The 56,758-nt window shown below is 73.8% G+C and carries 46 protein-coding genes and 2 pseudogenes (1 of these 48 running past the window's edge); 20 read left to right on the top strand and 28 right to left on the bottom strand.

Annotated elements, in window-relative coordinates; genetic code table 11:
- The 5 genes from ABZW30_RS09755 to ABZW30_RS09735 form a co-directional block, all read left to right on the top strand.
- Positions 1-4,752: the 3' portion of a hypothetical protein gene (locus tag ABZW30_RS09755; protein ID WP_355670504.1), read on the top strand. It extends 330 nt beyond the left edge of the window; only the last 4,752 of its 5,082 coding nucleotides appear in the window; its start codon lies beyond the left edge, outside the window; the stop codon is at positions 4,750-4,752.
- The gene (locus tag ABZW30_RS09750; protein ID WP_355670503.1) at positions 4,749-5,909 is read left to right on the top strand and encodes an AAA family ATPase; all 1,161 of its coding nucleotides are present in this window, start codon (positions 4,749-4,751) and stop codon (positions 5,907-5,909) included. The genes ABZW30_RS09755 and ABZW30_RS09750 overlap by 4 nt, the downstream gene beginning before the upstream one ends.
- 2 nt (positions 5,910-5,911) lie before the next feature.
- Entirely contained in the window at positions 5,912-9,784 is a 3,873-nt protein-coding gene (locus tag ABZW30_RS09745; RefSeq protein WP_355670502.1) for a DUF5682 family protein, read from the top strand.
- Positions 9,781-11,718, top strand: a complete 1,938-nt coding sequence (locus ABZW30_RS09740) for a hypothetical protein (protein ID WP_355670501.1) — start codon at positions 9,781-9,783, stop codon at positions 11,716-11,718. Before ABZW30_RS09745 ends, ABZW30_RS09740 begins: the two co-directional genes overlap by 4 nt.
- Before the next feature lie 101 nt (positions 11,719-11,819).
- Entirely contained in the window at positions 11,820-12,272 is a 453-nt protein-coding gene (locus ABZW30_RS09735) for a MarR family transcriptional regulator (RefSeq protein WP_355670500.1), read from the top strand.
- 61 nt (positions 12,273-12,333) lie between these two features.
- On the opposite strand, the gene ABZW30_RS09730 is transcribed toward ABZW30_RS09735, so the two are convergent.
- From ABZW30_RS09730 to ABZW30_RS09710, 5 genes are all read right to left on the bottom strand, one after another.
- Positions 12,334-12,909, bottom strand: a complete 576-nt coding sequence (locus ABZW30_RS09730; RefSeq protein ID WP_355670499.1) for an ATP/GTP-binding protein — start codon at positions 12,907-12,909, stop codon at positions 12,334-12,336.
- Positions 12,910-12,962: 53 nt separating this feature from the next.
- Entirely contained in the window at positions 12,963-13,346 is a 384-nt protein-coding gene (locus tag ABZW30_RS09725; protein WP_355670498.1) for a DUF742 domain-containing protein, read from the bottom strand.
- Entirely contained in the window at positions 13,343-13,774 is a 432-nt protein-coding gene (locus tag ABZW30_RS09720; RefSeq protein WP_355670497.1) for a roadblock/LC7 domain-containing protein, read from the bottom strand. The genes ABZW30_RS09725 and ABZW30_RS09720 overlap by 4 nt, the downstream gene beginning before the upstream one ends.
- Complete coding sequence (locus ABZW30_RS09715; RefSeq protein WP_355670496.1) at positions 13,774-15,864, bottom strand: ATP-binding protein; 2,091 nt, start codon at positions 15,862-15,864, stop codon at positions 13,774-13,776. The genes ABZW30_RS09720 and ABZW30_RS09715 overlap by 1 nt, the downstream gene beginning before the upstream one ends.
- Positions 15,865-16,468: 604 nt before the next feature.
- The gene (locus tag ABZW30_RS09710; protein WP_355670548.1) at positions 16,469-17,737 is read right to left on the bottom strand and encodes an acyl-CoA dehydrogenase family protein; all 1,269 of its coding nucleotides are present in this window, start codon (positions 17,735-17,737) and stop codon (positions 16,469-16,471) included.
- A 432-nt stretch (positions 17,738-18,169) separates the two neighbouring features.
- Between ABZW30_RS09710 and ABZW30_RS09705 the strand changes: the two genes are divergently transcribed.
- The 3 genes from ABZW30_RS09705 (at position 18,170) to ABZW30_RS09695 (ending at position 23,378) form a co-directional block, all read left to right on the top strand.
- Positions 18,170-19,246 carry a GAF domain-containing protein gene (locus tag ABZW30_RS09705; protein WP_355670495.1) on the top strand — a complete coding sequence of 359 codons (1,077 nt, stop codon included), beginning with the start codon at positions 18,170-18,172 and terminating at the stop codon, positions 19,244-19,246.
- 254 nt (positions 19,247-19,500) lie between these two features.
- Positions 19,501-21,087, top strand: a complete 1,587-nt coding sequence (locus ABZW30_RS09700) for a lipase maturation factor family protein (protein WP_355670547.1) — start codon at positions 19,501-19,503, stop codon at positions 21,085-21,087.
- Between the two features lie 203 nt (positions 21,088-21,290).
- Positions 21,291-23,378: a hypothetical protein gene (locus tag ABZW30_RS09695; RefSeq protein ID WP_355670494.1), complete on the top strand. Its 2,088-nt coding sequence runs from the start codon at positions 21,291-21,293 to the stop codon at positions 23,376-23,378.
- 80 nt (positions 23,379-23,458) lie between these two features.
- Here ABZW30_RS09695 and ABZW30_RS09690 read toward each other — a convergent pair whose 3' ends face one another.
- Positions 23,459-24,499, bottom strand: a complete 1,041-nt coding sequence (locus tag ABZW30_RS09690; RefSeq protein WP_355670493.1) for a transglycosylase SLT domain-containing protein — start codon at positions 24,497-24,499, stop codon at positions 23,459-23,461.
- 49 nt (positions 24,500-24,548) lie between these two features.
- Positions 24,549-25,355 carry a helical backbone metal receptor gene (locus tag ABZW30_RS09685; RefSeq protein WP_355670492.1) on the bottom strand — a complete coding sequence of 269 codons (807 nt, stop codon included), beginning with the start codon at positions 25,353-25,355 and terminating at the stop codon, positions 24,549-24,551.
- Between the two features lie 145 nt (positions 25,356-25,500).
- Here ABZW30_RS09685 and ABZW30_RS09680 point away from each other — a divergent pair, with 145 nt between their 5' ends.
- From ABZW30_RS09680 to ABZW30_RS09670, 3 genes are read left to right on the top strand one after another with little or no spacing between them, the layout of a single operon-like run.
- Positions 25,501-26,577: an ABC transporter substrate-binding protein gene (locus ABZW30_RS09680; protein ID WP_355670491.1), complete on the top strand. Its 1,077-nt coding sequence runs from the start codon at positions 25,501-25,503 to the stop codon at positions 26,575-26,577.
- A gap of 3 nt (positions 26,578-26,580) precedes the next feature.
- Positions 26,581-27,669 (top strand): iron ABC transporter permease, encoded by a 1,089-nt coding sequence (locus ABZW30_RS09675; protein WP_355670490.1) that lies wholly within the window; start codon positions 26,581-26,583, stop codon positions 27,667-27,669.
- Positions 27,666-28,487 carry an ABC transporter ATP-binding protein gene (locus tag ABZW30_RS09670; RefSeq protein WP_355670489.1) on the top strand — a complete coding sequence of 274 codons (822 nt, stop codon included), beginning with the start codon at positions 27,666-27,668 and terminating at the stop codon, positions 28,485-28,487. Before ABZW30_RS09675 ends, ABZW30_RS09670 begins: the two co-directional genes overlap by 4 nt.
- On the opposite strand, the gene ABZW30_RS09665 is transcribed toward ABZW30_RS09670, so the two are convergent.
- From ABZW30_RS09665 to ABZW30_RS09645, 5 genes are all read right to left on the bottom strand, one after another.
- On the bottom strand, positions 28,481-29,440 hold the full coding sequence (locus tag ABZW30_RS09665; RefSeq protein ID WP_355670488.1) for an isocyanide synthase family protein: 960 nt from the start codon (positions 29,438-29,440) through the stop codon (positions 28,481-28,483). The genes ABZW30_RS09670 and ABZW30_RS09665 overlap by 7 nt on opposite strands.
- Before the next feature lie 66 nt (positions 29,441-29,506).
- Entirely contained in the window at positions 29,507-30,877 is a 1,371-nt protein-coding gene (locus tag ABZW30_RS09660; RefSeq protein ID WP_355670487.1) for a cytochrome P450, read from the bottom strand.
- A gap of 41 nt (positions 30,878-30,918) precedes the next feature.
- Complete coding sequence (locus ABZW30_RS09655; RefSeq protein WP_355670486.1) at positions 30,919-31,194, bottom strand: hypothetical protein; 276 nt, start codon at positions 31,192-31,194, stop codon at positions 30,919-30,921.
- On the bottom strand, positions 31,158-32,315 hold the full coding sequence (locus ABZW30_RS09650) for an MFS transporter (protein WP_355670485.1): 1,158 nt from the start codon (positions 32,313-32,315) through the stop codon (positions 31,158-31,160). Before ABZW30_RS09650 ends, ABZW30_RS09655 begins: the two co-directional genes overlap by 37 nt.
- A 235-nt stretch (positions 32,316-32,550) precedes the next feature.
- Entirely contained in the window at positions 32,551-33,114 is a 564-nt protein-coding gene (locus ABZW30_RS09645; protein WP_355670484.1) for a sigma-70 family RNA polymerase sigma factor, read from the bottom strand.
- Positions 33,115-33,172: 58 nt separating this feature from the next.
- On the opposite strand from ABZW30_RS09645, the gene ABZW30_RS09640 reads away from it, so the two are divergent.
- A complete protein-coding gene (locus ABZW30_RS09640) occupies positions 33,173-33,439 on the top strand; it encodes a zf-HC2 domain-containing protein (RefSeq protein ID WP_355670483.1) in 267 nt (88 codons plus the stop codon).
- A 330-nt stretch (positions 33,440-33,769) separates the two neighbouring features.
- Here the strand turns inward: ABZW30_RS09640 and ABZW30_RS09635 are convergent, their stop codons facing one another.
- Positions 33,770-34,672, bottom strand: a complete 903-nt coding sequence (locus ABZW30_RS09635) for a hypothetical protein (RefSeq protein WP_355670482.1) — start codon at positions 34,670-34,672, stop codon at positions 33,770-33,772.
- A gap of 156 nt (positions 34,673-34,828) precedes the next feature.
- Here ABZW30_RS09635 and ABZW30_RS09630 point away from each other — a divergent pair.
- A pseudogene (locus ABZW30_RS09630) lies at positions 34,829-35,107 on the top strand (cytochrome P450); the annotation flags it as partial.
- A 23-nt stretch (positions 35,108-35,130) separates the two neighbouring features.
- Here ABZW30_RS09630 and ABZW30_RS09625 read toward each other — a convergent pair.
- Positions 35,131-35,823, bottom strand: a complete 693-nt coding sequence (locus tag ABZW30_RS09625; RefSeq protein WP_355670481.1) for an N-acyl homoserine lactonase family protein — start codon at positions 35,821-35,823, stop codon at positions 35,131-35,133.
- A gap of 234 nt (positions 35,824-36,057) precedes the next feature.
- Here ABZW30_RS09625 and ABZW30_RS09620 point away from each other — a divergent pair, with 234 nt between their 5' ends.
- Positions 36,058-37,542 carry a CoA transferase gene (locus ABZW30_RS09620; RefSeq protein WP_355670480.1) on the top strand — a complete coding sequence of 495 codons (1,485 nt, stop codon included), beginning with the start codon at positions 36,058-36,060 and terminating at the stop codon, positions 37,540-37,542.
- A 52-nt stretch (positions 37,543-37,594) separates the two neighbouring features.
- Positions 37,595-38,233, top strand: a complete 639-nt coding sequence (locus ABZW30_RS09615) for a DUF6461 domain-containing protein (RefSeq protein WP_355670479.1) — start codon at positions 37,595-37,597, stop codon at positions 38,231-38,233.
- 76 nt (positions 38,234-38,309) lie between these two features.
- Here ABZW30_RS09615 and ABZW30_RS09610 read toward each other — a convergent pair whose 3' ends face one another.
- Positions 38,310-38,909 carry a DUF308 domain-containing protein gene (locus ABZW30_RS09610; protein ID WP_355670478.1) on the bottom strand — a complete coding sequence of 200 codons (600 nt, stop codon included), beginning with the start codon at positions 38,907-38,909 and terminating at the stop codon, positions 38,310-38,312.
- 153 nt (positions 38,910-39,062) lie between these two features.
- On the opposite strand from ABZW30_RS09610, the gene ABZW30_RS09605 reads away from it, so the two are divergent.
- Positions 39,063-40,877, top strand: a complete 1,815-nt coding sequence (locus ABZW30_RS09605) for an NAD-binding protein (protein ID WP_355670477.1) — start codon at positions 39,063-39,065, stop codon at positions 40,875-40,877.
- Positions 40,878-41,028: 151 nt separating this feature from the next.
- Here ABZW30_RS09605 and ABZW30_RS09600 read toward each other — a convergent pair whose 3' ends face one another.
- The 4 genes from ABZW30_RS09600 to ABZW30_RS09585 all read right to left on the bottom strand — a co-directional run bounded on the left by ABZW30_RS09600 (position 41,029) and on the right by ABZW30_RS09585 (position 43,580).
- Complete coding sequence (locus ABZW30_RS09600) at positions 41,029-41,814, bottom strand: enoyl-CoA hydratase (protein WP_355670476.1); 786 nt, start codon at positions 41,812-41,814, stop codon at positions 41,029-41,031.
- A 108-nt stretch (positions 41,815-41,922) separates the two neighbouring features.
- Positions 41,923-42,054 carry a hypothetical protein gene (locus ABZW30_RS09595; RefSeq protein WP_355670475.1) on the bottom strand — a complete coding sequence of 44 codons (132 nt, stop codon included), beginning with the start codon at positions 42,052-42,054 and terminating at the stop codon, positions 41,923-41,925.
- Positions 42,055-42,202: 148 nt separating this feature from the next.
- Complete coding sequence (locus tag ABZW30_RS09590; protein WP_355670474.1) at positions 42,203-43,273, bottom strand: enoyl-CoA hydratase/isomerase family protein; 1,071 nt, start codon at positions 43,271-43,273, stop codon at positions 42,203-42,205.
- Positions 43,274-43,403: 130 nt separating this feature from the next.
- The gene (locus ABZW30_RS09585; RefSeq protein WP_355670473.1) at positions 43,404-43,580 is read right to left on the bottom strand and encodes a hypothetical protein; all 177 of its coding nucleotides are present in this window, start codon (positions 43,578-43,580) and stop codon (positions 43,404-43,406) included.
- Between the two features lie 23 nt (positions 43,581-43,603).
- On the opposite strand from ABZW30_RS09585, the pseudogene ABZW30_RS09580 reads away from it, so the two are divergent.
- Positions 43,604-43,717: pseudogene (locus ABZW30_RS09580) on the top strand (3-oxoacyl-ACP reductase); the annotation flags it as partial.
- 171 nt (positions 43,718-43,888) lie between these two features.
- Here ABZW30_RS09580 and fahA read toward each other — a convergent pair.
- The 5 genes from fahA to ABZW30_RS09555 form a co-directional block, all read right to left on the bottom strand.
- Entirely contained in the window at positions 43,889-45,121 is a 1,233-nt protein-coding gene (gene fahA, locus ABZW30_RS09575; RefSeq protein ID WP_355670472.1) for a fumarylacetoacetase, read from the bottom strand.
- Positions 45,118-46,029: a hypothetical protein gene (locus ABZW30_RS09570; RefSeq protein ID WP_355670471.1), complete on the bottom strand. Its 912-nt coding sequence runs from the start codon at positions 46,027-46,029 to the stop codon at positions 45,118-45,120. Before ABZW30_RS09570 ends, fahA begins: the two co-directional genes overlap by 4 nt.
- Positions 46,026-47,228, bottom strand: a complete 1,203-nt coding sequence (locus ABZW30_RS09565) for a cupin domain-containing protein (RefSeq protein WP_355670470.1) — start codon at positions 47,226-47,228, stop codon at positions 46,026-46,028. Before ABZW30_RS09565 ends, ABZW30_RS09570 begins: the two co-directional genes overlap by 4 nt.
- Positions 47,229-47,286: 58 nt before the next feature.
- The gene (gene hppD, locus ABZW30_RS09560; RefSeq protein WP_355670469.1) at positions 47,287-48,501 is read right to left on the bottom strand and encodes a 4-hydroxyphenylpyruvate dioxygenase; all 1,215 of its coding nucleotides are present in this window, start codon (positions 48,499-48,501) and stop codon (positions 47,287-47,289) included.
- A 241-nt stretch (positions 48,502-48,742) separates the two neighbouring features.
- Positions 48,743-50,122: a phosphoribosyltransferase family protein gene (locus ABZW30_RS09555; protein WP_355670468.1), complete on the bottom strand. Its 1,380-nt coding sequence runs from the start codon at positions 50,120-50,122 to the stop codon at positions 48,743-48,745.
- Here ABZW30_RS09555 and ABZW30_RS09550 point away from each other — a divergent pair.
- Positions 50,051-50,728 (top strand): helix-turn-helix transcriptional regulator, encoded by a 678-nt coding sequence (locus ABZW30_RS09550; RefSeq protein ID WP_355670467.1) that lies wholly within the window; start codon positions 50,051-50,053, stop codon positions 50,726-50,728. The two genes, ABZW30_RS09555 and ABZW30_RS09550, sit on opposite strands and share 72 nt — an antisense overlap.
- Here ABZW30_RS09550 and ABZW30_RS09545 read toward each other — a convergent pair.
- Complete coding sequence (locus ABZW30_RS09545; RefSeq protein WP_355670466.1) at positions 50,710-52,410, bottom strand: acyl-CoA dehydrogenase family protein; 1,701 nt, start codon at positions 52,408-52,410, stop codon at positions 50,710-50,712. The genes ABZW30_RS09550 and ABZW30_RS09545 overlap by 19 nt on opposite strands.
- 130 nt (positions 52,411-52,540) lie before the next feature.
- Entirely contained in the window at positions 52,541-53,116 is a 576-nt protein-coding gene (locus tag ABZW30_RS09540; RefSeq protein WP_355670465.1) for a PadR family transcriptional regulator, read from the bottom strand.
- 209 nt (positions 53,117-53,325) lie between these two features.
- Here ABZW30_RS09540 and ABZW30_RS09535 point away from each other — a divergent pair, with 209 nt between their 5' ends.
- Positions 53,326-53,772 carry an SPW repeat protein gene (locus ABZW30_RS09535; RefSeq protein WP_355670464.1) on the top strand — a complete coding sequence of 149 codons (447 nt, stop codon included), beginning with the start codon at positions 53,326-53,328 and terminating at the stop codon, positions 53,770-53,772.
- An 80-nt stretch (positions 53,773-53,852) separates the two neighbouring features.
- Here ABZW30_RS09535 and ABZW30_RS09530 read toward each other — a convergent pair whose 3' ends face one another.
- Positions 53,853-55,259 carry a class II fumarate hydratase gene (locus ABZW30_RS09530; RefSeq protein ID WP_355670463.1) on the bottom strand — a complete coding sequence of 469 codons (1,407 nt, stop codon included), beginning with the start codon at positions 55,257-55,259 and terminating at the stop codon, positions 53,853-53,855.
- A 175-nt stretch (positions 55,260-55,434) separates the two neighbouring features.
- Entirely contained in the window at positions 55,435-56,169 is a 735-nt protein-coding gene (locus ABZW30_RS09525; RefSeq protein WP_355670462.1) for a carbon-nitrogen hydrolase family protein, read from the bottom strand.
- 62 nt (positions 56,170-56,231) lie between these two features.
- Here ABZW30_RS09525 and ABZW30_RS09520 point away from each other — a divergent pair, with 62 nt between their 5' ends.
- Positions 56,232-56,639, top strand: coding sequence for a hypothetical protein (locus ABZW30_RS09520; protein ID WP_355670461.1), 408 nt, complete (start codon positions 56,232-56,234; stop codon positions 56,637-56,639).
- Positions 56,640-56,758: the final 119 nt, after the last annotated feature.

The raw sequence follows: 56,758 nt of genomic DNA, 5'->3' as shown, positions 1-56,758 counted from the left end.
GCGCTGGCCCTGGTCAAGGAGTTGGAGCGGCTCGCCCGCCAGGCCGGGTCCAAGCCTGGCGCCGCCAAGGACGGCTTCGACGAACTCGCCACCCGGCTCGGCCGCGCCGTGCCGCACTTCCTGCCCACCTTCTGCGAGGAGGTCGGCCGGATCTTCCTCACCCACGGCAACCAGACCTACGCCGCCGCCTGGTTCGGCAAGGCCCGCGAGGCCGAGCGGACCCACAACCTGGCCGTGGACGAGGAGCGGCTGCGCGCCGTCTTCCTGGAGTTCGCCCTGGCCGGCGCGCTCACCGTCAAGTCCCTGCGCCAGTACGTCAAGGAGCTCGCCCAGCGGCTCGACCCGCTGACCGCCTGGCAGCGCTTCCGCCAGCTGTGCACCGAGCGGTCCGCGGCGGGCATGGCCCCGTACGCCGGGGTCGCCGAGGACGCCCGCGCGCTGATCCGGTCCGCCGGGCTGGACCGTGCCGCACACGAACAGGCCCTGCTCGCCGAGCTGTTGGACTCCCCGGCGGTCAACCGGGCACCCGCCGCCTTCTGGAAGTCCTGGCACGGCCCGCTGGTCGCGCTCGGCCGTGAGGACGCCGCCGTCCGGGCCCGCCTGCTGGAACTGCTGCCCGACCCGGCCGGCTCCGACGCAGCCCCGCACGACACCGCCTGGCTGGAGGTTCTCGCCGAGACCGGCGCCGAGCAGCTGCTCACCGGCTCCCGCGCCGAGGGCGCCGAGCCCGCCGCCGCCTGGCTCCAGCGCTGGTGCCACCACCTCGGCCGCGGCTGGCGCGCCCGGCCCAGCTGCCCCGCCACCCTCGCCTTGGCCGGCCGGATGGCCGAGCGGCTGCGCGCCGACGCCGTCCCGGTCGACCTCTTCACCGGCATCCGCGCCAGCCACACCCAACTCGACCTGCTGGACGTGCTGCTGGCCGCCGGCGTGCCCGTCGCCGACCCGTTGCCCAGGGACCGACCCGACCTGCGCGGCTGGGTCGAGCAGTGCGGCCCCGACAGCACCCGCCTCGCCGCCGTCGCCGCCGACCCGCGCTTCCGGTCGCTGCTGCGCCAGGCCACCCCGCCCGCGTGGGAGACGGCCGTCAAGCGTCAGGTGCCCGCGCTGCGGCTGATGCGCCAGCTGTTCGCCGAATGGGCCGAGGACCGAGCCGACGAACTGGCCGCCGCCCGCGGCCTGGCCGGCGCCGCCGACCTGGTCCGCTCGCTGACCCAGTACCGCACCGCCATCCGCGCGGTCGCCCCGGCCGCCGCCGAGCGGATCGCAGCCCTCGACGTCGCCGGGCTGCTCGCCCGGGCGCTGGGCGCCGGCATCCTGGACGAACTCGGCTGGCCCGCCCTGGAGGAGGCGCTCGCCAAGCTCGCCGACCCGGCCGACCCCAACGCCCCCGAGACCGCTGGGAAGAACGACGCCCCCGGCTACCGCACCACCGGTCTGACCGGGCTGATCGTCGAGGACGCCTGGCCGAACCTGATCCTCGCCCGCCTCGACAAGGCCGTGGTGGTCGGCCCCCAGGGCATCGTGCTGGAGCACACCCTGCGCCTGCCCAAGCTGGACCAGTGGAACCGGCCCCGGCTGCGCTTCGTCGACGGCGAACTCCTGGTCGCCTATTACCAGGACGGCAAGCAGGTCGGCTACTGGTCCAGCCGTCCGGACGAGACCGTCGCACTCGGCGGCGAGATCATCGCCGGCTACCACTACGGTGAACGCCGGCCGGCCGCCCCGTCCCTCCCGCTGCCCGGCGGCGGCCGCACCACCGGCGAGCGCCCGCTGCACCCCGGCGACACCCGGTTGCCCGCCGAGCACCGCGTCCTCAGCGACGGCACGGGCTACTGGACGCCGCGCCCGGGCGGGCAGGGCCTCGTCCTGCGCGAGTTCGACCCGCTCACCGGCACCCTCGGCCGCGCCGCCGAACCGCCCGTGATCGCCGCCACCGCCGCCGCCGGCCAACTGGCCGACGGAAGCCCCCGACTGCTGCCGCTGCTGCCCGGCCTGGAGCAGACCCCGTTCGGCACCGACGGCACGGTGCTCGGCAGCTGGGTGCGGATCGATCCCGGGCGGGCCGTCACCACCTTCACCGCCGACGGGCAGTGCATCGTCCTGCCGCTGACGGGCAACCGTCGGGTCTACGGCCCGGTCGGCCGACTCGCCCTGCCCGGCGACGCCCGCCCGGTCGTCGTCGACCCGACCGGCGACTCCTTCTCCCTCTGCCTGCCCGACCTCGCCGACAACCACGACCGCACCGCCGATCTGCGCTCCTGCCGCTCCGGCGAGCTCTCCGCGGCCGGCACCGTGCTCGTCCCGCCGCGCGATCACTGGCACGCCCTGCGGCCCCGCGACGAGGCCGGCTCGCGCGTCCTGCGCGCCGTCGACGCCGAGCAGGCCGCCGCACTGATCGACGCCGCCTGGCCCGTCGACGTCCAGCCGGAGCCCGAGGACGAGCGGCGCTGGATCACCGTCCAGGGCGTCCGGCGCCGGGTCGCCCAGCACAAGAGTGCCCGCCGTAGCCTGCCCGTCCGGGCGGTCGGCGAGCTGCTGCCCGGCATCAGCCACCCGCTGCTGCTGGCCGGCGTCGCCGGGCTCGCCCGCGCCGCCGCCGACCTGCTCGACCGGATCGCCCGTTTCGTCCCGCAGCCCGAGGCCGAGCGCCCGAGCAAGACGGAGACCGTCGAGTACCGGCCCGCCCACGGCCGCGACCACGAGCTGCGCGACGCCGTCGGCGCCGTCCTGCCCGGAACCGGTGGCTTCGGCGGCAGCTGGGGCACCGAAGACCGCTACTGGGTGCTCAACAACCTGCGCACCGTCAGTGGCGTGCTCGCCGCCCCGCCCGCCGCGAGCGGCGAGGGCTGGAGCACCCCGGCCACCGTCACCCTGCGCGGGGGCGACGCCAACCACGGCTGGCTGCACCTGCTCGGCCGGGTGGACGTCCTCGCCCACGCCGTGGCCGCCCCGCTCACCGAACCGGCCCACCGCTCCACGCTCGTCCTGCTGCTCGGCGAGCTCACCAAGGGTCCGCTCGCCGACCGCGGCGCCAGCCTGCGCCAGATCGTCCTCGCCGAGACGGACGATCGCGCCAAGACCGCAGGACCGGTGACCTTCCGCCAGGGCGAGGTGCTGCGCCACGGCGAACGCACCGTCGTCATCCTCGGCCACCGCAGCCACAGCGACGACGGCACGGTCCAGTGGCTCGCCGTCGACCACGACCCGAGCGGGAAGTTCGGCCCCGTCGCTCACTTCACCACCGTCGAGGAGCGCGGCACCGAGGAGCGGGTCAGCGCCGCCTGGGTCGCCAAGTTCTGGCGGGTCGCCGCCCTGCGCCGCGCCGTCCCCTGGGCCCCCGAGCGCGCCGCCGCCTTCGCCGAACTCACCGGCATCGGCACCGCCCGCGCCACCCTGCTGCTCAGCCCGCCGCCCACCCTCTTCCAGTGGGGCAAGGCCGCCGTGCCCGCCGAGTACGGCCTCAAGGCCGCCGAGGTCACCGCCGCCCGCGACTGGCTGCGCGGCCACGACCACAACGCCCTCGCCGACGTCTGGGGCGCCCTGCTGCCCACCGACGACCCCAAGCGGCTGTGGACCGAGGGCCCGGACCTCGCCGCCGGGGCCGAGGCCTGGATCCGCCACTTCGGCCGGCTCGTCACCCTCCCCGAGGACGCCCAGGCCGGTGTCAAGGGCGTGCCCGTCAGCCGCATCGAAGCGGTGCTCAACCCCGCCCGCGCTCCCTGGCTGACCGGCACCACCACCTTCAAGTTCGGCGACGCCGGCCAGGGCACGCCGCAACTGCTCGCCGAGGACCCGACCGCCGTACCCGACTCCGGCGCCCTCCACCAGACCCTCGACGCCCTGCGCTGGCTCGCCTACCACCTGCCCGCCGACAGCCCCCTGCGTGCGCTGTTGCCCCAGGCGGCCGCCGCGCTGCAGACCCGCCTCACCGACCCCGGACTGCTGCTCGACTTCCACCTCGTCCACGCCCCCAAGGGCGGGCCGATGTCGGCACTCGTGCGCGCCTACTTCGGCCTGCCGGTGGAGGGCGGAGCCGACCGGGACGGCCTGGTCCGCTGCGGACAGGCCGTCGTCCTGACGCCGTACCACGGGGAGTACGAGCGGGTCTGGCTGCGCCCGGCCGGACTCACCGGCCCCGACGACCCGGTGCTCGACCTGCTCGGCGGGCTGGGCGGCAACTACTGGTTCGACAGAGAGCGGGCCGCCATCGAGTCCATCCTGCGCGGCGAAGCGGAGCGCCTCGCGGCCGCTGCCGTCGCCACCGCCACCGTCGCCACCGCGGCCGACGGCCCGGCCTGGCTGCAGAACCCGCAGCTCACCGTCCCCGAGCTGGTCGCCGAGGCGGCGGGCACCCACGGGCTCGGCGAGGACGCGGCCGCGCTCTACCTCCAACTGCTCGCCCTGCCCGACCCCACCGACCGCAACACCGCCCGCTGGACCGGCTGGAAGCCCGCCCGGCTCAAGCGCGCCCGCGCCGAACTCGCCGCCAGCGGCCTGGTGCTGGAGGCCAAGCGGTCCCGGGCCGGCCGCAGCCTCTTCCTGCCCGGCGGCTGGCTGGAGGCCAAGGCCCCCGCCCTGCCGGTCGAGACCTGGAAGGCAGCCCTGTACGAACTGCCCACCCACCACCGGCCGGTGCTGGCGCAGCTGACCGTCCCCGAGCTGTTCGCCAAGGCGTGGCAGCGCACCCTCGACGGCGACGCCCCCGGTTACGAAGAGCTCCAGACCAGCAAGCGCAGGAAGGCCCGCCGATGACTGCCACCAAGACCACCACCGGCCCCGACACCACCGGCCCCGTACGGCAGATCGTCCCGCCCGAGGAGAAGTACGCCGCCGAACTGGAGTTCCTGGCCGCCCACGACGGCGGCCCGCGCCCGCCCGGCTGGCGCCTGACCCCGCGCGCCGTCGTCACCTTCGTCATGGGCACCGCCGGCGAGAAGCTCAAGGCCGGGCGCCGCGGCCTGGCCATCGAGCCGAAGTTCGTCGGCGAGCGCGCGCTGGTCGAACGCTGCGTCGTGACCCTCGCCGGGGAGCGCGGCCTGCTGCTCGTCGGCGAGCCCGGCACCGCCAAGTCCATGCTCTCCGAACTGCTCGCCGCCGCCGTCTGCGGCACCAGCGCGCTCACCGTCCAGGGCACCGCCGGTACCACCGAGGACCAGCTCAAGTACGGCTGGAACTACGCCCTGCTGCTCGCCAAGGGCCCCAGCCGCGAGGCCCTCGTGCCCTCCCCGGTGCTCACCGCGATGACCGCCGGGGCGGTCGCCCGGGTCGAGGAGGTGACCCGCTGCCTGCCCGAGGTGCAGGACGCCCTGGTCTCCCTGCTCTCCGAACGCCGGATCGCCGTACCCGAGTTGGCCGGCGGCCCGGACGGTCAGCTGCACGCGGCCGCCGGCTTCACCCTGATCGCCACCGCCAACCTGCGCGACAAGGGCGTCAGCGAGATGTCCGCGGCCCTCAAGCGGCGGTTCAACTTCGAGACGGTCGGCCCGATCGGCAGCCTCGCCGCCGAGGTCGAGCTGGTCCGCCGCCAGTCCACCGCCGCCGTCGCCCGGGCCGGCGCCGGCTACGCCGTGGACGACGCCGTCCTGGAGGCCCTGGTCACCGCCTTCCGAGACCTGCGCACCGGCCGCTCCACCGAGGGCTGGGACGTCGAGCGGCCCTCCACCGTGATGAGCACCGCCGAAGCCGTCTCGGTCGCCACGGCGCTCGGCGTCACCGCCGCCTACCTGCCCGACGGTGGCGACCTCCTCGGTCGCCTGCCGGGCCAGCTCCTCGGCGTCGTCCGCAAGGACGACCCGGCCGACGCGGCCCGCCTGCTCGGCTACTGGGACGGCCCGGTCCGCCGTCGCGCCGAACAGGGCGCCGCCACCTGGCGCACCCTGTGGGACCTCCGCTCGGCGCTGGAGGCCTGACGATGACGAGCAGCGCGGTGAAGCCCGCCCCGGACGGCGTCGGCGCGATCGACGCCGACCCGGACGTCCGGACCGAGACGGATCGGCTGGCCGGCTCCGGCACCGACCGCCCCGGGCCCTACCTGATCGGCGTGCGCCACCACGCGCCGTCCCTGAGCGCGGTCCTCCCCGCGCTGCTCGACGCCGCCCGGCCGGAGGCGGTACTCGTCGAACTGCCCGCCGAGTTCCAGCTCTGGCTCGACTGGTTGGCCGACGATGCCACCGAGGCCCCGGTCGCCCTCGCGGCCGCCCCGGCCGGCCCCGAGGAGTCGGCCGGCCCGGCGTTCTACCCCTTCGCCGACTTCTCCCCGGAACTCGTCGCCCTGCGCTGGGCCCGGCGCAACGGCGTCGAGGCCATCGCCTGCGACCTCCCGCTCGCCCACCGGGCCGCCGCCCGGGGCGCACGACCGGTCGGAAGGCCCGACGCCCCCGGGGTGGCCGACGCGCTGCGCCACCGCCTCACCGGCCGGGACTCCGACGAGGACCTCTGGGACCGGCTGGTCGAGACCGCCGCCCCCGGCTCCACCGCCGAGGCCGTCCGGCGAGCCGCCCTGCTGGTCGGCTGGGCGCTGCGGCACGACGCCGAACACGGCCCCGGCGTCGACCCGTACGACCTGCGTCGCGAGGCCTGGATGCGCGCCCGCATCCAGGCCGCCTCGGCGGGCGGGCGCCGGATCGCCGTCGTCGTCGGCGCTTTCCACGCCCCGGCCCTGCTGGACGTCCCGACCGCCGTCGAGGAACCGCCCGGCCCGGACGATCCCGGACACGTCCTCTCCCTGATCCCGTACACCTACCCGCTGCTCGACGCCCGCTCCGGCTACCCGGCGGGCATCCGCGACCCGGAATGGCAGCACACCGTCCTCGACGCCGGCGGCGACCCCGAGCGCCTCACCGAGGCGCTCACCGCCACCGCCGTCCGGATCTGCGTCGCCCTGCGCACGCAGGACCACCCCTCCGGTCCGGCCGACGCCCGCGAGATCGTCCGGCTGGCCGGCGACCTCGCCCGCCTGCGCGGCCACGCCGCCCCCGGCCGCGGCGAACTCGTCGAGGCCGTCCAGACCGTCCTCGCCCAGGGCGAACCCCTCGGCCGCGGCCGGGCCGTCGCCCGTGCCCTCGAACAGGTCCTGATCGGCACCCGCACCGGCCGCCCCACCCCCGCCGCCCCGCGCAGCGGACTCGCCCCCGCCGTCGAAGCCGTACTCGCCGAACTCGGCCTCCCCGACCCCACCGACCCCGGCCCGCGCGAACTGCGCCTCGACCCGCTGCGCAGCCCCCTCGACCGCCGCCGCGAGATCCTCCTCCACCGCCTCACCACCTGCGGCGTCCCCTACGCCGACCCCGTTCCCACCACCGGCCCCGGCGGCACCGAAACCCTCGGCACCCGATGGCGCCTGCACTGGACCCCCGCCACCGCCGCCATGCTCACCGTCGCCGCCACCCGCGGCGTCACCCCGGCCCAGGCGGCCGAAGGCATCCTCCGCACCCGCCTCACCGACGACCCCACCCCCCGCGAGATCATCGACGGCCTGGCCGCCGCCGCCTCCTGCGCCCTCCCCGCCCTCACCGCGACCCGCCTCACCCAACTCACCACCGTCCTCCCCACCTCCGCCACCCTCCCCGACCTCCTCGACGCCCTCACCCTCCTGGACCGCCTCATCGCCGGCCACTTCCCGGGCGCCACCACGGTGGCAGAGCCCCTTGCGGGTGTCGGTGCGCCGCCCGCAAGCGGTCAGGGCGGCGCCGAAGGCCTGGCGCCTGTCGGTGCGGGTGCGGGTGCGGGTGACGGGGTGTCGGTTGTGGCGTTGCCGTTGGTCGTCGGTGTGCTGCCGGTCGATGTGCCTCCGCTCGGAGTCTTGCCTGCTGCAGGGGTCGATGCGGCTGTCGCCGTGCTCCCGTCGGGAGCCGTGTCGTCCGCCGCGCCTTCGCCCGGGTGTCTGTCGCCTGCCGCAGCGGGCGCCGGTTCGGGAGCGGACGGCGCCGCGCCGGCCAGTCCTGCCGCGCCGGCGGCCCCAGGTGGTTCCTCCGGTGGCGGGCGGCTCACGGCCACCCAGGAGGTGCTGACTGTCGCTGCGGTGCGGCAGTTGGAGGGGATGGGCGGGTCGGACGATCCGGCGGACGCGCGGGCGTTGGTGGAGTTGGCGCGGCGGGCGGACCGCCTGGGCGGGGTCCGGTTGGGCTACGTGCTGGGCGAACTCGCGGAGCGGGGGAGTCCGGTGGTGCGCGGGGCGGCCGGGGCGGTGCGGGTGCTGCTCGGGCAGGAGCCGGCGGAGGTGTTCGGCGGGCGGGCCGCGTCCTGGGTGGACGGCGCGACCGACGTGCGGGCGCGGCAGCTGCTCGGGCGGGCGCTGGTCGGGCTGTTGACCGCGGCGGAGGGGCTGTTCGACAGCGCGCCCGAGGCGCTGGAGCCCGTGCTGGAGCGGGTCGGTTCGCTGCCGGACGCCGCGTTCCTGGACCGGTTGCCCGCACTTCGCGGCGGCTTCGACACGCTCAGCCCGGCCGCCCGCGACCGGCTGCTGACCCTGGTCGAGCAGCGCCTGGGCACCCGGCTCACCGCCCTGCCCGAGCAGACCGACCCGGCCGTGGTGGCGCGTTGGGTCCGCGCGGACCTGGTCGCCCGCCATGCGCTCGCCGGTCGCGGCCTGCTGCCGTCCGCACCCCGACGCACTGAGCCGGAGCCGACCCCGGTCCCCATCGAACGGCCGCCGCACCCCGAGCGGCGCACCCTCACCCCCGCCGAGCGCTGGCGCCTGCTGCTCGGGCGCCCCGGCAACGACGGCCTGAGTGGCCGCTGCGCCCGACTCGCCACCGCGCTCGACGAGTTGTACGGCAGCGGCCACGGCGAGGGCTCCGGCCCCGGCCTCGACGGCAGGAGCGGCAGGGGAGGGGGCCGTGAGGCGCCGTTCCCCGGCGTGCGCGAGTGGGCCGAGGAGTTGGAGGCGCTGTTCGGCCCGGGTGTCCGGGAGGAGGTCCTCGCGGCCGCCGTCGCGAGCGGCCGGACCGACGTCCTGGAGGCGATCGATCCGGCCGCCGTCCGCCCGTCCGTCGAGCTGCTGCGTGCCGTGCTGGATCACGCGGGCGGTCTGCCCGAGGCGCGGGTGGCCCGGCTGCGGCCGCTGGTGCGGCGTCTGGTGGACGAGTTGAGCCGGGAGTTGGCGACCAGGCTGCGCCCGGCGTTGACCGGGATCAGCGTGCCGCGCCCGTCCCGGCGCCCGGGCGGGGGGCTGGACCTGGACCGGACCATCCGGGCCAACCTCGCCACCGCCCGTCCCGCGCCGGACGGCACCGGCACGCTGATCGTGCCGGAACGCCCGGTGTTCCGGACCAGGGCGCGGCAGGCCAACGACTGGCGGCTGATCCTGGTGGTGGACGTCTCCGGGTCGATGGAGGCCTCCACGGTCTGGGCGGCGCTGACCGCCTCGATCCTGGCGGGGGTGCCCTCGTTGAGCACCCACTTCGTCGCCTTCTCCACCGAGGTCCTCGACCTGACGGAGCGGGTGGCGGATCCGCTGAGCCTGCTGCTGGAGGTGCGGGTCGGCGGCGGTACCAGCATCGCGACCGGGCTGCGATACGCGCGGGAGCTGGTGACGGTGCCGTCCCGGACGCTGGTCGCGGTGGTGAGCGACTTCGAGGAGGGCGGGCCGGTCACCGGGCTGCTGACCCAGACCCGGGCGCTGGTGGACTCCGGTGTCCACCTGCTCGGCTGCGCGGCGCTGGACGACACCGGGACGGCTCGCTACTCCAAGGCGGTCGCGGGCCAACTGGTCGCGGCCGGAATGCCCGTGGCGGCACTGAGTCCGCTGGAACTGGCCCGCTGGGTGGGGGAGAAGGTGCGATGAGCGCGACGACGCGTGAGGACGACTGGCCGGGTGTCCGGCCCGAGGTGGTCGCCGAGGTGGTGGCCGGGCTGAGCGCTCGGCTGCAGAGGCGGCTGGACGGCGCGGCGGCCAAGCTGGCGCAGCTGCCGGTGACCCGCGACGGCGAGGAGTGGCGGGTGCAGGTGGACGAGGAGGCCCTGCTGGTCCTGCACGCCCAGGGTGGGGTGGTCGCCGACCAGGGCGACGTCCGCTGCGGCTGCCTGCTCGCCCCGGCCTGCGTCCACCGGGCCGCCGCCGTCACCCTCTGCCCGATCGCCGAAGCGACCGAAACCGCCGACGAAACCGCCGACGAGGCCATCAGCACACCCGAGGCACCCGAGGCACCCGCCCCCCAGCCGGAAGCACGAGCGGCCGAGACACCCGCAGCGCCCGACCCCACCCCCCTCTCCCCGCCCGAACTCGCCGCCGTCCGCCACCTCCACCGGGCCGCCTGCGCCGTCCTGGCGGCAGGGGTGAGCGGAGCGGGTGCCGTCTCCCAGGCGGAGCTGCTGCGGGCCGCCCACCGGGCGCGCCTGGCGGGGCTGTACCGTCCGGCCGCGGCGGCGGTCGCCGTGGTGACCCGGATCCGGGCGGCGCGCTCCGGTGCCCCCGACCATCGGCTGGCCGATCTGGTCGCCGCCCTGCGCGACCTGCTCGACCTCACCACCGCGCTGACGACCACCGCCGGTTCCACCCCCGGTCTGCGCGGCACAGCCCGCCAGACCTACGCGCAGGAGGGCGGCCTACGGCTCTACGGCCTGTTCGCCGAACCGGTGCTGACCGCCACCCACGCGGGCGCGGTCAGCTGGGCGGTGGACGCCGACGGCCGGCTGAGCACGATCGCCGAGGTGACCCCGCACGATGACGCCGAGGCCGCCGCCCCGCTCGCGGTCGGGGCGGGCAACCGGACGGTCCGGCTGGGCGACGCCGCGCTCAGCCACCGGGAGTTCAGCCGTGCGGGGCTGGCCGTCCAGGGCGCGACCAGGTCCGTCTCCGGGCGGCTGGGCGCCGGGGCCTCGGTCCGGGCGGTCCGCGCGACGGGTACGGACTGGACGGCACAGCCGGCGGCCCGGCTCTGGTCCGATCCGCCGGCCGCCCAGGTGGCGCGGGTTCTTGCGGCGCAGGAGCTGCCGTACGAGACCCGTCCGGCCGGGAGCGACCTGCTGTTCCTGGACGTCACCCTGCTGGGCACGGCCCCGTACGGGCCTGGCGGGGCGCCCCGGTTGCTCGCCCGCTGCGGCGGAGGCGGCCCGGTCATCGCCCTGCGCCCGGGCCACGAGCACCCCGGGCTGGCCTTCCGGGCGAACCTCGCCCTGCTCGCCACCGCGCCGGGCCTGCGGCTGCGGGTGATCGGCCGCCTGGAGCGCGCGGCCGGCCCGGAGCTGCGCCTGCTCGCGGCCGGTGCACCCCCGGACGCCCCCGACGCGCTCGCCCTCCCCGCCGACCGGGCGGGCCGGGTCAATCTCGGCCTGGAGCGTCTCCAGACCGCCGACCTCCCGGCGGGTGCCCCGACCGGCCCCGCAACGGCGACGGCCGCACCCCCGGACGGCCCGCCCGTGCACGTGCTCGGCCGCCGGGTGGAGCAGACGGTCACCACCGGCCGGCACGCCCTCGCCCCGAGCGCGGCCACGGCTGCGGCCGACCGGAGCCTGCTGCGTTCCGCCGGGCTGGCCACCGCCGCCGAGCTGCTGGACGGCCTCCGGGCGGCCGCGGCGAACCAGCAGCGCGATGTGTTCGGCCGGATCGTCCAGGACGACCACGACGCCTTCGCCGCCGCCTGGTTGGCGGCCGCCGCCTATACCGAGGCGCTGGCCACCGCACTCTGCTCGGCGGCCTGGACACCGGAGGAGGCGGTCACCGCAGAGGCAGCCACCGCAGAGGCAGCCATGGCAGAAACAGCCACCGCGGAGCTATAAGTCCAAGTAATTGCAGAGACAGATAATCCGCGCCGACTGGCATACTTGTCAGAGGGGAGACGCAAAGGGACGCACAGGCGAACGCGAAGGGAAGGCGAGCCATGGGGATCCGCGATGACGCCGCCGAGGTCCGGGCCAGTGGTTGGCGCACGCTCGCCGCACTTCACGGGCTGATCGACACCGCGCTGGAGAAGGCGCTCCAGGCCGAGCACCAGCTCTCGGTGGTCGAGTACACCGTGCTGGAGGCCCTCTCCCGGCAGGACGGCTGGCACATGCGGATGCAGCAGCTGGCCGGCGCGGCGGCGCTCAGCAGCAGTGCGACCACCCGTCTGGTGACCCGCCTGGAGGACCGGGGCCTGCTCAGCCGCTACCTCTGCGCGGACGACCGCCGGGGCATCTACACCGAGCTGACACCGGAGGGTCGCGCCCTGCTGGAGGCCGCCCGCCCGGTGCACGACGCCACCCTGGAGGCGACCCTGGCCCAGGCCGCCGACGCCCCCGAACTGGCCCCGCTGGTCGACGCGCTCACCGAAGGCGCCACGACCAAGGCCTGACCGGAGGACCGGGAACAGCCGGAGGACAGGGAGCAACCGCGGCGGCGGGAAGCACCGGGCGTCACCGCCGCCCGGCCGCCAGCGCGTCCCGGTGCACCCGGTCGAGCAGGGCGAGCAGCAGTTCCTTGCTGGACGCCCGCTCCCGGACGTCGCACAGCACCACCGGCACCTCCGGCCCGAGGTCCAGGGCCCGGCGGACGTCCTCCGGGCTGGCCTCGCGGCGGCCGTGGAAGCAGTTGACCCCGATCGCGAACGGGATGCCGCGCTGCTCGAAGAAGTCCACGGCGGCGAAGCTGGATTCGAGCCGCCGGGTGTCCGCGAGGACGATCGCCCCGAGGGCGCCGAGCGCGAGGTCGTCCCACATGAACCAGAACCGGAACTGCCCCGGCGTGCCGAAGAGGTAGAGCACCAGGTCCTCGCGGACGGTGATCCGCCCGAAGTCCATCGCCACCGTGGTGGTGGACTTGTCCTGGATGCCTTCGAGGCTGTCGATCCCGATGCTGGCGCGGGTCATCCGCTCCTCGGTCTGCAGCGGTTCGATCTCGCTGACCGAGCCGACCATGGTGGTCTTCCCGACGCCGAAGCCGCCGGCGACGAGGATCTTGACCGCGCCCGGCACCAGGCTCTGGGTCGTCAATTCGGGTCTCCTGGATGGGAACGGGGTGGTGCGGTGAGGGGCGGGCCCGCCGGTCAGAGCCGGCGGACGCCCTCGATCACGGCCTGGATCAGCGAGATGTCCGGCGCCTCGGCGAGCTGGACCGGGGCCCGGGTGAGGATCAGCCGGGCCTCCGCCAGGTCGTCCAGCAGCACCTTGACCACGCTCACCGGCAGGTCCATGGTGGCCGCGATCTCGGCCACGGCCAGCGGGCGTTCGCGGCACATGTCGAGGATCGCGGCCGGTTCCGGTGCCAACCGGCTGGTGTCGGTGCGCGGGTCGGCGGTGACCACCAGGGTGATCAGCGCGAAGCCGTCACGGACCGGGCCGGTGCGCCCGTTGGTGATCGCGTAGGGGCGGACCAGATGGCCGGCGTCCTTGTCGTAGAACCAGCCCTCGTCGGCGTCGGCGGTGGTCACGCACCGCCACCCGCGCCGACCTGGCCCGCGTCGCTGCGCGGCGCCGCGGTGAGGTACTGGCCGACCTGCTTGACCAGCATGTTGATCTCGTACGCCATCAGCCCGGCGTCCACCTGCTCGCTGGTGAGGACGGCGAGCCGGGCGCCCTGCCCGGCGGTGGTGACGAACAGGAACAGCTGGTCCATCTCGACCACGGTCTGCCGGACCCGCCCGCCGTTGAAGCGGTGCCCGGCGCCGCGGGCGAGGCTCTGCAGGCCGGAGGCGACGGCGGACAGGTGCTCGGCGTCGGCCCGGTCGAGGCCCTGGGACATGCCGACCAGCAGGCCGTCCTCGGAGAGGACGATGGCGTGCCGGGTCTCGGGTACCCGCGCCACCAGCTGGTCCAGCAGCCAGTTGAGGTCGCGCTGGGTGTCGGTGTGCTGCGTCATCACTGCTGTTCCTTGGCTTCCTGAACGGCGGAGGCTTCCGCAGGGGCTTCCTGAGGGGCGGAAGGGGCGGCCGGGTTGGGGGCAATGGCGGGCGCGTCCGGTTCGGTACCGGCCGCGCGGGCGCTCCGGGTGCCGCGCTGGATGGCGGCCATGGTGGCGCGCGAGCGCGCCGGTGAGGCGTCGTCGGCATCACGGCCGTCGAAGCGGGGGCCGCTCGGGGCGGCGTGCGCCCCGTACGGCCGGGACGGCGACATCGAGGACGCCGGCGACACCGGCGGCATCATCGCGCCGGGAGCGTGGGCCTCGCGGAGCTGCTCGGCGAGGCTGGCGTTGCGGACCCGCTGCGGCAGGACCCGCGGGGTGCGCAGTTCGCCGTCCGGGCCGTGCTCCACGTGGTCCTCCCGCGGGCGTTCGTGGGTGGGCGCCGAGCGATCGGCGGGGACCCCGTCGAAGGCGGCCGCCGGGTCCGCGAACGGTCCGTCCGGAAGACCGGAGGTGCCGGATGCGTGGCCGGAAGCGCCGGAAACCTGGCCTGGAGTACCGGAGGCAGGGCCGGAACCGATGCCGGTGGCGAGGTCCGCCGCGAGCCCGGCGGCGAGCTCCGAGGGTTCCGTCGGAAGGTCGTACGGCCGGGGCAGTGCGGGCCGGGGCACGACCACCGCACCGGGCAGCCCGGGGATCTCGGCGCCCACCGACAGCGCACTGTTGGACGGGGCGGCGCCGTCCTCCCCGTCCTGCCGTCCGAGCAGCTCACCGATGATCACGCCGCCGTCCGGCTCCCCGGGGGCCGCAGCCACGAGCCCCTCGGGAGCAGACGGAACAGACGGAACAGGCGGAGCAGAAGGAACGGACGAAGCGGACGGACCATCGGCCGGACCCGCAGGCCCCCCGCCCAGCAGCCCGCTCAGCACCCCGGCCAGCGCGCCCGACAGCTCCTCGTCGACCTCCCCGAGGTCGCCGTCCGCCGTCGGCTGCTGCTCCGGCACCGGCGTGCGGGTGACCCGTGCACCGGAGGGCAGTCCGGGCACCGCGGCCGGCTGCTCGGCCTGCTCCAGCAGCACCGAGGGCACCAGCACCACGGCCCGGGTGCCGCCGTAGGGCGAGGGCCGCAGGGTGACCTGGATGTCATGCCGGGCGGCCAGCCGCGCGACGACGAACAGGCCGAGCCGCAGGTCGTCCCCGAGCGCGGAGACGTCCAGCTCGGGCGGGTTGGCCAGGTACTCGTTGAGCCGCTCGTACTCGTCCTCGGTCATGCCGAGGCCGCGGTCCTCGACCTCGACCGCCAGGCCCTTGGGGACCTCCTGCGCGGAGACCTGCACCTGGGTGTACGGCGGGGAGAAGGTGGTGCCGTTCTCGATCAGCTCGGCGATCAGGTGGATCACGTCGGCGACGGCCTGCCCGCTGAGCGAGGCCCGGGGCACACCCTGGACGACCACGCGGGCGTAGTTCTCGGTCTCGGAGACGGCGCTGCGCAGCACGTTGACCACGGGCACGGCGTTGCGCCAGCGCCGGGCGGGCAGCGCGCCGCCGAGGATGACCAGGTTCTCGGCGTTGCGCCGCATCCGGGTGGCCAGGTGGTCGACCGCGAACAGTTCGCGCAGCAGCTCGGGTTCCTCGTGCTCGCGCTCCAGGGCGTCGAGCATGCTGATCTGCCGGTGGATCAGGATCTGGGTGCGGCGGGCGATGTTGAGGAAGACCTTCTTCGTCCCCTCCCGGCCCTGGGCCTGGTGGACGATGGCCGCGACGGCGGCCTGCCGGACGGCGGCCAGGCCGTCCGAGGTCTGCTGGACCTCGTCGCCGATCCGCCGGGACGGCGCCCAGGTGGGCGGGGTGGGGACGGTCTCCCCGGCGCGCAGCCGCCCGACCACCTCAGGGATCTCCTGCTGGGCGAGCGCGAGGGTGTCGGTCCGCAGGCCGGCCAGCCGGGCGGACAGCGTCCGGGCGGCCCGGACGCCGCGGATCAGGCTGAACAGCAGCACCACGGCGACGACGGCGGTGCCGGCCACCAGCGCGGTGCGGTGTTCGGCGTCGCGCAGCAGGTAGGCGGCGTAGCCCCAGGCGGCGGCGAGGCCCAGGCTGGGAACCAGCACGAGCGCGAGGAGCGAGCTGCGGAGGGAGCCGGACCGGCCGGCGCGGTGGCCCGTGCGGGGGGCCGATATGCCTGGCATCTGATTCCTTGTCGCAGGGCCGAGTTGCAGGCCGGGTCGCGGGTCCGAACGGCGGGGTCGGCCCGTGCGGCCCGTGCGGCCCGTGCGGCCCGGACGGGCTTCAGGGCACCGAGGCCGGGGTTGCCGGACGGAGTGACGGAATGTCACCGTCCGGGCGGAGTGCAGCCACGGCCGCCGACGGCAGGAAACCTATCAGTCCCAGGTGCCCTGATCGCAACATCAACTGGCGATATGTGAACGGCTGATGGAAGTGCCACCCGCTCCCGGTGGATGCGTTCGTCGACGGAACGCCGCAGTTCAGTGCGGTAACGGCGACGCGGGAACGGCCCTCCGGGAGGCCGGGTGCGCCTCCCGAAGAGCCGTCAGGAACAGGTCAAACAGTCGTCGTGCTGCAGGTTCGCCGCCGTTCGGGCGGCGGTTTCCGGCGGTCTCCGGTGCCCAACGGCGGGCCCCGGAGCCGGTTCCGAACCGGACGACCACTCAGCTCGGCCCGGCTCGGCCGGGCTCGGCTCCGACCCGGTCCGGCTCAGCTCGCCATGGAGATCGGCACCACCCGACCGCCGCGCGGGCGCTGCGCCTTCGCCTCGGCCTCCACCTGGTTGAGCTCCGTCCACGCCCAGCTCGCCAGGTCGGCCAGCTCGGCCGACCACTGCTTGCCGTACGTGCCCGAAGCCACCTGGCCCAGCCGCAGCTTCTGCACGTCCGAGGTGCCGGCCGGGGCGTAGATGTGGGTGGCGTCCCGCAGGTAGCGGATGATGTTGTGCTCCTCCTGGGTGCCGCGCGCGGCGAAGATCTCCATCGCCTGGCGCGCCGAGTCCATGGCGTACTCGGTGTTGACGAGCTTGGCGTTCATCAGCTCGGCGTCGCAGGCCTTGCCGAGGTCGAGCAGGTGCGAGGCGTGGTAGGCGGCCAACTTGGCCGTCATCAGCCGGGACTGCATCTCGCCCAGCTTCAGCGCGACGCTGTTCAGCTGGTTGAGCGGCTTGCCGTACAGCACCCGCTCCTCGGCGTAGCGCACGGTGTCCTCGACGACGGCGACGTGGATGCCGAGCGCGACGGCGCCCAGGTTCAGCCGGCCGTACAGGGTGGAGGAGGAGTAGGCGACGTCGAGGCCCTGGCCCTCCCGGCCCAGCCGGTTGCCCGCCGGGATGCGGCAGTCCTCGAAGACCAGCTCACCGAAGCTGAATCCGTGCAACCCGCCCTGGGTGCCGATCGCCCCGGCGCGGAAGCCGGGTCGGTCGCTCTCGACCAGGAAGGCGGACAGGCCCTTGGTGCCGGTGTCGGTGCGGAGGACCACGCCGTGGACGTCGCCGATGTGCGAGTTGCCGACGAACACCTTGCGGCCGTTGAGTACGTACTCGTTGCCCTCGCGGCGGGCGGTGCCGGACATGCCGAGCACGTGGCCGCCGGACTCCGGCTCGGTGACCGCGATGGTCGGCAGCGACTCCCCGGACGCGAACTTCGTTAGCCACTTGCGCCGTTGGGCGTTCGAGCCGAAGTGGATGACCTTGGCGACGCCGAGCTGGGAGGCCTGTGTCATCGCGCCCATCGCGCCGCTGACCCGGGCCAGCTCCTCCACGATGATGGTCTTGGCGAGGTGTCCCAGCCCGAGGCCGCCGAACTCGCGCGGGATGGTGACGCCTATCCAGCCGCGGCGGGCGATCTCGCGGGAGATTTCGAACTCGACCTCCCGGTCGGCCTCCATTCTGGCCACTTCGGGGCGTACCTCCTTCTCCGCGAACTCACGGACCTCCGCCCGGAGGCTCTCGTGGCGCTCGTCGGTGAAGTAGTCCATCGCCATGCTCTGGTCCTCTCGTTGCGTGGGTGTCGTGCCTCCGTTCGTGCCGTCGATTCCGCTCCGACCGCTCCCCCGTGGATTTCGGGTGGGGGTGTGGAGGTGTGGCGGGGCCGATCGCGTCCTCGCAACCGGGCCAATGCGGACCCCCGGGGCGGGTTTCCCAGAGGGTGGGAACTACCGTCCGTGTCTTCGGCAGGGCTCATTGTCATATGCACACACCGACTCCACAGCTAGTTGATCTTGGATTGGCGGAATCCGGCTCATCTTTTTATCGAGTGGTTTGGTGTGGCGCCGGGAGGGAAGTGATCTTCATCCGCTCCGCCGATCCGTCGCGGGGCCGCTCACATGCTGCTTTGACTGTTCATCAGCAGAGGTGGCGAGCGATCCCGGTAGCACCGCGGCGCCCCGATGTCTGATTACATGTGCGCCATGACTGATGTGATGAGCACTCAAGGCCAGTTCCCGGGTGCTGCCGGGGAGTCCGAGCGGACCCGCAGGCTGCGCAGCCTGGGTCTCAACGAACCCTCCGCGGACGAGGCCTTCGACCGCTTCGCCCACCTGGCAGCCAGCATCACCCGCGCTCCCATCGCGATGGTCAACTTCATCAACGACGAGCGCCAGATGTTCCGGGGGCTCTACATTCCGCCAAACTCGTCCGACGTCGCGTCCGACGAAGGCGCCTCCTGGGCGGATCGGGGCATCGCCTTCGACCTCCCCACCCGTCAGATGCCCTTGAGTCACGGCTTCTGCCCGCACGTCGTCGCCCAGCGCTCGCCCCTCGCACTGGACGACATCCTCGCCTACCCCCGGTTCGCCGGAAACCCGGTCGTGGACGAGCTCGGCGTCCGGGCCTACCTCGGCGCCCCCCTCGTCGACGACACCAACACCGTCATCGGCACCGTCTGCGTCCTCGACCGGGAACCCCGGCAGTGGGGGCGCGAGCGGCTGCGCGACATCCAGCACCTCGCCGAGGCGCTGCTCTCCGAGATCCGGCTGCGCGACAACCTGCTCGCCCAGCAGCAGGAGATGTTCGCCGCCTTCGACGGCTCCCCGTTCCCGATCATGCTGACCGACGGCCCCGGCCAGGAGATCCGCTACGCCAACGCCCAGCACGCCGACACCTTCGGTGCCCCGGTGGCGTACGGGTCGATCGGCACGGCCTACCCGCAGCTCGGCGCGGCCGGCCTCCAGCAGGCCGTCACGGAGGCGTACCACACCGGCCGCGCCACCGTCCTCAACGACGTCCGGGTCCAGTCCGGCCGCCCCGAGGCGCAGCGCATCCAGCAGATCTTCAGCTTCACCTGCACCCCGCTGCGCGGCGTGCGCACCGGCCAGGTCAACGGCGTCCTCACCGTCGGCATGGACGTCACCGCGCAGTCCCGCACCGAGGAGGAACTCGGCACGCTGGCCGCGCTGCTGGTCGACCGGCTCCAGCAGAACGGCGCCGCCACCGCGACCGGCCGCCCCGGCCTCGCCGGCGGGTCCGGACTCGTCCTGCCGAGCTGAGCCGCCGACCCGCCGCCCGCGCGCGGCACCGCGGCCGCGGCCGCCGGCTCCACCTTCCGTACCGTCCACCACCGTGGCGGGGCGCCTCTCACCCCCGAGGAGAGGCTCCCCGCCACGGTGCTGTCCGGGGCATCGCGCAGTGGCGTACGGCCGCGCACCCCATCCCTCCGCCCCCGGGCCGAGCGGGTGAACCGCCCGCCGCACGCGCCCCGGCCGGGCCCGGCCGGGGGCCGCCGATGGTAGGCATGGGCCGCATGGACTGGTTCGCCGCCCCCGACTACTGGCTGAGCCGGCTGCTCGTCCAACGACTGCTCGCCGGCCTCTACCTGATCGGATTCCTCGCCGCCGCCGCGCAGTTCCGCGCGCTCATCGGCGCCGACGGCATGCTGCCGGTGCCCCGCTTCACCGCTCGCGTCCCGTTCCGCCAGGCGCCCAGCCTCTTCCACCTCCACTACAGTGACCGCTTCTTCGCCGCCGTCGCCTGGGGCGGTGCCGCCCTGGCCGCCGCCGTCGCCGCCGGGCTCGGCGACGCCGTCACGCGCTGGGCCTCCGTCCTGCTCTGGGCGGTGCTCTGGATCCTCTACCTCTCCATCGTCAACGTCGGCCAGACCTGGTACTCCTTCGGCTGGGAGTCCCTGCTGCTCGAAGCGGGCTTCCTCGCCGCCTTCCTCGGCAACGCCGACACCGCCCCGCCGACCCTCGTCCTGTGGCTGATGCGCTGGCTGGCCTTCCGGGTCGAGTTCGGCGCCGGACTGATCAAACTGCGCGGCGACACCTGCTGGCGCGACCTGACCTGCCTGCGCTACCACCACGAGACCCAGCCGATGCCCGGACCGCTCAGCTGGTTCTTCCACCACCTGCCCGACCCGCTGCACCGGGTCGAGGTCGCCGCCAACCACGTCGTCCAACTCGTCGTCCCGGTCTGTCTGCTGCTCCCGCAGCCGATCGCGAGCTACGCGGCCTGCGCCGTGGTCGCCACCCAGCTGTGGCTGGTCGCCTCCGGCAACTTCGCCTGGCTCAACTGGCTGACCATCACCCTCGCCCTCGCCGCGGTCGAACCGGCCCGCCTCGGTCTGCCCGTCCACGCCCGCCGCTACCCCGGCACCCCCGTCTGGTACGAGGTGCTGGTCATCGCGCTGACCGTCGCCGTCCTGGTGCTCAGCTACTGGCCGGTGACCAACATGGTCTCCCGCCGCCAGGTGATGAACCGCTCCTTCAACCGGATCCACCTCGTCAACACCTACGGCGCGTTCGGCAGCGTCAACCGGCTGCGCCAGGAGGTCGTGGTCGAGGGCACCGAGGACGCCGTCCTCACCCCGCACACCGTCTGGCGCGAGTACGGCTTCAAGGGCAAACCCGGCGACGTGCGCCGTCTCCCGCGCCAGTACGCCCCCTACCACCTGCGGCTGGACTGGCTGATGTGGTTCGCCGGCATCTCACCCGCCTACGCCCGCCCCTGGTTCCTGCCCTTCGTCGCCCGCCTGCTGGCCGGCGACCGGGCGACCCTGAGGCTGCTGCGCCACAACCCCTTCCCCGACGCCCCGCCGACCCACGTCCGGGCGACCCTCTATCTCTACCGGTTCACCGGATGGCGCGAGCTACGGGAAACCGGCGCGTGGTGGCACCGCACCGCGCTGTACGAGTACCTCGCGCCGGTCGACCGACACGCCCTCGCCCGGGCCGGGTACCGTCCGCCGCTCGGCCGACCGGCCCGCGGCGTCCGCAAGGTCCCGTTGGACGGGCTCCGGCGGCGCCGACCGCCCCGGACGGAGCACCCCGGCCACGGGCCCGGCCACCCGTCCGGACCAGGGGCGGACCACCCGGGCGGCCCTCCCGAGTAGCGGCCAGGCGGGCGGTATGGCATACGACACCGGCCCGTCCGGTGGTGGGTGCGTGCAAGGCTCGAACGGGCACCCGTATTCTGGGCCTCCACAACCGGCGGCCCGACCGCGCGCCCCCGGCCCCGCCCCAGGGGCATCCGCGCACCCGGTCCGTCGCCCCCTCGCCGCCAGCCCCGCCGTCGACGCCCAGAACCGGACCAGACATGACAGTGCTTCACTCGCGCAACGCCGACGCAGCCGACCCGGCGGACGTCGCCGGCGCCGCAGACGTCAAGGACCCCCAGGACGCCGCCGCGGAGACCGACCTCCGCGAGGACCTCGGCCGCTACGCCGAACTCGGGGCCTTCACCCTCAGCGCCGACACCCACGCCTGGTACGCGGCCGTCGACACCGTCGCCACCCCCGAGGACGCCCGCGGCGCCTCCACCGCCCTGGCCGAGCTGCGCGGCCGCGACCTCCAGCAGACCTGGGAAGCCGTCACGGCGCTGGCCGCCGAGGTCAAGCTCGACGAGCCCGACAGCGTCGCCAAGACCGCGCTGCTGGTCGAGCTGCTCCAGCGGGTCCACCGCACCTCCGCCGTCCTCACCTCGGCCGCCTACGACGTCGACCTCACCGCCCTCGCGGCCGCCACTGCCGACAGCAGCTGGCGCCGAGAGAACGGGGTCAAGCTCTCCTGGCTGCGCGGCCGCGCGCTGCGCAAGCAGGCCGCCGCCCTGGCCACCGACCGCCGGGTCCGCCGCGAGGACCTGCACGAGGCCCTCACCTCCGCCGAGATCGAGCGTCGCGCCTGGGCCGCCCTCGCCCCGGCGGGCACCGTCCCGAGCGTGCCCGCCGACGGCTCCCTGGTCGACCGCACCGCCCAGGCCTTCGAGGCCATCAACACCGGCCTGCGCGACCTCGCCCGCCTGCTGCCCGACCACGACCTGGACGGGCTCGCCTTCGCGGACCTGGTCGACCTGGTCGAGCGCCTCGCCGCCGACGAGGGCACCCTCTACCGCCTGCCCACCATCCGCAGCCTGCGCGCCACCCTGGAAGAGGCCGGCCTCGGCGACCTGCTCGCCGAGCTCACCGCCGCCAAGGCCGACCGCCGTGCCGCCGAGGCCGCGTACGCGGCGCGCCAGGCGCTGGCGGGCGGGCAGCGGGACGGGCTGGCGGATTCGGGCGAGCTGGTTGCCGAGGAGCCGCGCGTCGAGGAGCCGGACGTCGACGCCGAGGCTGCTGCGCGTCAGGCGCTGGCCGGTGGGCAGCGGGACGGGCTCGCCGAGGAGGCGCCGGTCTCGGTGACCGCTCCGGTTGAGGCCGAGGTCGTCGCAGCCGAGGTCTCGGCTAAGGTTCCGGCCGAGGCCGACGCTGAGGTTGTCGAGGCGGCTTCGGAATCGGACGTGGACTCCGTCGAGGTCGAGGTCGAGGTCGAGGTCGAGGCGGCTGCGGCGGAGGAGGTGACGGAGGAGGAGGCCCCGGCCGCCGTGGTGTCCCTCCCGGCGCCGTCCCCGGCCGCCGACGACCTGGTGGCCGCCGCGACCGAGGCCCTGGCCGAGGCAGAGCAGGCGGAGGAGCCTGCCGCTGAGGTCGAGGCTGCTGTCGAGGTTCCCGCCGTTGAGGTTGAGGAGCCTGTCGAGGCTTTGATCGCCGAGCCCGAGGTGGTCGAGGTTGAGGAGTCGGTCGCTGAGGTCGAGGTTGCCGTCGAGGCGCCCGCCGTCGAGGTCGAAGACGCTGCTGCCGAGGTTGAGGAGCCTGTCGAGGCTTTGATCGCCGAGGCTGAGGCCGAGGCCGTTGTCGTCGAGCTCGAAGAGGCAGCAGCCGTTGAGCCGGTGGCCGAGGCAGAGACTGCCGAGGAGTCGGCCGTCGAGGTCGTCGCTGAGCCCGAGCCCGAGGTCGTCGCTGAGCCCGAGCCCGAGCTCGTTGCTGAGCCCGAGCCCGAGCTCGTTGCTGAGCCCGAGCCCGAGCCCGAGGTCGTTGAGGTGGAGGAGCCGATCGCCGAGGTCGAGGTCGCCGTCGAGCCCGAGGCCGTCGAGGAAGCCCCGGCCGTCGAGCCCGAGCCCGCTGCCGCTGAGCCCGCTGAGGCCCCCGTCGGCCGTCCCGAGAAGCCGGACTTCACCCCCGGCCGCCCCGTGACCGCCTACTCGGCCGACGAGTTGCTCGCCGTCGTCCGGTGGATCGACGGCGACGGTACCGAGCGGACCGACGAGGAGCTGCTCCGGGCCGCCATGAGGGAGCTGGGCTTCGCCCGCCTCGGTCCCCGCATCAAGGAGGCGTTGGGCGCCGCCGTCGCCGCCGTCGCGCGCGGCTGACGCCTCAGCACCCGACAGCAGGGCCCGGGACGCCCCAAGCGTCCCGGGCCCTGTGTCGTATCCGTCCGTATCCGCAGCCGTCAGCCGGCCTTGTTCCACGGCTGGCTGGACATCAGTGCCTTCACGTTGGCCACGTACTTCGGGTTCGGGATGTCCAGACTGCCGACGACCTCGCCCGTGGTCGGGTCGGTGACGGTGTTGTAGTGCACGTTGCCCGCGCCCGCGTTGTACGCCGAGACGACCAGGTCGAGCAGCGGCGTCTTGCCGGTGGCCGGGTCGGGGGAGAGGTCGTACTTGCCGCCGAAGGAGGAGTCGCCGTAGTAGGCGACCAGCCAGTCGAGCAGCTGGGTGCCGAGCTGGACGTTGCCGGCCAGGGTCTTGGGGTCGGAGGTGGTGCCGAACTTGCCGTTCATCCAGTTGACGGTGTTCGGCATGACCTGCATGGTGCCGATCCCGCCGTCGCAGGCGAGGATGCCGGACTGCCAGCCGCTCTCCTGCCAGGCGACGGCCTTGACCAGGTTGACCGGCAGCGGCGGGAGCTTGTCGGTGCCGCCCGAGCTGAGGGTGAGCACCCGGGACTGGCCGCCTGCCGCCGTGAGCGCGGCGCCGACGGCCTTCTTGGGCTCGTCCGGCTGGGGCTTGCTGGGCTGGCAGCCGCTCTGCAACGGCGGCACGTGCGGGGCCGGCGGTGCGGGCGGCGGCGGGAGCGCGACCGCGCCGGGCTTGGCGGTCGGCACCGGGGCGGCGATGACGGGCTTGGCGACCGGCGGCTGGGTGGCGGGCGCGGCGGCCGCGTTGCTGGTGGCCGCCTTGGCGTTGCCCGCCGGGCTGCTCGGTGCGGCCTTCGCCGTCTTGCCCGCGCTGGCACTGGCAGCGGCGCTCGGGCTGCGCGAGGCGCTGGGGCCGGCCGACGCCGAGTCGGTCGGCGTCGGGGTGGCGCTCGCGGACGGGCTCGCGCTCGGTGTCTCGCTCGACGAGGCGGTGGCCGCCGCGGGCGTACCGCTTGCGGCCGCGTTCTGGTGGTCGTCGGCCTGCTTGGTGCCGCAACCCGCCAGGAAGGCGGTGGAGACGGCCGTGGCGGACACCAGGATCAGTGTCCGCCGGGCGGTGCTCAGCGTCATGCGTGGTCCCCCCACTTGTCGCCGGTGATCCCGGCGAGTGCCGGTCATCCTACGGTGTGCTCATCGAGCCTTGTACGAACGCGTGCTCGATCGCCTGCCGCAGCACGGTCGGAGCGGTCACCAGGGAGGGTCCGTACCAGGTGAGGTGCCGTCCGCTGACCAGGGCGGCCGGGACGTTCGGGAACGCCTCCGGGCCGTCCTCGCCGGTGAAGCGGTACGGCTCGTCCGGCAGTACCACCAACTCGGGTCGGCTCGCCAGGAGTTCGGGCAGCGGTACGGCCGGGTAGCGCTCGGGGTGGTCGGCGTGGACCAGCTGCAGGCCGAGGCGGCGCAGCAGGTCCCCGGCGAAGGTGTCGCGGCCCAGCACCATCCACGGGCGGCGCCAGATCGGCACGATGGCCCGCGGGCCGTCCGCCGCGGGCCGCACGTCGCACCAGGCCGCTTCGGCCTCGTCCAGCCAGGCCGGGCGGGGCAGTCGGCAGGCGGCGGTGAGTAGTCGGTCCAGCGAGCGGAACGCGTCGTCCAGGGTGCGGATGTCGGTGACCCAGACCGGCACCCCGGCGGCCCGCAGCGCATCCAGGTCGGGGCGCCGGTTCTCCTCGTCATTGGCGAGGACGAGGTCCGGTTCGAGCGCGAGGATGCCCGGCACGTCCGGGTTCTTGGTGCCGCCGATCCGGGTGACGGTCAGGTCGGCGGGGTGGTTGCACCAGTCGGTCGCGCCGACCAGCAGGCCGGATGCGGTGACGGCGACCGCCTCGGTGAGCGACGGCACCAGTGAGACCACCCGTCGCGGCGGGTGCGGCCCGAGCCGTACGGGCAGGTCGAGGTCGTCGCGCAGCACGGTGGGTTCGGCCATCCGGCCACCCTACGTGCCGGGCCATCGGGCGGGGCCGGCCGACAGTCCGGAAATCGCCGGGAACCCGCCGCGGGTACGACCCGACTACCTGGTCCGGGCCCGCAGCTTCGGGCCCTCAGCACGATCACCGACCAGGAGAGTTGTCATGCGTCCTCGCGTTGTCTGCGGTATCGCGGCCGTCGTCGCCCTGTTCGCCACGGCCTGCGGAAGCGGCGGCGGACAGAGTGCCTCCGTCACCGCCCAGGCCGCCCCGGCCGGGGGCTACCCCGTCAAGGTCGCCGACTGCATGGGCAAGGAGACCACTGTCGCCAAGGCCCCGGCGAAGATCGTCACCAGCAACGCGTCGAGCCTGGAGATGCTGCTCCAACTCGGCGCCGGCGACCGGGTGATCGGCACCGGTTTCCCGCCCGGCAAGGGCACTCTGCCTGCGGACGTCGCCGAGCAGGGCGCCAAGGTGCCTGTGCTCGGCGACAAGGTCATCGCGAAGGAGAAGCTGCTCGGCTCAGGCGCCGACCTGTACGTCGACACCTTCAGCGCGATGCCGATGATGGGCGGCGGCGCCACCGGGCCCAGCGAGGAGGAGTTCGCGGCGGCCGGCATCCAGCACGTCTACCTGCTGTCCACCGCCTGCGCCGGCACCCCGAAGGCCGCCAAGGCGCCGCGCACCGACCTCGCCGAGGTCGAGAACGACATCCGCCGTCTGGGCGCCGTCACCGGCACCGCGGCCCGCGCCGAGGAACTCGTCACCGGGATGGAGAAGCGGATCGGCGAGGTCCGCACCGCGCTCGCCGGCGTTCCGGACGACAAGCGGCCCAGCTACTTCGTCTTCGACTTCGACGCCGGCACCAAGCAGCCGACGGCCGTCTGTGGACGGCAGATCGCCAACGCCGTGATCACCCAGGCGGGGGCCCGCAACGTGTTCGCCGACTGCGACGCTGACTTCAAGCCCGGCTCCTGGGAGGACGTCGTCGCCAAGAACCCGGACTGGATCCAGCTGGCCGTGCGCAACCGGGGCAGCGAGGAGGCCACCCGCAAGGCCTTCGACGACGCCGAGGCGTTCCTGAGGAGCTTCCCGGCGACCCAGGGCCTGAAGGCCGTCCAGGAGGGGCACTTCGTGCGGCTGGGCTCCGAGGTGACCACCATCGCCGGGGTGCGCAATGCCGACGCCGTCCGGCAGATCGCCGTCACCGTCCACCCCGACCTCGTCAAGAACGGCCAGTAGAACATGACTTCGGCCGCTCGTGCCGATGCCGCCGACGTCCGCCTCCCGGCCCGCGCCCTGCGGGCCGGGCCGCTGGCCGCCGTACTCGCCGTCGCCCTGCTGCTCGCGCTGACCGCCGCCGTCTCGCTCGGCTCGGTGGACCTCCCGCCCGGCGAGGTCTGGTCGGTGGTCGCCCACCACCTCACCGGACGGGCCCCCGAGCCCGGCACCCGCGACCTCATCGTCTGGCAACTGCGCGTCCCCCGCGCCCTGCTGGCGGCCGTGGTGGGCGCCGGGCTCGGCCTGGTCGGCACCGCCGTGCAGGCCCTGGTCCGCAACCCGCTCGCCGACCCCTACCTGCTCGGCATCTCCTCCGGCGCCTCGCTCGGGGCGGTCGCCACCATCGTCCTGGGCGCCGCCTTCGGACTCGAACTCTCCTTCGGCAGCGCGCTCGGCCTCACCGTCTCCGTGGCGGCGTTCGCCGGCGCGCTCGCCGCGTTCTCCCTGGTCTGGCTGATGGCCCGGCGCGGCGGCGGCTTCTCCCCGCTGCGCCTAGTGCTGGCCGGCATCGGCATCGCCCAGTTCCTCGGCGGCATCACCAGCTACCTCGTCCTGCAGACCCGCGACGAGCAGCAGACCCGGGGCGTGCTGTTCTGGCTCATGGGCAGCCTCGGCGGCGCAGTCTGGGCCCAACTCGCCGTTCCCGTCGTCGCGGTGGCGCTCGGACTCGTCCTGCTCCAGGCCCGCGCCCGGGGCCTGAACGCCATGCTGATGGGCGACGAGACGGCCGCCGGACTCGGCGTGGACGTCGCCCGGCTGCGCCGCGAGGTGTTCGTCGTCACCAGCGTGCTCACCGGGGTGCTGGTCGCCGTCTCCGGTGCGATCGGCTTCGTCGGACTGATGGTGCCGCACGTCTGCCGACTACTGGTCGGCGGCGACCACCGGCGCCTGCTGCCGCTGTCCGCGCTCACCGGGGCGGTGCTCCTCGTCGTGGTCGATACCGTGGCCCGCACCGCCCTGAACGACCAGGAACTGCCGATCGGCGTGGTCACCGCCGTCCTCGGCGCCCCCACCCTGCTCTACCTGCTGGACCGACGACTGGAGCGCAATTGAGGATCGCCGTCGAGGACTTGAGCGTCGCCCTGGCCGGCCGGACGGTGGTGGCCGGGGTCCACCTGGTCGCCGAGGAGGGGGAGATCGCCGGGCTGGTCGGGCCCAACGGCAGCGGCAAGTCCAGCCTGCTGCGCACCGTCTACCGGCACCTGCGGCCGAGTGCCGGGCGGGTGCTGCTGGCCGGGCGGGACCTGGCGGAGCTGCGGCCCGCGCAGTCCGCCCGGCACATCGGGGCGCTGCCCCAGGAGCGCGGCGGGGACTTCGAGCTGAGCGTGCGCGAGGTGGTCGCGATGGGCCGCACCCCGTACAAGCGGGCCTTCGCGGCCGACGACGCCGAGGACCACCGGATCACCGCCGAGGCCCTGGCCCGGGTCGGCATGGCCGAGGCGGCCGACCGCCGGTTCGCCCAACTGTCCGGCGGTGAACGGCAGCGGGTACTGCTCGCCCGCGCGCTCGCCCAGCAGCCGGCCGTCCTGGTCCTGGACGAGCCGACCAACCACCTGGACGTCCGGCATCAGGTTGAACTCCTCGCCCTGTTGCGGGAACAGCGCCGCACCACCCTGGTCGCGCTGCACGACCTCAACGCCGCCGCCTCGGTCTGCGACCGGCTGCACGTGCTGCACCGGGGCGCCCTGGTGGCCTCGGGGGCGCCGCGCGAGGTGCTGACCGCTGACCTGCTGGCCGAGGTCTTCGGCGTGCGGGCCGCGGTGGTCGAGCACCCGCTCACCGGCGACCCGCTGATCGCCTTCGACCACCGCGCTCCGGCCGGCGTCTCCGTACCCCAGCGGCTCGGGTCTCGGCAGCTCGGGTCTCAGTAGCCTTCGTAGTGGCTCGGCCGGCCCTCGCGCATGACCGGCCGGCCGAGCCGGGCCGCCTCCTCGTTGCGCAGCAACTCCCAGGTGCCGTCAGGTCGGTGGAGCACCGCCGAGTGCCAGGGCGTCATCCAGGCGTCGGCCGCCTCCAGCAACCGGATGCCGAACTTCAGCACCCCGGCCGGCTGCGGGTGGATGGAGAGCCGCACCGACCGGGGGTGCTGCTCGGCGATCAACTCGCCCCAGGCGCGGCTGCGCTGGATCACCCCGTACGCGCGGCGGCGGCACTCCCGCTGCAGGGCCGACTTGGTGCCGGGGAAGCCCACGGCGTCCTCGGTGAGGAATCGGGTGATGCCGCGGTAGAGCCGCAGGGTCTCCTCCTCGGTCATCACCTGTTCGCGCAACTCCTGGACACTGGGCGCGTATTGTGCGTGCACCCGGGCCCGCTTCCGGTCGTACGGAAGGTCGCCCAGCACCGCTCGCAGGTCGAAGGTGTCGAGGTGGCGGAGGCCCTCGCGCTCGATCATCGCGGTCAACTCGTCCGAGTACTCGTCGATGTGCTCGTCCGGGACGTTGATCAGGTCGCCGAAGATGTGCCCGTCCGAGCAGATCAGGATCCGCGCGCCGGGCGGGTGGATCCGGCCGATCTCGGCGCAGAGCCCGTCCAGGAAGGTCAGCGACAGCCGCTCGCCCTCGTCGGGCAGGTGGCTGAGCACCTTCGCCGGGTTCGGCGACTTGCACGGGAAACCCGGCAGGGTGAAGACGATCGGCTCACCGGCGGCGATGAAGTCCGCCAACTGCGCGAACTGGAACGGGAAGTGTTCGGGCCTGGCGTCGAACTCCGGATCGGAGGCGCGGCGGTGCGGCAGCAGCAGGCCGAGTATGCGCGCGGCGAGCTGCGCCGTCGACCGCTGCTCGGGGGCGCTGGTGACGACGGGGACGGTGCCGACGGGCGGCATGATGGGTCTCCTCCACGGATGGGCGGGCGTGCGGGCTTCGGACAGGCGGAGCCGGGCGGGTGACGTTCAGGTGCGGCGGGCGTAGGCGACCGGCAGGCGGTTGACGCCGCGGGCCAGGACGGCGGGGATCCAGGCGAGGTCGTCCGGGCCGTCTCCGGGCGTCTCGGCGGGGCGCAGTCCGGGCAGCCGGGTGAGCAGGGCGGCGACGGCGATCTGGAGCTCGGCCCTGGCCAGGGCGGCGCCCGGGCAGTAGTGGATGCCGTGGCCGAAGGCCAGGTGGGCGTTGGGTGTGCGGTCGAGGTCGAGGTCGAGGTCGAGGTCGAGGTCGAGGTCGAGCCGGTCGGCCTCGGGGAACTGCGCGTCGTCGCGGTTGGCGGCGCAGAGTGAGACGATCACCGAGTCGCCGGCCGGGACGGTGGTGCCGAACAGGTCGCTGTCCTCGGCGAAGAAGCGCCAGGTGGTGAGCTCGAACGCGGCGTCGTGGCGCAGCAGTTCCTCCACCGCGCGAGCCAGTCGGCCGGGCTCGTCCAGGCTCCCGCGCAGCGCGGCGAGCTGTTCGGGGTGGCGCAGCAGGGTGACCAGCATGGTGGTGATCTGGTTGGTGACCGGCTCCTGCCCGGCGACCAGCAGCTGGAACACCATCGAGTCGAGCTCCTCGCGGCTCAACTCGCCCGCGTCGTGGGCGACGACGAGCCGGCCGAGCAGGTCCTCGCCCTCCGTCCAGCCGGGCGCCCGGGAGTCGGCGCGCTTGTGGGCGACGACATCGGCGATGTACGTCTGCAGGCCGCGCAGCCGTGCCTCGTAGGCCGGGCGGCCCGGGTCCTGGGGGCCGACGGGCTGGACCACCTTGCCCCAGTCGCGGTCGAAGCGGTCCGCCAACTCGGCGGGCAGGCCGATGACTTCCGCGAGCACCCGGAAGGGGTAGTGGGCCGCGAAGCCCGCCACCAGGTCGGCGCCGCCGGTCCCGGGAAGTCCGTCCACCAGGGCGTCGGCGAGTTCCTGCAACCGGGGGCGCAGCGACTCCACCCGGCGAGGGGTGAAGGCGTCCAGGACGAGGCGGCGCATGGCGGTGTGCTTGGGCGGGTCCTGGTGCAGTAGGTGGACCTGGAGCTGGGAGTGCTGCGGTTCCGGCATGATCGACGCCAGCCGGCGCCAATTCTCGTTGCCCAGAGCGTGGTTCTTGCCGAGTCTGGGGTCGTTGAGGGTCGCGTGGGCGGCCTGGTAGCCGGTGACGAGCCAGGCGTGGATGCCGCTCGGGAACTCCACCCGGTGCACCGGTCCGGCCGCGCGCATCCGGCGGTAGAGCGGGTACGGGTCGGTCTTGTACGCCGAGCCGTACAACGGGACGGGGTCGGGGAGTCGGTCGTAGCCGTACGGGCAGCGCGAGGCCTCGCCCGTGGCCTCGGTCGCGGCCGGGACGTGGGTGGTATCGGTCATGGGTGTGCATCCTCCGGTGAGGCGGGTGTGTCTGTTTCGGCCTAGGACCCAAGAGGCAGCCCCTGGGCCTGCGGGCTGCGGCGGTGCAGGGCGAGCGGCACCACGGCGGTGGCGGCGACGGTGGCGGCCAGGGCGATGCCCGCGTGGGTGCCGGTGGTGGCGCGGTCGCCCGCCAGGGCCGCGGCGGTGGCCAGGGCCGGGCCGAGGGCGAAGCCCAGGCTGCGGGAGAGCTGGACGGCGGAACCGGCGGTGGCCAGCTTCCCGCGCGGGGAGGCGGACATCACCAGTGCCTGGGTGGGGCCGCCGTTGAGGCCCATCCCGGCACCGGCGAGGGCGAGCCGGCGGCGATGTCGAGGGCGGACCAGTCGGCGCCCACCGGAATGAGCAGCGCCAGACCGAGGGCGGTGATGGCGGCACCGGTCAGCGCCGTCGGCCGGGCGCCCCAACGGTCGGCCAGCCGCCCGCCGACCCGCCCGGCCAGCACCATGCCGAGCGGAAAGGCCAGCATGGTCAGCGCGGTGGCGGTCGCGCTCTCGCCCTGCGGGCCGCGCAGGTGCTGGACCAGCAGGTATTGGCAGGCCGCGAAGCCGGCGGCGAGCGCCAGCACCGAGGCGTTCACCCCGGCGGTTCCGGCGGCCCGCAGGACCTCGGCGACCGGCCGACCACCGGGGCGGCGCAGCCACAACAGCACCAGCGGTACGGCGGGCAGCGCGAGCAGCAGCCATTGCGGGGCCTGCGGCGCCAGGGTGAGTCCGAGCAGGACGGTGGCAACCGCGGCACCGATCAGGGCGGCATCGCCGAGCGAACCCCGGTCGGGCAGTCGAAGCCCGCCGCGCCTCGGGGTGTTCCGCCGCACGATCAGGACGGCGGCCAGGCAGACCGGCAGCTTTACCAGGAAGATCGCCCGCCAGCCGAGATGGTCCAGCAGCAGACCGCCGACCACCGGACCGGTGACGGCCCCGAGCGGCCCGAGCGTCGCGGGCACGCTCATCGCCCGTCCGCGTAGCTCTGGCCGGACGGAGGTCGCGGCCAGCACCGGCATCAGGACGAACAGCACGGCCCCGAAGGCACCTTGCAGCAGTCGTGCCGCGATCAGCCAACCCGCCCACGGGGCCAGGGCGGCCAGCACGCTGCAGGCGGCGAAGCAGCCGACCGCGAGCAGCAGCGCGGACCGGGTGCCGACCTGGTCCAGCCGCCGCCCGGCGGGCAACAGCAGTGCGACGAGGGGGAGTTGGTATCCGAGGACGGCCCACTGGGCGACCCCGGGGGAGACGTGCAGGCCGGTGGATATGTCGGTGAGCGCCAGGTTGACCACGTTCATGTCGAGCATAGCGACGAACGAGAGCAGCCCGGCGGCGACGACCAGACTCCAGCGGTCGACCGGTTGTGCCTGGCCGTCCGTCAGCGATGCTGCGGTCGTCCGGTGTCGCGCCGCCATGAGATCCTCCGTTTCCCCGTAGCCGTTCCGGGCACCGCCTCGGCGGCGGGGTCCGGTACAGCAGTCGGGGGCGCGGCGACTCCAGTTCCGAACACCTGGGGGAATTTTTTCGAGGGGCGGCTTTCAGGTAACGGATTACAGATGACGGCTGACAGATGACGGCCGACAGATTTCGAAATCTGTCAGCCGTCATCTGTTATTTGTTATCTGTTATCCGTCGTCCGTTCATCGCCGCTCAGCAGGCCGCCGCGAGCTCCCCGGTCTCGGCCGCCCGCAGTCGCGCCATCAGCTCCTCCCGCGCCCTGGCGACCCGGGAGCGTACGGTGCCGACCGGGCAGCCCGCGACCGCCGCCGCCTCCGCGTAGCTCAGGCCGACCACCTGGGTCAGCACGAAGGCCTCCCGCCGCTGCGCGGGCACCCGCTCGAGCAGGTCCCCGAGGGCGATCCCGTCCTCGAATCCGGCCGTCGGGGTGCCGCTCTGCCGTTCCGCCGCCTCCTGCCAGTCCGGCAGTGCCGCGCAGCGCGGCCGGGCGGCGGCCATCCGGTACCGGTCGATCACCGTGCGCCGGGCGATGGACAGCAGCCAGGTGCGGGCCGAGGAGCGTCCGGCGAAGGCGGGCAGGCCGCGCAGCGCGCGCAGGAAGGTTTCCTGGGCGAGGTCGTCGGCGGACTGGACGTCCGTCAGGTGGGCGACGAAGCGCCACACGTCCCGCTGGGTCGCGCGGACGAAGGCCTCGACGTCGGCTGCCCGGCCCGAGCGGGCGGTCAGTGCGAGCGTGGTGAGCTGGTCGTCATCCACGACGGCCCCCCGTCCGGCCCGCCGTCCCGGTGTGGCAACCGTGCGGGACGATGGTCACATGAGATGCGCGCAGTTCCGTACCGCTCTGTCCGCCCGGCTCGACGGTGAACCGAGTGGCCTGCCGGGCACCCGGCTGGACAAGCACCTCGCGCGCTGCGCCGGCTGTCGGGAGTGGCTGGATCGGGCCGGGCGGCTGCGCGGCCGGGTGCGGGCGGCCGCCGCCGACGGGCCGTCGGCGGAGTGGTCGGCCCGGCTGCTGACCCGGCTGGGGGCGGACGGTCCGCTCGGTCAGGCTCCGGAGGGGCCGCAGACCGCGGAGCGGTAGGACGGTGGCGTCGGCCGGAGCCGGGGTGCCGTCGTAGTCAGGCATGGGAAGGTCCCGAGGGGAAGGCTGGGAACGGTGCCGCGCGAAGCGGCACCGAAGGAGTCCGTGGGCAGCCGCGCGGCACACCGCACTTCCCGGAGGAGGCGTCGGCGAACGCGGGCCCGAGCCCGGTCATGACGGCGCACGGGGTACGGCGGCGCAGCGGCCCAGGGCGCTACGGCAGTGGGCACAGCGGCGACGGCGACGGCGGCGGTACGACAGGGCGACCTGCCCATCGCGGAGGTCCCAGCGCGGACCGGGGTCGGCCGGGGGAGCGGTGCGGCGGGCGTGTCAGCAGGCGAGGGCGAACGCCGGCGGCCCGCGCCGGACGACGGCATGCGTGAGCAGCACCGACCGGGGCAGCCGGGCCGGTCGGTCGGCGGGCCGGGGCGGCGTCGGCGGCCGGTACCCGAACGGGCGCGCGAACAGCGCCAGCAGCGGGAGCAGCAGCGCCCCCGCGACCACGCTCCCGAGCACGCCGAGCAGCTCGAAGAGCCGCACCAACGCCACGTCACCGCGCCAGAGCAGGAGCGCACAGGCCAGCGCCGCCAGGATGTGGGCGACGGCCATCCCCGGCGACATGCCGTGGGACATCGCGTGTGCCATCCCGCCGGACATGCCGTGCGACATCCCGTCCGGCATCCCCGAGGGCATCGGGTGCCGCATCCCCGGGGCCATGCCCGGCATCCCCGTCATCCCGGACAGCCCCATGTCCATGGCCATCCCGTCGGTCGACCCCGCCGCCACCCCGTGGTGCATCCCCGCCATCGGGCGCAGGCTGCCGGCGGTCGGCGGGACGTCCGGGTCGATGCCCGCCATCCGTGCCAGTTCGACGGGGGAGAGCGCGCCCGCTGCCCGGTCCGGGTTGCAGAGCAGCAGGGCGGCCCAGTCCGTGGTGGCGAGCCGGCCGAGACCGCCGCCCGATCGGCCGAGCGACCCGGCCTGTTCGAACAGCAGGTGCAGCGCGCTCTGCGCCGCGACCATCCACGCGCTGATCACGCCGAGCCCGCGCCGCTTCCCGGCCAGCAGCCAGGTCAGCCCGAGGATCGACCCGAACGCGCCGAACAGCACCGGCGGCGAGACCCCGGCCCCGGCCATGGCGACGTGCGCCGTGGCGGCCATCGCCACGCACAGCGCGGCGAAGACCGCGGCGCGCAGCAGGCGGATCCGGTCGGTCATCACGATGGCACCCATCGTCGCACCTGGCCCGCCCCGCCCGGACCGCACCCTCCGGTATTGGCCGGTTCCGCCCGTGAGACCATGCCCAGCCGCCGACCAGCCGCCGACCAGGCCCCGGACCGAGCCGTCGATCACGAGCTGGGCGGCCCCGGCGGAACGCTGCTGCGGGCGGGGGAGAAGGCCGCGCTGTCCTACGGCTCGGCGAACCGGGACGAGGCGCTCTTCCCCGGCCCTGACGCCTTCGACATCACCCGCGGCCCCAACCCCCACCTCGGCTTCGGCGGCGGCGGTCCGTGCTACTGCCTGGGTGCCCACCTGGCCCGGCAGGAGATGGCGGCGCCGCTGCGTGAGCTGTACACCCGACTGCCCGACATCCGGTTGATCGGGGAGCCGGAGTTCGCCGCGTCCGGCTTCGACCACCGGGTCCGCTCGCTGCGGTGCACCTTCTGAGCCCCGGCTGATCCGTTGACCCGTCAGACGAGCTCCCAGACCGCCTGGTCGTGCGCGAAGAGCACCTGGCGCGGCCCGTGCTCCGCCACCCGGTCCAGCCAGCCGCGGTACCCGGGCAGCGGCGCCGCCACCCCCTCGCGCGCGGCCTGCCGGGCGAGCACCGCCTGCCCGTACTCGGTGGCGAAGTCGTACGCCTGCCCGGCCAGCAGGACGGTGCAGTCGCCCAGCCGCTCGACCAGCAGGGACTGGTGGCCATCGGTGTGCCCGGGGGTGGGCAGCACCCGGACGCCGGGCCAGACCTCGGTCTCGCCGTCGAGCTCGCGGTAGACGGCGTCGGGGAAGTCGACCAGCGCGTCGATGGTGTAGTCGCCGCGCCGGGCGGTCGCCAACTCCTTCGCCTGGACCAGGACCGGCGTCCCGGCGAGCAGCGGGTTGCCGCCGCAGTGGTCGAAGTGCAGGTGGCAGTTGACCACCAGGTCGATGTCCGAGACCGAGACGCCGGCCGCGGCGAGCGCCTCCGGCAGCGGGCGGCGGACCGGACGGTAGTGCGCCTCGGTCTCCGGCGAGCCGGCGCCGATCCCGGTGTCGAACAGCAGCAGCCCCTCCGGGCCCCGGACCAGGTATGCGAGCACCGGCTCCACCCGCGGCTCGGGGCCGCCCACCTCGGAGGCCGGCCGGACGAAGTAGCCCAGGTCGAGACGGCGGATCGTGTACATTTGTCCCCCCTGTCGCTCAGCCCGTGCGTGCGGCCGAACCGGCCGCCGCCGCTTTGCACCCTATCTACGGACCGACGGCCGACCGCCGGTCCTTCACCGCTTCCCCATCGGACCGGGGCTGACCTGCACGATTCCCGGCAGGCCGGAGGGCGGACAGCCCGGGCTGCGAGCGTCGTCGGTGCCTGGTGGCGGGCGTCACGGCGGGTGCCGGGGAAGCGGAGCACAATGCCGGACATGACCGATCGTCTGATCCCGCCTGGGGGCGAGTCCGCCGACCGTCCTACCACCGACCGTCCTACCACCGACCGTCCTACCACCGACCGTCCTACCACCGACCGTCCTACCACCGACCGTCCTACCACCGACCGTCCGACCGCCGACGCCTGGGCCGCCCTGGGCGGACCTGCCGAACTCCTGGACCGGGTGGGCTTCCACGGCCCGCAGGACGTCCTGCCCTCCGGTCTGCCGGTGCGCCGGCTCGCCCGCGCCACCGTGGCCGCCTGCTCGCTGGCCGCCGCCGAGCTGGCCGCCCACCGCGCCGGCGGCGCCGTCCCCGCCGTCCGGGTGGACGAGGGGGCCGTCGCCACCGCTTTCGTCAGCGAGCGGCACCTGACCGTCGACAGCCGTACGCCCGTCAGTTTCGCCCCGCACTCCGGCTTCTGGCGCACCGCCGACGGCTGGGTCCGCACCCACGCCAACTACCCGCACCACCGCGCCCGGCTGCTCGTCGCCCTCGACCTCGCGTCCGACGCCGGGCCCGAGCAGCTGGCCGAGGCGCTCGGCAAGTTGCCGGCCGAGCAGATCCAGGAGCGCGCGTACCCGGCTGGGGCGCTCGCTGTGGCGGTCGCGCCGGTGAGTGCGGCCGTGCACCCCCTGGTGGAGAGCCAGGAGATCGGGGCCGCGCCCGTCCGTCCGCTCGGTGCGGCCCCGGTGGACCGGCCCGCCGCCGGGGTCCGGGTCCTCGACCTCACCCGGGTGATCGCCGGACCGGTCGCCACCCGCACCCTGGCCCTGCTCGGCGCCGACGTGCTGCGGATCGACTCGCCCCGGCTGCCCGAGGCGGAGGACGCCCACGCCGACACCGGCTTCGGCAAGCGCTCCGCCCGCCTCGACCTCGCCGACCCTGCCGACCGCGTCACCTTCGAGGGCCTGCTCGACACCGCCGACGTCGTGGTCACCGGCTACCGCCCCGGCGCCCTGGACGCCCACGGCCTTGCCCCCGGCGCCCTGTTCGCCCGCCGCCCCGACCTGATTGTCGCCCAGCTCTGCGCCTGGGGCTGGACCGGCCCCTGGGCCGGACGCCGAGGCTTCGACAGCCTGGTCCAGGCCGGTGTCGGCATCGCCGCCCACGAGGCGGCCCCCGACGGCCGCCCCGGCGTCCTGCCCGCCCAGGCCCTCGACCACGGCACCGGCTACCTGGTCGCCGCCGCCGTCCTGCGCGCCCTCACCGACCAGCGCACCGACCGTCCCGGCGGCCGCCACCTGCGATTCTCGCTGGCCGGCACCGCCTCTTGGCTGCTGCACGGCATCCCGCCCGAGGGGCCGGTCGAGCCGCGCGAGACCGCCGAGCCGTACGACCCGGCGAGCCGGCTCACCGAGACCGACTCGGCGTACGGGCGGCTGCGGCACGCCCTGCCGCCCATCGGTTATGAGGGCGCGCCCGCCGACTGGGCGCGCCCGCCGGGGCGTTGGGGGACGGACGCGCCGGTCTGGCTCTGAGCGGTCAGCGGTGCGGCGGGCGGTGTCAGCGGGGTCTGGCAGCATCCTGCGCATGACTGCCGCACACGCCACCGACTACACCTGGTTCGAGAAGCGCTACCCCGTCCTGGGCGAGGCCTACTGCCTCACCCAGGTCCAGGGGATCGGTGCCGACGAACTGCTGCGCCGCTTCGACGCCCTGACCGGCCGGGAGGTCACCGGGCTGGACGCGGTGCTCGCCGCCTGGGAGACCTTCGACGACGGGGAGGACGAGGAAGCCGAGGAGCTGTTCGACTTGGACGAGGACCGTATCCTCGTCGCCGTCACCGAGCTCGACGGTTGGGCCCTGGCGGTCGAGCCGTACGGCTACCTCGGCAGCCTGTACGAGGTCGTCCCCCGGCTCGGCGAGGGCACCCGGCTGGTCTCGCACTTCCGGAACGTCAACGCGGCGGACGACTTCCACTGGTGGGAGCACGGCACCTGCCGGCTGCACTTCGAGCCGCTCTTCGCCGATCAGCGGGACGGCACGGACGCCGAGGCCCCGAGCACCGTGGAGCTGCTGACGGCCTGCGGCTTCCAGCTGGACGGGGAGCGCTACGAGCTGCACACCGAGGCGGCGTTCGCGCTGGCCGAGCGGCTGACCGATGTCCGGCTCAGCCCGGAACGGCTGGAGGCCGCCACCTTCCGGCTCGGCTACGCGCCCCGGCCCTGAGCACGAGGCGGTAGCGCGGCGCCGAGATCGGTGACGGCCTCCGGTGTGGCGGTGGCCTCCGGTGTGGTGGCGCTGGTCAGACCCCCGAGGGGATCTGCTTGGCCTGGCCGCGCATCCGGAGGGCCGTCGCGATCTCGACCACGCCCAGGATCAGCAGCCAGCACCCGGCCAGCACGGTCAGCGCGGTGATCGAGCCGACCGGCCAGACCATCAGCAGCACGCCGGCCAGGGTGTTGGCCACGCCCGCGAAGGCCTGCCAGCCGCGGGCGGGCATCAGCGGGTCGGAGATCGCGGCGGCGAGCTGGGTGATGCCGCGGAACAGCCAGCCGATGCCGATCCAGAGTGCGAGCAGCAGCAGCGACTGCGCGGCGCTGCGGAAGCAGAGCAGCCCGAGCAGCACGCAGATCGCGCCGCTGATGAAGGCCAGCACCCGCATCGCGGTGGTGGCGTGGGTGCCGAACGCGGCGACCAGCTGCACGATGCCGATCAGCAGCAGGTAGAGCCCGAACAGCACGCCCACCACCAGCAGTGTCTCCCGGGGCCAGGCGAAGACCACGATTCCGAGGGCGAGGGAGGCCGCACCGGCGGCCAGCAGCACCTGCCAGGCGGCCCGGGCGAGCATGCCGAGCGGGCCCTGGACCGGGGAACCGTCGGGGGTGATGATCGGAGGGGTCACGGTGACGTACTCCTCGGGGCTGGGGGCGGAGAGCGAACCCCAGCCTCTTCGCTCCCCTGTCAGACCGCGCGTCGGGTACGTCTGTTCGAGTGACTTCCGGGGGTCGCCGGAACGACACCCTCCGGTCGCTCGTCGTCGATATCATCCCTCGGTATGACTTCTGAAGGGTGGGGGACCCCTCCGGTCGAGCCGATCAGCCAGCACTACATCGTCTGCGGGGGCAACGCGCTGGCGCACCGGCTGGTCCTGGAACTCGTCGAGCACTACGAGGTACCGGTCGTCGTCCTGGTCGCCGACCGCACGCGCGACCACGCGCCGCAGATCGAGCAACTCCCCGGCGTCGCCGCCGTGGTGGAGTACCCGAGCGTCACCGACGAGGCGCTGCGCGCGGTCTCCATCGGCACCGCCCGGGGACTCGCCCTGGTCGAGGGCAGCGACCAGGACAACATCCACGCCGCGCTCAGCGCCCAGGGCCACAACGCCGACATCCGGATCGTGTTCCGGATGTTCAACCAGCGTCTCGGCGAGAACATCCAACGGCTGCTCAAGAACGGCGCCGCGCTCTCCGGTTCCGCCACCGCCGCCCCGGCCTTCGCCGCCGCCGCGCTCGGGCGGCCCAACTCGGTCGAGATCGACGGACGGTACCTGCACATCGCCTTCGACGACGCCATCGCCTCCGACCGGATCTGCGTGGTCGCCGACCAGATCGACCGGCAGGACCTCAGCAAGATCCGCCTCCTGCCGGAACAGGAGGGCGACTCGGCCGGGTTCGTCCGCCTCGCCCGCGAGTTCGGCGACGACGGGCCGGTCATTCCCGGCGGGGTGCGCCGCGATCCGGTGCCGACCGGCGAGCCCGAGGAGCCGCCGGGCGGGAGGGCCGCGCTGCAGGCGCTGCCCATCGAACCCCGGGAGCCGATCAGCTGGGCGCGACGGCTGCGCTGGCGGGCGCTCGATACCATGCGCTTCCTCACCAGCGCCCGGCTGCGGGTGGTGCTGCTCACCGCGCTCGCCGCGGTGCTGATGGCCTTCGGCGTGCTCTGGTACCTCAACCGGGACTTCGGCTGGACCGTCTACACCTCGCTGCTCGACCTGGCCGGCGCCGCCCAGCCCGACCAGCAGGCCGACGTCGCCGCCGGGACCGGGACGGGCGGGCTCTGGCAGCGGGTCGCCCAGGTGGTCATCACCATCTGCGGGATCACCTTCGCGCCGGTCGCCACCGCCATCGCGGTCGAGGTGCTCGGCTCCGGGCGGCGCGGGCTGCCCCGCAACCCCAGTGCGGGCACCCGGGACCACGTCATCGTCGTCGGGCTCGGCAACGTCGGCACCCGTGTCACGACCCAGCTGCACGAGATGGGCGTGCCGGTGGTCTGCATGGAACGCGACCCGCAGGCCCGCGGCATCGCCGCCGTCCGGGCGCTCGGCATCCCGGTGGTGCTGGGCGACGGGCCGTTCGAGGAGCAGCTGCGCCGGGCCAGGCTGAAGCACAGCCGGGCGGTGGTCGCGGTCAGCGGGGACGACGCCACCAACCTGGAGGCGGCACTGGAGGCGCGGCACGGCAACCCCGAGGTGCGGGTGGTGGTGCGGCTGTTCGACGACAACTTCGCCGGCCACTTCTACAAGACGCTGGACAACGCGGCCTCCCGGTCGGTGTCCTACCTGGCCGCACCCGCCTTCGCCGCCGCCCTGATGGGCAGCGAGGTGCGCGGGACGCTGTCGGTGTTCCGGCACGCGCTGCTGATCGCCGAGCTGACGGTGGAGGACGGCAGCGGACTGATCGGCCTGAACCGGCACGACCTGGAGGACCCGGGCGGAGTCCGGGTGATCGCCGCCCGATTCGCGCGCAGCGACCACCTGCAGTGGAACTTCCCGGACCGCACCCGGCGGCTGACCCCGGGCGACCTGATCGTGGTCGCCGCCACCCGCAGCGGACTGGCGCGGCTCAACACGGTGCTGGTGGAGGAGGGGTGACGCGCGGCGGCGGGACGCCGGGACCGGGCGTGCGGCGGCGGGCGACGGGTGACGGCGACGGGTGACGGCGAACGGATGCCCGCGAACAGATGACGGCTGACAGATTTCAGATGATGAAATCTGTCAGCCGTCATCCGTCAGTTGTGCGCCGTCAGCGGTTCTCGAACTTCGGCGGGCGCTTATCGGCGAAGGCCGCCATGCCCTCCTTCTGGTCCGCCGTGGCGAAGGCCGCGTGGAAGAGCCGGCGCTCGAAGCGGACGCCCTCGGCGAGCGTGGTCTCGAAGGCGCGGTTGACGCTCTCCTTCATCATGATCGCCGCCGGGGTGGACATCGCCGCGACGGTCTCGGCGGTGGCCAGCGCCTCCGCGAGCAGCTGGTCGGCCGGGACGATGCGGGAGACCAGGCCGGCCCGCTCGGCCTCCTCGGCGCCCATCATCCGGCCGGTCAGGCACAGCTCCATCGCCTTCGCCTTGCCGACCGCCCGGGTCAGCCGCTGCGAGCCGCCGATGCCCGGGATCACACCGAGCTTGATCTCCGGCTGCCCGAACTTCGCGGTGTCCGCCGCCAGCAGGATGTCGCACAGCATCGCCAGCTCGCAGCCGCCGCCCAGCGCGAAGCCGGCCACCGCCGCGACGACCGGCTTGCGCAGCTGGCCGAGCCGGTCCCAGGGGCCCAGCCAGTCGTCCAGGTAGACGTCCGGGAAGTGGTTGCCCTGCATCTCCTTGATGTCGGCGCCGGCCGCGAAGGCCTTCTCCGAACCGGTGATCACCAGACACCCGATCTCCGGGTCCCGGTCGAAGGCGGTGGCGGCCGCCACCACCTCGTTCATCAGCTGGGTGTTCAGCGCGTTGAGCGCCTTGGGCCGGTTGAGCGTGATCAGCCCCACCCGGCCCTTGCGCTCGACCAGGATCGTCTCGTAGGTCTCGGTCTCGGTCATCGCCGTTGACTCCCATTCCGCTGCTCGGCGCCGCACGGGCGCGCCCTGACCACCCAACGATCTACGACGCGCCCCGCCTCGCGCCAGTCTTGGCATGCGAGACGCCGGTCACCAGCCTGGCGGGGCCCCTCGGAACCGGACGCCGTAGCGCTCCGCGCCCAGCCGAACGGTCTCGGCCTTGACCTCGCCCCGGCGGGCCGGCGCGGCCGGGGCCGCGACCGTCACCGACTGTCGCGCCACTTCGCGATCTCCTCGGCATCGACGGTTGACGGGATCAGCGGAGCGGACGGTCAGGTAGAGCGCTCGGCCAGGTGGAGCGGCCGCTGGCACCGGGTGGGTCATGGCGGGCTCCAGGCGTGCCGGGTAGGGGAGTCGGTGGATCCGGTGGTCAGGCCAGGCCCAGCTCGTCGCCCTCGCGCGGGGCGAGGAAGCGCGCGACGTCGGCCTCCGTCACCTCGGCGAGCGTGCCCGGCGACCAGCGCGGGTTGCGGTCCTTGTCGACCACCTGGGCGCGGATGCCCTCGACCAGGTCGTGGCCGTCCAGCGCGGCGCAGGAGACGCGGTACTCCTGGTCCAGTACGGCCTTCAGCGAGGGCAGCGTACGGGCCCGGCGCAGCGCGGCCAGGGTGACCTTGACGGCGGTGGGGGAGTTCCCGAGGACCAGTTCGGCGGCCTCCTTCGCCTCCGGCACACCGGCGTCGAGCAGCCGGTCGACGATCTCCTCGACGGTGTCGGCCGCGTAACAGGCGTCGATCCACTCGCGCCGGGCGGCGAGTGCGGCGGGCGGCGCGGCCTCGGCGTGCGCGGCGACGGTGGCGGCCGGATCGGCGCTGCGGGCGAGGGCGCCGAGCAGCTCGGGCAGGCGCGCGGACGGGACGTAGTGGTCCGCGAAGCCGCACAGCAGGGCGTCGCCGGGGCCCATCGAGGCTGAGGTGAGCCCGAGGTGGGTGCCCAACTCGCCAGGGGCGTGGGCGAGCAGGCGGCTGCCGCCGACATCCGGGACGAGGCCGATCCGGGTCTCGGGCATCGCGACCGTGGAGCGCTCGGTGACGATCCGCACCGCGCCATGGGCGGACAGGCCGACGCCGCCGCCCATGGTGATGCCGTCCATCACCGCGACGTACGGCTTCGGGTAGTCGGCGATCAGCGCGTTCAGCCGGTACTCGTCGCGGAAGAAGGCGCGGGTGCCGGCCCCGCCCCTCGTGGCGTCGTCGTGCATCGCGCGGATGTCCGCGCCCGCGCAGAGGCCTCGCTCGCCGGCGCCGGTCAGCACGACGGCGCGCACCCGGTCGTCGGCGGCCCAGTCGTCCAGGGTCGTGCGCAGGGCGGTGATCATGCCGTGGGTCAGCGAGTTGAGCGTGCGCGGGCGGTTCAGCACGATCCGGCCGAGGCCGCCGTCGTCGCTGTCCCCGTTGCCGCCGTCCAGGAAGGTCTGGACCTCCGCCGCCTCTGCGTTCATCGGACCCGCTCCCGTCCCTCGGTGATGTGGACTTCCACGGTCCACCGTAGCGGGGCGGGTGGGCTGTTGTGATCACCGTGCCGGTGATCACGCCGCCTGGACGGGGGATGCGGCGGGTGCGGCGGGGGCGTCACGGCCAGGCGCGCAGGGCGAGTTCGGCGGTGCGGGCCGGGTCGGCGGCGGTGGCGCCGTCGCGGGCTTGCCGGGACATGCCCTGGACGACCGCGGCGTTCCGGTTGCGCAGGTCGCGAAGCTGGGCCTGGACCTCGGCGTCCTGAGGGGAGACGTTGGTGGCGGCTGAGATCACCAGGCAGCCGGCCGGGTGCGAGGGGTCGGGCCGGCCGGCCGGAGGACATCGCGGACATCGTCGCGTTCCCGGCCTCCGAGGACGCGCGCTGGGTCACCGGGCGGGGCATCGACGCCACGGGTGGGGCGGGGCTGTAGGGGCGGGCTGTCGGCAAAGGTGGGCAAACGGATAACAGCTGACAGATGATGAACTCTGTCAGCTGTTACCTGTCATCTGTTCGCTGAAGTCTGAGCTCTGTCAGCCGTCAGCCGTCAGCGGTCAGTCAGTCAGTCAGGCAGCTGCGGGCGTCAATCGGCAGCCGCGGGCCCTCAGCCCCGCACCCGCCCCGCGACCTCGCCGAACCCGACCACCGCGCCGTCCGGCCCCGGGGCCGTCGCCGTGATGACGACCTCGTCGCCGTCCTCCAGGAAGGTCCGGGTCGTCCCGTCCGGCAGCTTCAGTGGCTCCTCGCCGTTCCAGGTCAGCTCGATCAGCGCACCGCGGGTGTCCGGCTCCGGCCCGCTGACCGTGCCCGAGGCGAACAGGTCGCCCGTGCGCAGCGAGGCGCCGTTGACGGTCATGTGGGCCAGCTGCTGCTGCGCCGTCCAGTACATCGCGGCGAACGGCGGCCGGGAGACCAGGTGCCCGTTCAGCCGGACCTCCATCGCCAGGTCCAGGCCCCACGGCTCGTTGTCGCGGTCGTCCAGGTACGGCAGCGGCTCGACGTCGCGCTCCGGCGGCGCGACCCGGGCGTGCTGCAGCGCGTCCAGCGGCACGATCCACGGCGAGACCGAGGTCGCGAAGGACTTGCCGAGGAAGGGGCCGAGCGGCACGTACTCCCAGGCCTGGATGTCGCGCGCCGACCAGTCGTTGAGCAGGCAGACGCCGAACACGTGCTCGCGGAAGTCGTCCAGCGCGACCGGCCGCCCCAACTGCGACGGCGTGCCGACGACGAAGCCGACCTCGGCCTCGATGTCCAGCCGGCGCGAGGGCCCGAAGGTCGGCGCGGCGTCGGCGGGTGCCTTGCGCTGCCCGTGCGGACGCACCACCGGCGTGCCGGAGACCACCACGGTGCCCGCCCGGCCGTGGTAACCGATCGGCAGGTGCTTCCAGTTGGGGGTGAGCGGCTCCGAGCCCGGGCGGAAGATCCGGCCCAGGTTGGTCGCGTGGTGCTCGGAGGCGTAGAAGTCGACGTAGTCCGCGACCTCGAACGGCAGGTGCAGCTCGACCTCGTCGGCCGGCAGCAGCGCGGGCGCGACCGCCTCGCGGAAGGACTCGTCGGTCAGCCAGCTGGTCACGTCGGCCCGGACCTGCGTCCAGGCCGAACGCCCGGCCGCCATCAGCGGGTTGAGCGAGTCCGCGGCCAGCAGCACGGACGGCGCCCCGGCCGCGCGGGCGGCTGCCCCGGCGTCCAGCACGAAGTCCCCGACCCGCACGCCGATCCGGCGCCGGCCGGGCTGGTCGGCGGCGGTGAAGACGCCGTACGGCAGGTTGTGCACGCCGAACGGCGAGTCCTGGGCGCTGGCGAGCCAGCTGCTGGGGCTGCTGGGGGTGGTGCTCAACGGTCCTCCTGGGGCAGTGGATCGGGCGACGACAGCAGGCCGAGCGTGGCCAGGTCGCCCAGCGGCTCGGCGATGCTGCAGGTGCCGAACGCGGTGAACGAGTTGCGGATCACCGTAACCTGACGGTCGGTCAGTGCACGCACCGCCTTGGCCAGCACCTCGCCGTCCCGTTCCGCCAGCACCGCCGCCGCTGCCGCCCGGTCGGTCTCCTGCGCGGCCAGCAGCACGTTCAGGAAGCCGTGGTGCTCGAAGCCGGTCTCCGGGTCGGTGTGCCGGACGGCGTTGTGCAGCCCGGCCGTGCACTTGTACGGCAGGCCGCGCTGCGCGCAGCCGGTGAGGAAGGCGGCCAGCTCGTCCTCGTCCGGGAACGCCTCGGCGACCAGCCCGCCGGTGCGGAACTTCGCCCGGTACGGGCTGTCGACCAGCACGTCCAGCACCGCGTCCAGCCCGTCCCCGCGCAGGAGTTCGCGCGGCAGCTCGACGGCGGCCGGCACGTGCGGAGGCAGCAGCCGGTCCAGCTCGGCGACCGCCTCGGCGGCGTCCTTGGTGGCCAGTTCGACGCCGGCCAGCTCGAACGGTGCGGCGGCGGCGAGTGCCGGGGCGAGCTCGGCACTGCCCCCCGGCAGCACGAGTCCGACCCTGAGCGGCGCGGCGCCCGCCTCCTCCGCACCCCCCGCGGTCGCGCCGCCCACAGCACCGGAGGCCGGGGGTGCCGCGGCCAACTCGCCCAGCCGGCCCGCCCCGCAGAGGAACGGGCCGACCGCCTCGGCGTACCAGGCCGCGCGGTGGACGCGGTGCGCCGGTACCGCCTCGGCGACCGGCAGGTTCCCCGGAGGGAACACCGCCGCGTCGTCGAAGAGCCCGCGGAACAGCTCGGGGATCACCCCCGCGGAGACCGGAGCGCTCATCGCCCGGGCCCCCGACCGGCCCAGGTCCAGGCATAGTCGGCGTCCTCGCTGGCCCGCCCGCCCTCGCCGAGCTCCAGCGGCCGGAAGGTGTCCACCATGACCGCCAGCTCGTCGAAGAACTCCGCGCCGATGCTGCGCTCGTAGGCGCCCGGCTGCGGACCGTGGGTGTGCCCGCCGGGGTGCAGCGAGATCGAGCCCTGGGCGATGCCCGAGCCCTTGCGGGCCGCGTAGTCGCCGCCGCAGTAGAACATGACCTCGTCACTGTCCACGTTGGCGTGGTAGTACGGCACCGGGATCGACAGCGGGTGGTAGTCGACCTTGCGGGGGACGAAGTTGCAGATCACGAAGTTGTTGCCCTCGAACACCTGGTGGGCCGGCGGCGGCTGGTGGATCCGGCCGGTGATCGGTTCGTAGTCGCTGATGTTGAAGGCGTACGGGTACAGGCAGCCGTCCCAGCCGACCACGTCGAAGGGGTGGTGCGGCACGGTGTAGCGGGTGCCCGAAACCCCGTTCAGGCCGCGGTGCTTGACCAGCACGTCGACGTCCCCGGGGGTGTCGACCACGAGCGGCCCGACCGGCCCGCGGAAGTCCCGCTCGCAGTACGGCGCGTGCTCCAGCAGCTGCCCGTACTTGGACAGGTAGCGCTTGACCGGGGTGATGTGGCTGTTCGCCTCGATGCAGTAGGCGCGCAGCGGCTCGTCCCCGGACGGCACCCAGCGGTGGGTGGTGGCCCGCGGGATGATCACGTAGTCGCCCTGGCCGACCTCGATCGAGCCGAAGACCGTCTCGACCGTGCCCGAGCCGGACTCCACGTACACGCACTCGTCGCCGAGCCCGTTGCGGTACAGCTCGCTCGGGGCCCCGGCGGCGACGTACGAGATCCGCACGTCGCCGTTGCCGAGCACGAGGCGGCGGTTGCTCACGACGTCCGCGGACTTCCACTCCTGGCCCGCGAACAGCTCGTGCAGCTTGAGGTGGCGGGGGAGCAGGGGATGGTTGGGCACCGTGGACTGGTCCGGCAGCTCCCAGGGCACCGCGTTGACCACCGCCGAGGGGATGCCCCGGTGGTAGAGCAGCGACGAGTCGGAGGAGAACCCCTCCTCGCCCATCAACTCCTCGTAGTACAGCCCGCCTTCGGGTGTGCGGTGCTGGGTGTGCCGCTTGGGCGGGATGTTGCCCAGCTGCCGGTAGTACGCCATGTCCGTGCTCCTCCTCGACCGTCCGTCAGGGCCGCCGTCAATCAGGGTAGGCCGACGCTCACAGGTTGCCGCGACGGTCCTGCTCGCGCTCGATGGACTCGAACAGCGCCTTGAAGTTGCCCTTGCCGAAGCCCAGCGAACCGTGGCGCTCGATGAACTCGTAGAAGACGGTGGGGCGGTCGCCGATCGGCTTGGTGAAGATCTGCAGCAGGTAGCCGTCCTCGTCGCGGTCGACCAGGATGCCGCGCTTCTTCAGCTCCTCGATCGGCACCCGGACCTTGCCGATCCGCTCGCGCAGCTCCGGGTCGTCGTAGTACGCGTCCGGGGTGTTGAGGAACTCCACGCCGCGCGAACGCAGCACGTCCACGGTGGTGAGGATGTCGTTGGTGGCGAGCGCCATGTGCTGGCAGCCGGGGCCGGTGTAGAACTCCAGGTACTCGTCGATCTGGGACTTCTTCTTGGCGATGGCCGGCTCGTTGAGCGGGAACTTCACCCGGTGGTTGCCGCTGGCGACGACCTTGGACATCAGGGCGGAGTACTCGGTGGCGATGTCGTCGCCGACGAACTCGGCCATGTTCACGAAGCCCATGACCCGGTTGTAGAACCGGACCCACTCGTCCATCCGGCCCAGCTCGACGTTGCCCACGGCGTGGTCGAGGGCCTGGAACAGACGCTTGGGCGAGCCCTCCGGGTGGGTGACACCGCTCTGCGCGGTGACGTAGCCCGGCAGGTACGGGCCGTGGTAGCGGGAGCGGTCGATCAGGGTGTGGCGGGTCTCGCCGTAGGTGGCGATGGCCGCGCGGCGCACGGTGCCGTTCTCGTCCGAGACGTCGTTCGGCTCCTCCAGGACGGTGGCGCCGGTCGCGCGGGCGTGCTCGATGCACTTGTCGACGTCCGGGACCTCCAGGGCGAGGTCGACCACGCCGTCGCCGTGGCGGCGGTGGTGGTCCAGCAGCGGGCTGTCCGGCCGGACGCCGCCCTTGATCACGAAGCGGCAGGAGCCGGAGCGGAGCACGTAGGCCTTGCGGTCACGGCGGCCGGTCTCCGGGCCGGAGTAGGCGACCAGCTCCATGCCGAACACGACCTGGTAGAACTGGGCCGTCTGGGTGGCGTTGCCGACCACGAAGACGACCGCGTCCTGGGCGGTGACCGGGAACGGGTCGGTAGTGGCGTCGTGCTCGACGAGGCCGACGAGGCGGCGCAGCTGGTCGGCGTCGAGACCGGCCTCGCGCTCCTCGGGGGTCAGCTCAAGGGCGTGGGTCTGCGGGGTCATCGCTCGTTCCTCCACTCTGGGCCTCGACGCTGAGGCTCTTGCTGGATCGCGTGGATCGCGGCCGCACGGCGAACAGGTGGGCGGTGCGGATGGCGCAGAGCTTGCTCCTGTCGGAGTGGTTGGGCAACAGGTCGATTTTTCACTGCTCAATGTGTACAAGCTGATAGGGAAATCCCGTCGCGGGCTGCGCAAAATGCGCTGCTCCGCAGCGGTTGTCGCACGAATTCTGCGCAACCTGCCGCTACGGGCTCTCGCCGGACGAGTCACCGGATGGGTCGCCGGATGTACCGCCGGACGGCTCGGTAGACGTCCCGGCAGGTGGGAGGTGGTGCAGGAACCAGTCCCCGGCCAGCTCGGCGACCCGGTCGAGCGTTCCCGGCTCCTCGAACAGGTGGCTCGCGTGCGGCACCACCACCAGCTCACTCTCGCAGCGCAGCCGGGCCCGGGCCTGCCGGTTGAGGTCGATCACGACGGTGTCCAGCGCGCCGACCAGCAGCAGCGTCGGGGCACTCACCCGGCCCAGCACCTCCGGTCCGGCGAGGTCCGGGCGCCCGCCCCGGGAGACCACGGCGCGCACCGCAGGGCCCAGCTCGCCGGCGGTGTGCAAAGCGGCGGCGGCACCGGTGCTGGCGCCGAACAGGCCGAGCGGCAGGCCCCGGGTCGCCGTGAGCCCGCCGAGCTGCCCGGCGACGGCGGTCAGCCGCGAACCCAGCAGGCCGACGTCGAACACCTTGCGCCGGTCCGGCTCCTCGGCTTCGGTCAGCAGGTCGAACAGCAGCGTGCCCAGCCCGGCGCGGTTCAGGTGGCGGGCGACGTACCGGTTGCGCGGGCTGTGCCGCCCGCTGCCGCTGCCGTGCGCGAAGACCACGACGCCGCGCGCCCCGCCCGGGACGGTCAGCCGGCCCGCGAGCCGGACCCCGTCGGCGGGCAGCACCAGCTCGCGGTCGACCCGGGCGGGCTCCGGGGGCTGTTCGCCCCAGGCCTGGGCCAGCAGCGCCAGCACCTCCTCGTCGTCGGTCTGCGAGAAGTCGGCGTAGAACTCGCCGATCGCGAAGAACGGGGACGGCGTGTCGACGCAGACCAGCTCGTCGGCGACCTCGGTCAGGCGGTCCGTCCAGTCCGGGGGCGCCACCGGGACGGCCAGCACCACCCGGGCCGCGCCGCGCGCCCGGACGATCCGGCAGGCGGCCTTGGCGGTGGAGCCGGTGGCGATGCCGTCGTCCACCACGATCACGGTGCGCCCGCGCAGGTCGGCGGCCGGACGGTCGCCCCGGTAGGCGTGGGCCCGGCGCTCCAACTCGGCGCGCTCGCTGCGCTCCACCGCCGCCAGCTGGTCGTCGGTGACCCCGGCGATCCGGATGACCTGCTCGTTCAGCACCCGCACGCCGTCCTCGCCGATCGCCCCCATGCCCAGCTCGGGCTGGTACGGCACGCCGAGCTTGCGGATCACGCAGATGTCCAGCGGCGCGGCGAGCGCCGCCGCCACCTCGGCGGCCACCGGCACCCCGCCGCGCGGCAGTGCGACCACCACGGTGTCGGGAGCGCCCAGGTGGCCGAGGCGGGCGGCCAGGCGCCGGCCCGCGTCGGTGCGGTCGGTGAAGTGGGTTCCGGTGACGTGCATGACACGGCCTCCGAGTTCCACCGTACGCCGATCCCCGTTCGACGGTCCCGGGCGTGTCACAGCTGGGCCGGGAGCGGCGGGTGCGCGGACCCGGGACGGGTGCGGGTGAGGTGCGGCGTACGGGTGCGACGTGCGGCGTGCGGGTGTGCGTGCCGGTCCGGGACGGGCGTGGGCCCTGGCCCTGGACGGGGTGGGACGGCCTGGGACCGGGGCGCGCGGCGGGCGGTGCGGTGCTCGGCGGCGAGGTGGCCGGGCGGATCACCGCCCTGCCGGCCGGGGCGAAGCCGCGCGAGGCGGGGCAGCTCTTCCCTGAGCGCACCGCGCGAGGCCGAAGTGCTCGATCTGGTCGCACGCGGCCACGACGACCGGCGGATCACCCGGGAGCCGGTGGTCGCGGAGAAGACCGTACGCAACCACGTCACCCACGTCTTCGAGGAGCTGTACGTCGCCACGCGCGGAGGCGGTCGCCCGGGCCCGCGACATGGGGCTCGGCGACGGCTGGGCCCGCCGAAGGTGATCCGGGGGTGCCGGTCCGCCGACCGGCACCCCCGGGGTCTTACCTGGTGTTCCCCGCCTTACGGCAAGCCTTATGGCTGCATCTCGTAGGCATCCGAGAGCGCCTCGACCCGCGCCCACACCTTCGCCGTGCGCTCCGCGTCCGCGACCGGGCGGCGCAGGTTCGCCAGTGCCCAGGCGGCCTGCTCCTCGGTGGTGGAGGACTTGCCGTGCAGCTCGGTGGCGTGCGCGGAGAAGTCGCGGACCAGCGCGTCGAAGATCTGGTCCAGAACATCGGCCGGCAGGTCGGTCAACTCGGCCTGCTCCAGCACCAGCTGACCGTAGACGATCAGGGCGAACAGCTGGCCGATCTCCAGCAGGAAGTCCAGGTCGGCCTGCTGCTCCTTGCCCGGCGCGTGCTTGAGCAGCAACTCGCAGAAGCCGTCGGCCTGCTCGCGGAAGCGGGCGACGTTCGGAAGCTCCGCGTGGCGGTCGTAGGCGGTGCGCCAGTCGTGGAAGCGGATCGCGCCGAGGCCGCGGGCCGGGCCCTGGCGGAACAGGAAGGTGTCGTCGGCGGAGTCCAGGCGGGTCGGCACCGGGGCGTAGTCGGCGGGCGCGAACAGGTAGTTGCCCATGAACTTGAGGATCAGCGCCAGGTTGACGTGGACGGTGCCCTCCAGCTTCGGCAGGCCGCGGATGTCCTTGGCGGCCTTGTCGAAGTAGGTGTCCGCCTCGAAGCCCTTGGCCGCGATGACGTCCCACATCAGGTCGATGACCTTCTCGCCCTCGGTGGTGACCTTCATCTTGGTCATCGGGTTGAACAGCAGGTAGCGGCGGTCCTCGGGGGAGGCGGTGCGGAAGTAGTCCACGGCCCGGGCGCTGAACAGCTTCATCGCCACCAGCCGGGCGTAGGCGTCGGTCAACTCCCGTCGCACGTGCGGGAAGTCGGTGACCTTCCGGCCGTACAGCACCCGGTTGTGGGCGTGCGTGACGGCCTCGTACATCGCGTGCTCGCAGATGCCGACCGAGGCGGTGCAGAGGTTGAACTTGCCGACGTTGACGGTGTTCAGCGCGGCGTCGAAGGCGGCCTGGCCGGTGTGCAGCACGTCCTCGGCGCGGACCGGGTAGTCCTCCAGCCGGAACTCGCTGACGTACATCTGGGCGTTCACCACGTTCTTGACCAGGTGGTACGCCTCGTGGCGGCTGTCGACGGCGAAGAAGACGTAGCCCTCCGGGCCCTCGACGTCCGAGCGGCGGCCGAAGACCGAGACCAGGCCGGCCACGTTGCCGTTGCCGATGTAGTACTTGGGGCCGGTCGCGGTGAAGCCGCCCTCGCCGTCCGGGGTGAGGATCATGTCGGTGGAGTAGATGTCGGCGCCGTGGGTGCGCTCGGACAGGCCGAAGGCCATCACATGGCCCTCGGCGAGGAGCCTGGCGGCGCGGGCCCGGACGGCCTCGTTCTCGCTCTGCCAGACCGGGCCGAGGCCCAGGATGGTGACCTGCCAGGTGTACCAGTAGCCGAGGCCGTAGAAGCCGAGGATCTCGTTCAGCTCGGCGATTCGCGCGGTGTCCCAGCGCTTGTCGGGATCGGCCGCGGAGGGGGTCAGGAACTCCGCGAACAGGCCTTCCCGGGCGGCGAATTCGAGGAAGTCGGCGTACCAGGTGCGGTCGATGTAGGTGTCGATGAGCGCCTTCTTGCCGCGGGACTCGAACCAGTCGACGGTCGCGCGCAGCAGGCGGCGGGTCGGCTCGTCGAACTGCGCGGGGTCGTAGGTGCGCGGGTTGAAGAGCATCAGGGGCTCCCGGGGGTCGAGGGTATGAGGGCTCGGCGAACAGGCGTCAGGCGACGGTGTTCGGATGGCGACTTTCGGCGAACGGAGCTCAGCGAACAGAGTTCAGCGAACAGATTTCAGATGACAGATTTCAGACTCTGTCATCCAGATCCTGCCCCCGCCCCTCGTCCGCGAGCCGGCGCAGTGTGGTGAGCACGTCGTCCAGCCAGGCGAGGGTCATCCGCTCGTACTCGATGCCGCCGCGCAGCACCACGTGCTGGAGATCCTGCCGGGCGTCGAGCGCGGAGAGGTCGGGGAAGTCCCGCTGCTCGCCGTGCAGGTAGCGGGCGAGCAGGGCGGCGTGGCTCTCCCGGTGCCGCTCGACCTCGGAGATCAGCGCCCCCGGGTCGTCGAAGGCGGCGGCGCGGATCTTGACCGCCAGCTCGTGCCGCACGGTCTCCGGCTCGACCGGCTCGCGCAGCCAGCCGGCCAGCGCGACCCGTCCGGGCTCGGCGGCCGAGTAGACCTTCTTGTCCGGGCGGCCGTCCTGCGCGACTTCCTCCGCCGCGATCCAGCCGTCCGCCTCCATCCGCCGCAGCACCCGGTAGATCTGCTGGTGGGTGGCGGTCCAGAAGCGCCCGATGGAGCGGTCGAAGCGTCGGGCCAGCTCGTAGCCGGAGCCGGGCTGCTCCAGCAGCGAGACGAGGATCGCGTGCTCCAGTGCCATGCCCGCATCCTCCTATGCAACGAGTTGCATAGGCAATGGGCCCTCGGAGTGTTGAGACGCAGGTCACCGGCGTGATCAGATGGTTATCGATCATTCCGGACCATCGGGTGCAAAACCATGGATAAGCGCCAGAATAGGTACGGGGCAAGCCCCTTCCATGGTCCGAGCCACAGGAGGTGGTATCGGTGGCAACCCATATGCCGACGGGCATGGAGCACCACCCGGACATCGTTGAACTCCGGGAACACTACGAGCGGGTCACCTCGACCCCCCGCGCCCAGGGTGTGGAAGCCCTGGCAGTACTGGCCGGCCTCTTCCTGGCGGCATCGCCGTGGATCGTCGGTTTCACCGCGTTCAGCACCCTGACCGTGACCTGCCTGATCGTGGGTCTGGCGTACACGGTGCTGATGGCCGGCTACGGATCGGCCTATGAGCGGACACACGCGCGGGCCTGGGCGGCCGCCGCGCTCGGTGTCTGGACGATCCTCTCCCCCTGGGTCATCTCGGGGTCCGTCGCGCGCGGCAAGAACATCACCACCTGCGTCATCGTCGGCGCCGTGATGTTCCTGCTCGGTCTCGCGGCGATCTCGATGGCCACGATCACGGCGAACGGAGCAGCGATGCGGCTCGGCCGGGCCGGCCGTGCCAAGGGCTGATCCTCCCCACAGCCCGTGTCCGGGGCGCGGAGGGCGCGAGCCCGCCGCGCGCCGGCGCACGTCCGGCCGGGGTGGGGCGGCTACGGGTGCGTCATCCGCAGCACGTCGAGGGCCCGGTCCAACTGTTCCTCGGTGAGCTTGCCCTGCTCGACGTAGCCGCGCTCCAGCACCACCTGACGGATCGTCTTCCGCTCGGCCAGTGCCTGCTTGGCGACCTTCGCCGCCTCCTCGTACCCGATGTACCGGTTCAGCGGCGTCACCACCGAGGGCGAGGACTCCGCGTACTCGCGGGCCCGCTCGACGTTGGCGGTGATGCCGTCCACCGTCCGGTCCGCCAGCAGCCGGGCGCTGTTGGCCAGCAGCCGCACCGACTCCAGCGCGTTGCGGGCGATCACCGGGAGCATCACGTTCAGCTCGAAGTTGCCGCTCGCGCCGGCCAGCGTCACCGTCGCGTCGTTGCCCACCACCTGGGCGGCGACCATCAGCACCACCTCGGGCAGTACCGGGTTCACCTTGCCGGGCATGATGGACGAACCGGGCTGCAGGTCCGGCAGGTTGATCTCGCCGAGGCCGGTGCGCGGACCGGAGCCCATCCACCGCAGGTCGTTCGCGATCTTCGTGAACCCGACCGCCACCGTGCGCAGTTGGCCGCTCAGCTCGACCAGCGCGTCCCGGGCGCCCTGCGCCTCGAAGTGGTCCCGGGCCTCGGTCAGCGGCAGGTCGGTGGCGCGGGCCACCTCCTCGATGACCGCCGCCGGGAAGCCGGGCGGAGTGTTGATGCCGGTGCCCACCGCCGTTCCACCGAGCGGCAGTTCGGCGACCCGGGGGAGCGTCGCCAGCAGCCGCTCCCGCCCGTGCCGCACCTGCGCCGCGTAGCCGCCGAACTCCTGGCCGAGGGTGACGGGCGTGGCGTCCATCAGGTGCGTGCGGCCCGACTTGACCACCTGGGCGAACTCGGCGGCCTTGCGCTCCAGCGCCTCCGCCAGGTGCTCCAGTGCCGGGATCAGGTCGTGGGTGACGGCGGTGGTCGCCGCGATGTGGATCGAGGACGGGAACACGTCGTTGGACGACTGGCTCGCGTTCACCTGGTCGTTCGGGTGCACCGGCCGCCCGAGCCGCTCGCCGGCCAGGGTGGCGATCACCTCGTTGGCGTTCATGTTGGACGAGGTGCCCGAACCGGTCTGGAAGACGTCCACCGGGAACTGGTCGTTCCAGAGGCCCTCCGCGACCTCCTCGGCCGCCGCCGCGATCGCCCCGGCCGTCTCCTCGTCCAGGACCCCGAGGCGGGCGTTGACCCGGGCCGCGGCCGCCTTGATCCGGGCCAGCGCGGCGATGTGCGCGCGCTCCAGCCGCTGGCCGGACACCGGGAAGTTCTCCACCGCCCGCTGGGTCTGCGCCTGCCACTTCGCGGCGGCCGGCACCCGCACCTCGCCCATCGAGTCGTGCTCGATCCGGTACTCCTGCGGCTTCTCCCGCTCGTCACCCATCGCGCGCTGCACCTCCTGTACGGGCCCGCTCGGCCCGGTCACGGGTCTGCCGATCGGCGGGTCCATCGATCCGCCGATCCACTGATTCACCGATCCACTGATTCACCGATCACGACAGCCCCGCGCGGGCCCCGGGTATTTCCACCCGGGGCCGAACGGTCCACCGGCGGCGTCGTCACCGCCGGGTCAGCTCGGCGCGGGCCAGGTCGCCCGTCGCGGTGCCGGCCCGGGCGACCACCTCACCGTCCGGCGCCCAGACGCCGGAACCGCCCGAACTGTCCGGGAACACGCCGGTGAGGCCCGCGGAGGTGGACAGCACGACCCAGACCCCGTGCGCGGTGGAGCGGGCCCGGCAGTGGCCGTCCCGTCGCTCGGCCTGTGCGGCGCCCGGACCGTACAGGGTGGAGGCGACGTAGGCGTCGATACCGAGGGCGGCGGTCTCCTCGGCGTGCGTCGGATCGGCGGCGTCGGCACAGACCGCGAGGCCGAGCCGCAGGCCGTCCAGCTCCAGCACGACGGGCTTCTCGCCCGGGGTGAAGCGGTCGGGCTCGCCTTCGCCGTGCAGCCGCATCTTCCGGTAGACCACGGCGGCACCCTCGCCGGTGACCGCCAGGGTGGCGATGGACTCGCGCCCGTCGGCCTCCCTGACCGGCGCGCCGACCAGCGCGAGGGCGCCGGTGGCGGCGCAGGCCTCGACCAGCGGGGCGAGCCGCGGGTCCGCCGGGTCGACGGCGGGGGCGGCCAGGTCGTAACCGGTCAGCGACAGCTCGGGGAACACCACCAGGCGGGTCCCGGCCGCCCGGACCGCCTCGGCGTGCCGCTCGACGTTGACGGACACGGTGTCCGGGCGCCCGGGCTCCGCGCAGACGGGCTGGGCGACGGTGACGGTCAGCGGCGCGGACGAGGGCATGGCGGGGCCTCCGGTCGGGCGGGGTCGGTGATCGAGACGGGGTCGGTGATCAAGAGCAACCTATGTGCCCGCCGAGGAGCCGGGCAACAGCCGGCGAGCCGGGACGGCCGCGGTGGACGCCCACCCGGCCCGGGCCCCACCACGGCGGCACGACCGGCACCGATGCCGCCACCCGCTACGAGACGATCGCCGAGGAACTCGCACCCCACGGCGCCCGGCGCTCCCAGATGTTCGGCATGCCCTGCCTGAAGGACCCCACCGGCAAGGCCTCCGCCGGGCTGACCGGGGACGAACCGGTCTGCCGACCGGGTCGGGACTCGGCCGAGCACACGGAGGCCCTCGCGCCGGCCGGGGCGCACCTGTTCGACCCGGCGGGCGGGCGGCCCAGGAAGGACCGGGTCCGCGTGCCCGACGCGGCGGGTGACCGGTGGCAGCGCTACGCGGAGGCGGCCCTCGCGGCGCCGCGTTGAGCACCGTCAAGGGTGAGGGTCGCAGCTGTTCGAGCCGTGATCACTCGAAGGAGTGAGAATCTGGCCGGTTCGCTTCAAACGGCCGCAAGGCGCTTCGTACGCTCCTGACCGGGGTCGGG

It is taken from the genome of Kitasatospora sp. NPDC004669, assembly GCF_040609455.1.
In the GTDB taxonomy this organism is placed as follows: Bacteria; Actinomycetota; Actinomycetes; order Streptomycetales; family Streptomycetaceae; genus Kitasatospora.
Note: the sequence above shows the minus strand (reverse complement) of the source record. Positions and strands in the feature narration are given on the sequence as shown.

Excerpts from the sequence above, each read along its gene's own strand:
- ABZW30_RS09655 (WP_355670486.1), bottom strand. The coding sequence starts at position 31,194 with ATGGGCCTCAACGGCGGCCCCACCCAGGCACTGGTGATGTCCGCCTCC.
- ABZW30_RS09565 (WP_355670470.1), bottom strand. The coding sequence starts at position 47,228 with ATGGCGTACTACCGGCAGCTGGGCAACATCCCGCCCAAGCGGCACACC.
- ABZW30_RS09745 (WP_355670502.1), top strand. The coding sequence starts at position 5,912 with ATGACGAGCAGCGCGGTGAAGCCCGCCCCGGACGGCGTCGGCGCGATC.
- ABZW30_RS09620 (WP_355670480.1), top strand. The coding sequence starts at position 36,058 with ATGACCGATCGTCTGATCCCGCCTGGGGGCGAGTCCGCCGACCGTCCT.
- ABZW30_RS09735 (WP_355670500.1), top strand. The coding sequence starts at position 11,820 with ATGGGGATCCGCGATGACGCCGCCGAGGTCCGGGCCAGTGGTTGGCGC.
- ABZW30_RS09605 (WP_355670477.1), top strand. The coding sequence starts at position 39,063 with ATGACTTCTGAAGGGTGGGGGACCCCTCCGGTCGAGCCGATCAGCCAG.
- ABZW30_RS09590 (WP_355670474.1), bottom strand. The coding sequence starts at position 43,273 with ATGAACGCAGAGGCGGCGGAGGTCCAGACCTTCCTGGACGGCGGCAAC.
- ABZW30_RS09640 (WP_355670483.1), top strand. The coding sequence starts at position 33,173 with ATGAGATGCGCGCAGTTCCGTACCGCTCTGTCCGCCCGGCTCGACGGT.
- ABZW30_RS09545 (WP_355670466.1), bottom strand. The coding sequence starts at position 52,410 with ATGCTCTTCAACCCGCGCACCTACGACCCCGCGCAGTTCGACGAGCCG.
- ABZW30_RS09685 (WP_355670492.1), bottom strand. The coding sequence starts at position 25,355 with ATGGCCGAACCCACCGTGCTGCGCGACGACCTCGACCTGCCCGTACGG.
- ABZW30_RS09710 (WP_355670548.1), bottom strand. The coding sequence starts at position 17,737 with ATGGACTACTTCACCGACGAGCGCCACGAGAGCCTCCGGGCGGAGGTC.
- ABZW30_RS09635 (WP_355670482.1), bottom strand. The coding sequence starts at position 34,672 with ATGGGTGCCATCGTGATGACCGACCGGATCCGCCTGCTGCGCGCCGCG.
- ABZW30_RS09570 (WP_355670471.1), bottom strand. The coding sequence starts at position 46,029 with ATGAGCGCTCCGGTCTCCGCGGGGGTGATCCCCGAGCTGTTCCGCGGG.
- ABZW30_RS09665 (WP_355670488.1), bottom strand. The coding sequence starts at position 29,440 with ATGCCGCCCGTCGGCACCGTCCCCGTCGTCACCAGCGCCCCCGAGCAG.
- ABZW30_RS09650 (WP_355670485.1), bottom strand. The coding sequence starts at position 32,315 with ATGGCGGCGCGACACCGGACGACCGCAGCATCGCTGACGGACGGCCAG.
- ABZW30_RS09625 (WP_355670481.1), bottom strand. The coding sequence starts at position 35,823 with ATGTACACGATCCGCCGTCTCGACCTGGGCTACTTCGTCCGGCCGGCC.
- ABZW30_RS09660 (WP_355670487.1), bottom strand. The coding sequence starts at position 30,877 with ATGACCGATACCACCCACGTCCCGGCCGCGACCGAGGCCACGGGCGAG.
- ABZW30_RS09520 (WP_355670461.1), top strand. The coding sequence starts at position 56,232 with ATGTGCCCGCCGAGGAGCCGGGCAACAGCCGGCGAGCCGGGACGGCCG.
- ABZW30_RS09675 (WP_355670490.1), top strand. The coding sequence starts at position 26,581 with ATGACTTCGGCCGCTCGTGCCGATGCCGCCGACGTCCGCCTCCCGGCC.
- ABZW30_RS09600 (WP_355670476.1), bottom strand. The coding sequence starts at position 41,814 with ATGACCGAGACCGAGACCTACGAGACGATCCTGGTCGAGCGCAAGGGC.
- ABZW30_RS09695 (WP_355670494.1), top strand. The coding sequence starts at position 21,291 with ATGACAGTGCTTCACTCGCGCAACGCCGACGCAGCCGACCCGGCGGAC.
- ABZW30_RS09700 (WP_355670547.1), top strand. The coding sequence starts at position 19,501 with ATGGACTGGTTCGCCGCCCCCGACTACTGGCTGAGCCGGCTGCTCGTC.
- ABZW30_RS09690 (WP_355670493.1), bottom strand. The coding sequence starts at position 24,499 with ATGACGCTGAGCACCGCCCGGCGGACACTGATCCTGGTGTCCGCCACG.
- ABZW30_RS09535 (WP_355670464.1), top strand. The coding sequence starts at position 53,326 with ATGGAGCACCACCCGGACATCGTTGAACTCCGGGAACACTACGAGCGG.
- ABZW30_RS09530 (WP_355670463.1), bottom strand. The coding sequence starts at position 55,259 with ATGGGTGACGAGCGGGAGAAGCCGCAGGAGTACCGGATCGAGCACGAC.
- ABZW30_RS09615 (WP_355670479.1), top strand. The coding sequence starts at position 37,595 with ATGACTGCCGCACACGCCACCGACTACACCTGGTTCGAGAAGCGCTAC.
- ABZW30_RS09680 (WP_355670491.1), top strand. The coding sequence starts at position 25,501 with ATGCGTCCTCGCGTTGTCTGCGGTATCGCGGCCGTCGTCGCCCTGTTC.
- hppD (WP_355670469.1), bottom strand. The coding sequence starts at position 48,501 with ATGACCCCGCAGACCCACGCCCTTGAGCTGACCCCCGAGGAGCGCGAG.
- ABZW30_RS09540 (WP_355670465.1), bottom strand. The coding sequence starts at position 53,116 with ATGGCACTGGAGCACGCGATCCTCGTCTCGCTGCTGGAGCAGCCCGGC.
- ABZW30_RS09720 (WP_355670497.1), bottom strand. The coding sequence starts at position 13,774 with ATGACGCAGCACACCGACACCCAGCGCGACCTCAACTGGCTGCTGGAC.
- ABZW30_RS09740 (WP_355670501.1), top strand. The coding sequence starts at position 9,781 with ATGAGCGCGACGACGCGTGAGGACGACTGGCCGGGTGTCCGGCCCGAG.
- ABZW30_RS09705 (WP_355670495.1), top strand. The coding sequence starts at position 18,170 with ATGACTGATGTGATGAGCACTCAAGGCCAGTTCCCGGGTGCTGCCGGG.
- ABZW30_RS09555 (WP_355670468.1), bottom strand. The coding sequence starts at position 50,122 with ATGCACGTCACCGGAACCCACTTCACCGACCGCACCGACGCGGGCCGG.
- ABZW30_RS09525 (WP_355670462.1), bottom strand. The coding sequence starts at position 56,169 with ATGCCCTCGTCCGCGCCGCTGACCGTCACCGTCGCCCAGCCCGTCTGC.
- ABZW30_RS09750 (WP_355670503.1), top strand. The coding sequence starts at position 4,749 with ATGACTGCCACCAAGACCACCACCGGCCCCGACACCACCGGCCCCGTA.